Annotated in this window: 53 protein-coding genes and 1 other RNA gene (2 of these 54 only partly in view); 29 read left to right on the top strand and 25 right to left on the bottom strand. The window is 46.5% G+C overall.

The window, feature by feature from the left end; all coding sequences use genetic code 11:
- The 4 genes in view from glyQ to C2745_RS08595 are tightly spaced (at most 27 nt apart) and all read left to right on the top strand, a layout consistent with a single transcriptional unit that may run on beyond the window.
- Nucleotides 1-737 carry the 3' portion of a glycine--tRNA ligase subunit alpha gene (gene glyQ, locus C2745_RS08580; protein WP_215384188.1) on the top strand. Its footprint begins 154 nt before the window's first position, so the window shows 737 of its 891 coding nt (coding positions 155-891); its start codon lies beyond the left edge, outside the window; its stop codon occupies nt 735-737.
- Nucleotides 738-764: 27 nt separating this feature from the next.
- The gene (gene glyS / locus C2745_RS08585; protein ID WP_215384189.1) at nt 765-2,903 is read left to right on the top strand and encodes a glycine--tRNA ligase subunit beta; all 2,139 of its coding nucleotides are present in this window, start codon (nt 765-767) and stop codon (nt 2,901-2,903) included.
- Nucleotides 2,900-3,472, top strand: coding sequence for a D-glycero-beta-D-manno-heptose 1,7-bisphosphate 7-phosphatase (gmhB, locus tag C2745_RS08590; RefSeq protein ID WP_215384190.1), 573 nt, complete (start codon nt 2,900-2,902; stop codon nt 3,470-3,472). Before glyS ends, gmhB begins: the two co-directional genes overlap by 4 nt.
- 7 nt (nt 3,473-3,479) lie before the next feature.
- Nucleotides 3,480-4,214 carry a 1-acyl-sn-glycerol-3-phosphate acyltransferase gene (locus tag C2745_RS08595; RefSeq protein ID WP_215384191.1) on the top strand — a complete coding sequence of 245 codons (735 nt, stop codon included), beginning with the start codon at nt 3,480-3,482 and terminating at the stop codon, nt 4,212-4,214.
- 8 nt (nt 4,215-4,222) lie between these two features.
- Here C2745_RS08595 and rsmA read toward each other — a convergent pair whose 3' ends face one another.
- From rsmA to C2745_RS08615, 4 genes are read right to left on the bottom strand one after another with little or no spacing between them, the layout of a single operon-like run.
- The gene (rsmA, locus tag C2745_RS08600) at nt 4,223-4,999 is read right to left on the bottom strand and encodes a 16S rRNA (adenine(1518)-N(6)/adenine(1519)-N(6))-dimethyltransferase RsmA (protein WP_215384192.1); all 777 of its coding nucleotides are present in this window, start codon (nt 4,997-4,999) and stop codon (nt 4,223-4,225) included.
- A complete protein-coding gene (pdxA, locus tag C2745_RS08605) occupies nt 5,000-6,010 on the bottom strand; it encodes a 4-hydroxythreonine-4-phosphate dehydrogenase PdxA (RefSeq protein ID WP_215385668.1) in 1,011 nt (336 codons plus the stop codon). It abuts the gene before it with no gap.
- Entirely contained in the window at nt 5,985-7,445 is a 1,461-nt protein-coding gene (locus C2745_RS08610; protein ID WP_251368321.1) for a peptidylprolyl isomerase, read from the bottom strand. Before C2745_RS08610 ends, pdxA begins: the two co-directional genes overlap by 26 nt.
- Nucleotides 7,442-9,964, bottom strand: coding sequence for an LPS-assembly protein LptD (locus C2745_RS08615; protein ID WP_215384193.1), 2,523 nt, complete (start codon nt 9,962-9,964; stop codon nt 7,442-7,444). Before C2745_RS08615 ends, C2745_RS08610 begins: the two co-directional genes overlap by 4 nt.
- Before the next feature lie 33 nt (nt 9,965-9,997).
- Between C2745_RS08615 and C2745_RS08620 the strand changes: the two genes are divergently transcribed.
- From C2745_RS08620 to ruvB, 10 genes are all read left to right on the top strand, one after another.
- A complete protein-coding gene (locus C2745_RS08620; protein ID WP_215384194.1) occupies nt 9,998-10,990 on the top strand; it encodes an aminoglycoside phosphotransferase family protein in 993 nt (330 codons plus the stop codon).
- Complete coding sequence (gene murU, locus C2745_RS08625; protein WP_215384195.1) at nt 10,987-11,703, top strand: N-acetylmuramate alpha-1-phosphate uridylyltransferase MurU; 717 nt, start codon at nt 10,987-10,989, stop codon at nt 11,701-11,703. Before C2745_RS08620 ends, murU begins: the two co-directional genes overlap by 4 nt.
- Nucleotides 11,696-13,063, top strand: coding sequence for a Xaa-Pro aminopeptidase (gene pepP, locus C2745_RS08630; RefSeq protein ID WP_371742985.1), 1,368 nt, complete (start codon nt 11,696-11,698; stop codon nt 13,061-13,063). The genes murU and pepP overlap by 8 nt, the downstream gene beginning before the upstream one ends.
- 12 nt (nt 13,064-13,075) lie before the next feature.
- Nucleotides 13,076-14,227, top strand: coding sequence for an FAD-dependent monooxygenase (locus C2745_RS08635; RefSeq protein WP_215384197.1), 1,152 nt, complete (start codon nt 13,076-13,078; stop codon nt 14,225-14,227).
- Nucleotides 14,228-14,355: 128 nt separating this feature from the next.
- Nucleotides 14,356-15,372: a tRNA dihydrouridine synthase DusB gene (dusB, locus tag C2745_RS08640; protein ID WP_215384198.1), complete on the top strand. Its 1,017-nt coding sequence runs from the start codon at nt 14,356-14,358 to the stop codon at nt 15,370-15,372.
- 40 nt (nt 15,373-15,412) lie between these two features.
- Entirely contained in the window at nt 15,413-15,652 is a 240-nt protein-coding gene (locus tag C2745_RS08645; protein ID WP_128112754.1) for a helix-turn-helix domain-containing protein, read from the top strand.
- A gap of 47 nt (nt 15,653-15,699) precedes the next feature.
- Nucleotides 15,700-17,280: a bifunctional phosphoribosylaminoimidazolecarboxamide formyltransferase/IMP cyclohydrolase gene (gene purH, locus C2745_RS08650; RefSeq protein WP_215384199.1), complete on the top strand. Its 1,581-nt coding sequence runs from the start codon at nt 15,700-15,702 to the stop codon at nt 17,278-17,280.
- 15 nt (nt 17,281-17,295) lie between these two features.
- Nucleotides 17,296-17,823, top strand: coding sequence for a crossover junction endodeoxyribonuclease RuvC (gene ruvC, locus C2745_RS08655; protein ID WP_215384200.1), 528 nt, complete (start codon nt 17,296-17,298; stop codon nt 17,821-17,823).
- A gap of 29 nt (nt 17,824-17,852) precedes the next feature.
- Nucleotides 17,853-18,434, top strand: a complete 582-nt coding sequence (gene ruvA, locus C2745_RS08660; RefSeq protein WP_215384201.1) for a Holliday junction branch migration protein RuvA — start codon at nt 17,853-17,855, stop codon at nt 18,432-18,434.
- 42 nt (nt 18,435-18,476) lie between these two features.
- The gene (gene ruvB / locus C2745_RS08665; RefSeq protein ID WP_215384202.1) at nt 18,477-19,547 is read left to right on the top strand and encodes a Holliday junction branch migration DNA helicase RuvB; all 1,071 of its coding nucleotides are present in this window, start codon (nt 18,477-18,479) and stop codon (nt 19,545-19,547) included.
- Here ruvB and tyrS read toward each other — a convergent pair.
- The gene (gene tyrS, locus C2745_RS08670; protein ID WP_215384203.1) at nt 19,544-20,776 is read right to left on the bottom strand and encodes a tyrosine--tRNA ligase; all 1,233 of its coding nucleotides are present in this window, start codon (nt 20,774-20,776) and stop codon (nt 19,544-19,546) included. The genes ruvB and tyrS overlap by 4 nt on opposite strands.
- 76 nt (nt 20,777-20,852) lie before the next feature.
- Here tyrS and C2745_RS08675 point away from each other — a divergent pair, with 76 nt between their 5' ends.
- The gene (locus C2745_RS08675; RefSeq protein WP_215384204.1) at nt 20,853-21,980 is read left to right on the top strand and encodes an anhydro-N-acetylmuramic acid kinase; all 1,128 of its coding nucleotides are present in this window, start codon (nt 20,853-20,855) and stop codon (nt 21,978-21,980) included.
- A gap of 20 nt (nt 21,981-22,000) precedes the next feature.
- Here the strand turns inward: C2745_RS08675 and erpA are convergent, their stop codons facing one another.
- From erpA to rplM, 4 genes are all read right to left on the bottom strand, one after another.
- A complete protein-coding gene (gene erpA, locus C2745_RS08680; RefSeq protein WP_215360321.1) occupies nt 22,001-22,375 on the bottom strand; it encodes an iron-sulfur cluster insertion protein ErpA in 375 nt (124 codons plus the stop codon).
- 79 nt (nt 22,376-22,454) lie between these two features.
- The gene (argC, locus tag C2745_RS08685; RefSeq protein ID WP_215384205.1) at nt 22,455-23,513 is read right to left on the bottom strand and encodes an N-acetyl-gamma-glutamyl-phosphate reductase; all 1,059 of its coding nucleotides are present in this window, start codon (nt 23,511-23,513) and stop codon (nt 22,455-22,457) included.
- 112 nt (nt 23,514-23,625) lie between these two features.
- On the bottom strand, nt 23,626-24,027 hold the full coding sequence (rpsI, locus tag C2745_RS08690) for a 30S ribosomal protein S9 (protein WP_215384206.1): 402 nt from the start codon (nt 24,025-24,027) through the stop codon (nt 23,626-23,628).
- 9 nt (nt 24,028-24,036) lie between these two features.
- Nucleotides 24,037-24,465, bottom strand: coding sequence for a 50S ribosomal protein L13 (gene rplM / locus C2745_RS08695; RefSeq protein ID WP_011903721.1), 429 nt, complete (start codon nt 24,463-24,465; stop codon nt 24,037-24,039).
- Nucleotides 24,466-24,886: 421 nt separating this feature from the next.
- Between rplM and C2745_RS08700 the strand changes: the two genes are divergently transcribed.
- On the top strand, nt 24,887-25,309 hold the full coding sequence (locus tag C2745_RS08700; protein ID WP_215384207.1) for an OsmC family protein: 423 nt from the start codon (nt 24,887-24,889) through the stop codon (nt 25,307-25,309).
- Here C2745_RS08700 and rnpB read toward each other — a convergent pair.
- From rnpB to C2745_RS08765, 13 genes are all read right to left on the bottom strand, one after another.
- An RNA gene (gene rnpB, locus C2745_RS08705) (RNase P RNA component class A) lies at nt 25,310-25,616 on the bottom strand.
- Nucleotides 25,617-25,675: 59 nt separating this feature from the next.
- Nucleotides 25,676-26,734, bottom strand: coding sequence for a dihydroorotase (pyrC, locus tag C2745_RS08710; RefSeq protein WP_215384208.1), 1,059 nt, complete (start codon nt 26,732-26,734; stop codon nt 25,676-25,678).
- A gap of 2 nt (nt 26,735-26,736) precedes the next feature.
- On the bottom strand, nt 26,737-28,089 hold the full coding sequence (locus C2745_RS08715) for a glycerate kinase (RefSeq protein ID WP_215384209.1): 1,353 nt from the start codon (nt 28,087-28,089) through the stop codon (nt 26,737-26,739).
- A 9-nt stretch (nt 28,090-28,098) separates the two neighbouring features.
- Nucleotides 28,099-29,922, bottom strand: a complete 1,824-nt coding sequence (locus tag C2745_RS08720; RefSeq protein ID WP_215384210.1) for an ABC transporter ATP-binding protein/permease — start codon at nt 29,920-29,922, stop codon at nt 28,099-28,101.
- A gap of 37 nt (nt 29,923-29,959) precedes the next feature.
- On the bottom strand, nt 29,960-30,403 hold the full coding sequence (gene nudB, locus C2745_RS08725) for a dihydroneopterin triphosphate diphosphatase (RefSeq protein WP_215384211.1): 444 nt from the start codon (nt 30,401-30,403) through the stop codon (nt 29,960-29,962).
- Between the two features lie 21 nt (nt 30,404-30,424).
- Nucleotides 30,425-32,224 (bottom strand): aspartate--tRNA ligase, encoded by a 1,800-nt coding sequence (aspS, locus tag C2745_RS08730; RefSeq protein WP_215384212.1) that lies wholly within the window; start codon nt 32,222-32,224, stop codon nt 30,425-30,427.
- Nucleotides 32,225-32,240: 16 nt separating this feature from the next.
- The gene (locus C2745_RS08735; protein ID WP_215384213.1) at nt 32,241-32,894 is read right to left on the bottom strand and encodes a DUF502 domain-containing protein; all 654 of its coding nucleotides are present in this window, start codon (nt 32,892-32,894) and stop codon (nt 32,241-32,243) included.
- 52 nt (nt 32,895-32,946) lie between these two features.
- Nucleotides 32,947-34,533 (bottom strand): ubiquinone biosynthesis regulatory protein kinase UbiB, encoded by a 1,587-nt coding sequence (ubiB, locus tag C2745_RS08740; RefSeq protein WP_215384214.1) that lies wholly within the window; start codon nt 34,531-34,533, stop codon nt 32,947-32,949.
- 3 nt (nt 34,534-34,536) lie between these two features.
- Complete coding sequence (locus C2745_RS08745) at nt 34,537-35,157, bottom strand: SCP2 domain-containing protein (RefSeq protein WP_215384215.1); 621 nt, start codon at nt 35,155-35,157, stop codon at nt 34,537-34,539.
- A gap of 53 nt (nt 35,158-35,210) precedes the next feature.
- On the bottom strand, nt 35,211-36,119 hold the full coding sequence (locus C2745_RS08750; protein WP_215384216.1) for a Tim44 domain-containing protein: 909 nt from the start codon (nt 36,117-36,119) through the stop codon (nt 35,211-35,213).
- Between the two features lie 68 nt (nt 36,120-36,187).
- The gene (ubiE, locus tag C2745_RS08755; protein WP_215384217.1) at nt 36,188-36,931 is read right to left on the bottom strand and encodes a bifunctional demethylmenaquinone methyltransferase/2-methoxy-6-polyprenyl-1,4-benzoquinol methylase UbiE; all 744 of its coding nucleotides are present in this window, start codon (nt 36,929-36,931) and stop codon (nt 36,188-36,190) included.
- The gene (locus tag C2745_RS08760) at nt 36,931-37,329 is read right to left on the bottom strand and encodes a gamma-butyrobetaine hydroxylase-like domain-containing protein (protein ID WP_215384218.1); all 399 of its coding nucleotides are present in this window, start codon (nt 37,327-37,329) and stop codon (nt 36,931-36,933) included. Before C2745_RS08760 ends, ubiE begins: the two co-directional genes overlap by 1 nt.
- The gene (locus C2745_RS08765; RefSeq protein ID WP_215384219.1) at nt 37,329-41,168 is read right to left on the bottom strand and encodes an FAD/FMN-binding oxidoreductase; all 3,840 of its coding nucleotides are present in this window, start codon (nt 41,166-41,168) and stop codon (nt 37,329-37,331) included. Before C2745_RS08765 ends, C2745_RS08760 begins: the two co-directional genes overlap by 1 nt.
- Before the next feature lie 134 nt (nt 41,169-41,302).
- Between C2745_RS08765 and ilvA the strand changes: the two genes are divergently transcribed.
- Genes ilvA through queF form a run of 3 tightly spaced genes read left to right on the top strand, consistent with a single transcriptional unit; the run spans nt 41,303 to nt 44,600 of the window.
- Nucleotides 41,303-42,823 (top strand): threonine ammonia-lyase, biosynthetic, encoded by a 1,521-nt coding sequence (ilvA, locus tag C2745_RS08770; RefSeq protein WP_215384220.1) that lies wholly within the window; start codon nt 41,303-41,305, stop codon nt 42,821-42,823.
- Nucleotides 42,824-42,837: 14 nt separating this feature from the next.
- Nucleotides 42,838-43,749, top strand: coding sequence for a 5'-nucleotidase (locus tag C2745_RS08775; protein WP_215384221.1), 912 nt, complete (start codon nt 42,838-42,840; stop codon nt 43,747-43,749).
- Nucleotides 43,750-43,772: 23 nt separating this feature from the next.
- A complete protein-coding gene (gene queF / locus C2745_RS08780; RefSeq protein WP_215384222.1) occupies nt 43,773-44,600 on the top strand; it encodes an NADPH-dependent 7-cyano-7-deazaguanine reductase QueF in 828 nt (275 codons plus the stop codon).
- A gap of 104 nt (nt 44,601-44,704) precedes the next feature.
- Here the strand turns inward: queF and ssb are convergent, their stop codons facing one another.
- Together ssb and C2745_RS08790 are read right to left on the bottom strand one after the other, a co-directional pair.
- Nucleotides 44,705-45,160, bottom strand: coding sequence for a single-stranded DNA-binding protein (ssb, locus tag C2745_RS08785; protein WP_068319607.1), 456 nt, complete (start codon nt 45,158-45,160; stop codon nt 44,705-44,707).
- 80 nt (nt 45,161-45,240) lie between these two features.
- A complete protein-coding gene (locus tag C2745_RS08790) occupies nt 45,241-46,425 on the bottom strand; it encodes an MFS transporter (RefSeq protein WP_215384223.1) in 1,185 nt (394 codons plus the stop codon).
- 37 nt (nt 46,426-46,462) lie between these two features.
- On the opposite strand from C2745_RS08790, the gene uvrA reads away from it, so the two are divergent.
- Nucleotides 46,463-49,354 (top strand): excinuclease ABC subunit UvrA, encoded by a 2,892-nt coding sequence (gene uvrA / locus C2745_RS08795; protein ID WP_215384224.1) that lies wholly within the window; start codon nt 46,463-46,465, stop codon nt 49,352-49,354.
- 27 nt (nt 49,355-49,381) lie between these two features.
- Here the strand turns inward: uvrA and C2745_RS08800 are convergent, their stop codons facing one another.
- On the bottom strand, nt 49,382-51,364 hold the full coding sequence (locus C2745_RS08800; RefSeq protein ID WP_215384225.1) for a monovalent cation:proton antiporter family protein: 1,983 nt from the start codon (nt 51,362-51,364) through the stop codon (nt 49,382-49,384).
- Nucleotides 51,365-51,375: 11 nt separating this feature from the next.
- Here C2745_RS08800 and C2745_RS08805 point away from each other — a divergent pair, with 11 nt between their 5' ends.
- The 9 genes from C2745_RS08805 to rapZ all read left to right on the top strand — a co-directional run.
- Nucleotides 51,376-52,368, top strand: coding sequence for an SIS domain-containing protein (locus C2745_RS08805; RefSeq protein WP_215384226.1), 993 nt, complete (start codon nt 51,376-51,378; stop codon nt 52,366-52,368).
- A 28-nt stretch (nt 52,369-52,396) separates the two neighbouring features.
- A complete protein-coding gene (locus C2745_RS08810; RefSeq protein WP_215384227.1) occupies nt 52,397-52,969 on the top strand; it encodes an HAD family hydrolase in 573 nt (190 codons plus the stop codon).
- A 3-nt stretch (nt 52,970-52,972) separates the two neighbouring features.
- Nucleotides 52,973-53,614, top strand: coding sequence for an LPS export ABC transporter periplasmic protein LptC (lptC, locus tag C2745_RS08815; protein ID WP_215384228.1), 642 nt, complete (start codon nt 52,973-52,975; stop codon nt 53,612-53,614).
- 1 nt (nt 53,615) lies between these two features.
- Entirely contained in the window at nt 53,616-54,188 is a 573-nt protein-coding gene (locus C2745_RS08820; protein ID WP_215384229.1) for an LptA/OstA family protein, read from the top strand.
- Nucleotides 54,185-54,952, top strand: coding sequence for an LPS export ABC transporter ATP-binding protein (gene lptB / locus C2745_RS08825; RefSeq protein ID WP_215384230.1), 768 nt, complete (start codon nt 54,185-54,187; stop codon nt 54,950-54,952). Before C2745_RS08820 ends, lptB begins: the two co-directional genes overlap by 4 nt.
- Before the next feature lie 184 nt (nt 54,953-55,136).
- Nucleotides 55,137-55,460: a ribosome hibernation-promoting factor, HPF/YfiA family gene (hpf, locus tag C2745_RS08830; protein ID WP_012358449.1), complete on the top strand. Its 324-nt coding sequence runs from the start codon at nt 55,137-55,139 to the stop codon at nt 55,458-55,460.
- A 33-nt stretch (nt 55,461-55,493) separates the two neighbouring features.
- Nucleotides 55,494-55,955 (top strand): PTS sugar transporter subunit IIA, encoded by a 462-nt coding sequence (locus C2745_RS08835; protein WP_215384231.1) that lies wholly within the window; start codon nt 55,494-55,496, stop codon nt 55,953-55,955.
- Nucleotides 55,952-56,938 carry an HPr(Ser) kinase/phosphatase gene (gene hprK / locus C2745_RS08840; RefSeq protein ID WP_215384232.1) on the top strand — a complete coding sequence of 329 codons (987 nt, stop codon included), beginning with the start codon at nt 55,952-55,954 and terminating at the stop codon, nt 56,936-56,938. Before C2745_RS08835 ends, hprK begins: the two co-directional genes overlap by 4 nt.
- Before the next feature lie 3 nt (nt 56,939-56,941).
- Nucleotides 56,942-57,671: the 5' portion of an RNase adapter RapZ gene (rapZ, locus tag C2745_RS08845; protein WP_215384233.1), read on the top strand. 161 nt of this gene lie beyond the right edge of the window; 730 of the gene's 891 nt are visible here — the first part of the coding sequence; its start codon is at nt 56,942-56,944; its stop codon lies off the right edge, out of view.

A 57,671-nucleotide genomic window follows, 5' to 3' on the forward strand; every position in this document is an offset into this window, starting at 1 on the left:
CCTATGTTCAGCCATCCCGCAGACCTAAAGATGGTCGCTACGGTGAAAATCCAAACCGCCTACAACACTACTATCAATACCAAGTAGTTCTTAAGCCTGCCCCAGAAAATATTCTCGAGCTTTATCTTGGATCTCTCGCGGCCTTAGGTTTAGACCTAAAAGAAAATGATGTTCGCTTTGTTGAGGACGACTGGGAAAACCCAACGCTTGGAGCATGGGGTTTAGGCTGGGAAGTTTGGCTTAACGGCATGGAAGTAACGCAGTTCACTTACTTCCAACAAGTTGGTGGCCTTGACTGCAAGCCAGTGCTTGGTGAAATTACTTACGGCATCGAACGCTTGGCGATGTACATTCAAAATTGTTCAAATGTTTACGATCTCGTGTGGGCTGATGGCATCTCTTATGGCGATGTCTACCATCAGAATGAAGTAGAGCAGTCTTGCTACAACTTCGAGCACTCCAATACTGACTTACTTTTTGCCAACTTCACGAATTATGAAGGCGAAGCAAAGCGTTTGATGGAAGTTCCTCTTGCTTTACCCGCATATGAAATGGTTCTCAAAGCTGCGCATACCTTTAACTTGCTGGACGCCCGCGGCGCCATCTCTGTAACTGAGCGTGCTGCCTATATTGGGCGCATTCGCAACCTCTCTCGTGCAGTTGCTCAAGCTTACTTTGAGTCCCGCGAAAAGCTGGGCTTCCCTATGTGTCAACGTCAGGCTAAAGCGCAGGCTTAAGCACATCGAGATTTTTGCAATCTATTTATGAGCACATCTAATTCAAAACCTCAATTAGCCACTTTGTTGATTGAGGTGTTTACAGAAGAGTTACCTCCAAAGTCTTTGCGTCGCCTAGGAGATGCATTTAGCGAAGGCATTTTTGCGGCGCTGAAAGCAGCGGGCCTGACATCAGATTCATCTAAAGCAACAGGCTTTGCTACACCACGCCGCTTAGCAGTTCAAATCACCGATGTATTGAATCAAGCATCAGACTACCCTGTACGCGAAAAATTATTACCTACGAGCATCGCATTTGATGCTGAAGGAAAAGCAACTCCGCCTTTGCTTAAAAAACTAGGGTCTCTTGGTTATGCTGATGTTGATCCCACCACTTTAGAAAAAGCTGGTGAAGGTAAAAATGAAGCGCTTTATCTCAATGTAGTTGCTAAGGGTGCGGTGCTTGAACCAGCTGCTCAAACAGCACTAGAGCAAACACTCAATAAACTACCTATTGCCAAAATGATGCACTACCAAGTGCAACAAAAAAATGGTCAATTAGCAGACGTCCAATTTGCCCGCCCTGCTCATCGTATTGTGGCTTTGCATGGAAATACAGTCCTCAATATCAGCGCCTTAGGCATTGATGCGCACAATCAAACTGAAGGACATCGTTTTTTGGCCCCGGGTAACGTTACGATCAGCAATGCCGATCAATATGAATCTGATCTAGAATCCAAAGCCAAGATTGTTCCGAGTTTTAATAAGCGCCGTGCGCAAATTGAAGCTGCGCTTCTCAAGGCAGCTGGCGATGACTTGGTATTAATGCCTGATAGCCTTCTAGATGAAGTCACTGCCTTGGTTGAATGGCCAGCTATTTACGAATGTCATTTTGACCAAGAGTTCTTAGAGGTCCCGCAAGAGTGCTTGATTTTGACAATGCAAACAAATCAAAAATACTTTGCATTGACCGACAAACCCGGTAAGTTGCGCAATCGATTCCTGATTGTTTCTAATATTGAAACCAATAAACCGGACGCCATCATCTCCGGCAATGAGCGTGTGGTTCGTCCACGCCTTTCAGATGCTCGCTTCTTCTTCCAGCAGGATCAAAAGCGCCCGCTAGGCTCGCGTGTAGTTGACCTTGGTAAAGTGGTTTATCACAACCAACTAGGCAATCAACTTGATCGAACCAAACGCGTTCAGGGAATTGCTGCTGGTATTGCCAAAAAGCTCAACGCTGACGAAACGCTTGCTCTTAGAGCAGCAGAAATTGCTAAGACAGACCTTCTAACTGATATGGTTGGTGAGTTTCCAGAGCTCCAAGGAATTATGGGGCGCTATTACGCCAACCATGATGGCGAGAATGCCGAAGTTGCAGCAGCATGTAGCGAACACTATATGCCACGCTTTGCTGGCGATGCACTACCAAAAACCCAAACCGGAACAATCCTGGCAATTGCTGACAAATTAGAAACTCTCGTTGGCATTTGGGGGGTAGGCCTTGCTCCAACAGGAGATAAGGACCCGTACGCTCTACGTCGTCACGCCCTTGGTATCTGTCGTCTCTTAGCGGAAAATAATCTGTCATTAAGTCTGCCTGAGTTAATTGACTTAGCTCGCGCACAGTTTTCACAGAAAGATGTTCAAGAGAAGGCTAAGGGTGCAGATATCTATGCATTCATCATTGACCGTCTGCGCGCATATTTACGCGATCAATCAGTGGCTGGAAAACCATTTACTAGTGCTGAAATTGATGCTGTGCTCAGCCAAGATCCAGCACAAATTAATGACCTAATCGCACGCTTAACCGCACTTCGTGAATTCAATGCTCTTACGGAAGCCGCACAACTGGCTGCTGCTAATAAGCGTATTAGCAATATTCTCAAAAAGACTACTACTGCCATTCCTGCAGCTTGCTCAAAGCAGTTATTACAGATACCCGCTGAAACTGCTTTACATCAAGCCCTGGAAGCGATCGCACCTGCATTAAATACTGCTTATGAGAAACGTCAATTTGTGGAGCTCTTAAAAGCGCTAGTTGCTTTGAGTGCGCCAATTGACCAATTCTTTGCCGATGTAATGGTGATGGATCCAAATCCCGAGCTACGTGACAATCGTCTAGCACTCCTGCAACAACTTCACCAGAAAATGAATCTCGTTGCCGATCTCGGCAAATTAGCATGAGCCATAGCTCCTCCAAGCTAATTATTCTTGATCGCGATGGAGTGATCAATGAAGATCGCGATGATTATGTGAAGTCTGTAGATGAGTGGATTCCTTTGCCGGGAAGCCTAGAGGCCATTGCACTACTCACACAAGCAGGCTATCAAATCGCAATAGCAACCAATCAATCAGGTCTATCGAGGGGCTACTTCACCATTAATGACTTGCACTCGATGCATAGCAAAATGGAGTTGCTACTCAAGCCGCTAGGCGGACATATAGACAGCATCTTTTTCTGTCCACACGTCGATTCTCACCAGTGCGATTGTCGTAAGCCAGCCCCTGGCCTCATGAAAGAAATTGCTCTGCGTTACAAGAAAAATGACAGCGTCAACCCTCTAATAGGGGTGCCGATCGTAGGCGACTCTTTGCGCGACCTTCAAGCAGGTATCGCCTTGGGCGCTTCGCCGCATTTGGTTTTAACAGGCAAGGGCCAGAAAACCCTTACCAAAGGTGGCCTGCCCGAAGACACACAAATACATGCCGATCTCATGGCTTTTGCACAAGCAATTTTAGAAAACAAGGTCTAAGGCAATCATGATTTATGTCCGCTCGATTCTATTTGCATTATTTTTGCTGATCTTTACGCCGATTTGGTCGGTTTTGTGCATGCTGGCTTTCCCATTTTTAAGCCCTGAAAATCGTTACCGTTTTATTGGTCTTTGGAACAAAGTGGTGATCTGGCTGTTATGGCACTTGTGTGGAATTCGATATGAAATCCGCGGCATGGAACATATGAAGGCAGTCCTGAATGAGCCAGTTGTGATTTTGAGCAAACATCAATCAGCCTATGAAACTATTGCCTATATTGCCTTGCTACCAAAACAACTGTGTTTTGTATTTAAGCGCGAATTACTGTGGATACCATTCTTTGGTTGGGCTCTCGCTTTACTAAAAATGATTCATATCAACCGCTCCAACAAACAGACTGCTGCACTTTCCGTTGCAAGTCAGGGTCGCAAACGATTGGCAGAGGGCAAATGGATCATGCTCTTTCCGGAGGGAACAAGAACACCTACCGGTTCGAATAAGCCCTACCGCAAGGGTGGCGCACGTCTAGCAAGCGCTACCGGCGCATTAGTAATTCCTATCGCGCATAACGCTGGTCGTTACTGGCCTAAGAATGGATTTTTAAAGCACCCGGGTACCGTGATCTTTTCAATTGGTCCTGCCATTGCTTCCACGGGGAAATCTGGCGAAGAATTACAACAAGAGGTGGAAGGCTGGATTGAAGCGGAAATGCGCGTCATTGATCCAAGCGCATATCAATAACTAAAGGCCTAGGCAGTGATGATCTTCGCCCATTCGATATAACGCGCTACCGAAATATCTTGGGCTCTTGCTTTAAGCTCTACCTCAGTCAAGCTAAGCCTATCTGCAAAAGCCTGTAAATTGGTACGCAGCATTTTTCTTCTCTGTGAGAATGCGGCTGCAACTACCTTCTCTAAAGAATGCCACTGTGCATCACTTAAATCAAAATCTCTTCTGGGGATCATGCGAACCACAGCAGAATTTACCTTAGGCATTGGATCAAAAGCCTCAGGAGGCACCTCTAAAACTAACTCCATATCGTAGCGCGCTTGAAGCATTACGGATAATCGACTGAAATCTGAGCTTCCCGCCTTAGCCACCATACGCTCTACGACTTCCGCCTGCAGCATAAATACTTGCTCATCAATTTCCTTTGCTGCTGACACCAAGTGAAATAGTAATGGTGAAGAGATGTTGTAAGGAAGGTTACCAACTACCTTACAAAGACCCCTTTTATCAGCGCGATTTCTAGCCCACTCCAAAAAATCAAATTTCAGAGCATCGCCTTCAATTACTTTTAAACCTTTTAGGTTTTCTTGATTCCAGTAAGCCACTAAGTCACGATCGATCTCTAAAAGATCTAATTGATCAAGATTACTCAGTAAGGGTCTAGTGAGTGCACCAAGACCAGGGCCAATCTCAATCACATGCATGTCTGAGCTAGGATTAATCAAAGCCACTATGGAATAGATAATCCCATTGTCTTGTAAAAAGTTTTGGCCAAATCGTTTACGTGCGCGATGCATTTATTTAGATTGCTCTCTCTGATTTATTGCCAATTGATAGGCTAAATGTAGAGCTTCAAGCATGCTGCCGGAATCTGCAATGCCCTTACCTGCTATATCCAAAGCCGTACCGTGATCAACCGATGTACGAATAATTGGCAAACCTAGGGTGACATTGACGCCACCACCAAAACTTACAAATTTAAATGGGGCTAAGCCTTGATCGTGATACATCGCTATATAAGCATCAACACTTGCTAGGGAGGAGGCATCAAACATCGTGTCACCTGGATAAGGCCCCATCACATTAATACCCATCTTTTTTGCCGCCTCAATAGCGGGAGAGATGAATTCAATTTCCTCGCGCCCAATATGGCCAGACTCTCCCGCATGAGGATTTAAACCGGCGACACGTATGGCCGGCTTAGAAATGCCAAACTTATTCTGTAAATCAGCATGCACTATTTGAATAGTCTCTAGAATCAATTCGTAGCTTAGGGTTGATGGCACATCTCTTACCGGAAGATGCGTGGTTACTAATGCAACCCTCAAATCCCTGGGTGATTTAAGTCCTAAGAAACCCATCGGCAACTGGGCGCACAACATCATGACAACGTGCTTTGCATTGCAACGGCGCTCCAAATATTCTGTGTGTCCTGTAAATGGAATACCGCCCTCATTAATAATGCTTTTTTGTACCGGGGCTGTCACCATGGCATCGAACCGGCCATCAAGACAGCCGTCTACAGCATCATTCAACAACTGCAATACATATTGAGCATTCGCTGGATTTAAGGTACCAGGAGTTACGGGTGCGGAAAGAGAGATTGCTTCTATCTTTAGGCGATCCGATAATTTGGTATTACTTGCTTGATGGGATAGCAATAAATCAGCATCTCCAAGCAAAGTGATTTGCACATCTGGATAATTCTGCAAAAAATCTTGTGCAGCAGCTACAGAAACCTCAGGGCCGACACCGGCAGGTTCGCCGGTAGTAATGGCCAGCTTAACGAGGGGCACTTGTTGCTGCATCTTCCACATTCAGAATCTTGACGGTTGCAGTATCGCGCAACTCGCGCAACCAATCCTGATATGCCTGCTCAAACTTTCTTTCACGAATAGCTGCACGTGCAAACTGTCGCTGCTTTTCAACAGTCAACTGGGCTTCACGGCGCTCCAATACCTGAATTAAGTGCCAACCAAACTCCGACTTAACGGGATTACTAACCTCACCAATTTGCAAGCGGTTCATAGCTTGCTCAAACTCAGGCACCAAATCGCCAGGCCCCATCCAGCCTAAGTTTCCGCCACCCGCAGCAGAACCATCTTCGGAGTACTTTTTGGCAAGCTCACCAAAGTCTGCCGTTTTAGCGCGAACCTGGTCTCGATAGCCCTGTAGGCGTCTCTCGGCATCTTGGTCAGTTAAGCCAGGACGACTACGCAAAAGAATGTGGCGCGACATTGTTTGCGTGACCATAATATTTTGTGGGGTAGTAGAAGCGGCTTCCTGCGGCGCTGCCTGAGGCTCGGGAGCTGCTCCAGCAACAAGTGCACGACGATCCAATACTTTGAGCACGTGGTAACCCGCAGGACTCTTAACGATGCTGCTAGCAACCTGGCCACCGCCAGTATTTCTGATGGCTTCATAAAATAATTGAGGCAAACGATCTGGAGTTCGGTAGCCCAGATCTTGAAACTTAATATTTGGATTATCTTTAGCTGCCATTGCGCCTAGTTGCATAAAATCAACATCGCCACGGGCTTGACGCAATAAAGCATCTGCAAGTTTTTTTGCCTCAGCCTGGGTGCCGGCTCCGGCTCCCGCATTTACTGGAATAAATATCTGCGCTACATCGATTTCTTCTGGAGCGCCTTTTGCTGCAGGTGCAGAGCGCTGTACCCCGCCTCCCGTGATTGCAGCTCTGCGATCGGCAATAAAGTTATCAATTTCAGCATCGGAAATTTTAATCTTGCCCTCAACCTCGCGCTCCCGATAACGACTCACAATAACGTCATCACGCAACATTTCTTTGTAACGCGCAAAAGTTGTTCCCGAGGCATCAACTTTTGCCTTGAATTCGGCATAAGTTAATTTATTTTTTGCCGCAATATCACCAATGATCTTGTTCAGCTCTTTATCGGTAACTTTTATGCCATCCTGATCAGCATTTTGGAGTTGAATTTTTTCAACAATTAAACGCTCGAGAATGACTTTGCGTAAAGAAGCGTCATCCGGTAACTTTGCCCCCTGCTTTTTAAGAGCGGCAATTCGATCATCAATTTCTTTGCGTGTAACGTAGCCAGTATTGACAACGGCTGCAACCCCGTCAATATTTCGAACCTTGCTATCGACAGCACCAGTACTGCGAGCAGAGTCTTGAGCGGTACTAAGACTAGCAAATAAAGCAAAGCCGCCAAATAAAATTGCGGTGCTAATGTGTTTAAAGCGATTCCTACAAAGCATCATTGATAGTTCTCATAAATTGAGGGGGGGATTGGCTTAGAGGTGGGCATATATCCAGGGACATTTAACTTCATAATATCAACTGGATTGCTTCCTGCGCTAGCAAAGCCTCTAAATTCTATTTGGAATAGGATTTGGGTGGTGGTTATCTGTGATGTATTGACCACTTGAGAGTACGCCCCACGGAAAGTCCAGCAATCACGAGTCCACTCTAAAGCCATTAAAGTATTTAAGGTTTTAGTAGCTAAAGCATCATATCCCCAACGTCCCAGCACCGAAACTTCACGGGTAAGCGGCCACTGTCCAGAAATATTGTATTGATCGGTTGTTGTAGCAGCCGGGACAAAAGTTTGATTGTTTTGCACCGAAGCCTGAACTGGTGGTGACCATACATTGCGATAACCAAAATTTAAACTTCTACCAGGAGTTGGTCGCCAACTACCACCAACAGTACTTTGAACAAATTTATTTAACTGAGTGTTGTACTGTCCAAATACATCCGCACTGAAGTTACCAAGCAAACGAATCGATCCCGACCCCAAGGTATCTGAATAAGTGGTGGGATTCGTAATATTTCCATTCAACCCAACTCTTTGGCCTGTGAATTGCTGCTTCTGAGCAAGCGTAACGTTCGCACGTTCAGCACCAGTATTGGCCTCAATCATGCGGCTAGTTAAACCCAGCGTTGCAGCGTTGCTATCTGCAATACGGTCATTACCAACGAATGTGTTTTCACTAAAGATTTGAGAGACGCCAAAACCTGCATCAGCCGTATCGAAGATTGGTGTTTGCGCTTGACTTTGATACGGGGTATATAAATAAAATGCGCGTGGCTCTACTGTTACCAACATATCGCGACCATAAAAACCTTTTAACTCGGCTGCCTCACGCTCAAGAGCTAAACCGGAATCTAGACTAAAGGTGGGGATAGTAAAGCCCTGCACAATGGGGACGGTGCCTGTAGTAAATTGCGTTGCGTTATAGGTGTTTGACTGAAAGCTCACCTTAGGCGTTAAGTAATAACCTGGAGTCACTTGTGGGAGTGACATTGCACCCTTAAGAACGGTTCTATCAGCCTGACTGTAAACACCAGGTGCTGTTGCTGCTAAATTGCCACCAATGTTGTAAGAAAAGCGTGTGAAATCAGACGAGAAAGTGGTAACTGGTCCACTTGGCAAAGCCAAATATTTTCCGCTTGCATCTGCGGCAGCTGGGGTCATGCGGTTGTTATATGCAGCAGTGATATTTGGCAATATGTTGTATGGGGCCTGTACCGTGACAGTTGGATCGGGCTGCAAAGTTTGGAATGTTGCCGCTTTAGCACCCACAGTCCAGTTACTTAAGCTGCCTGTAAGATTTTTGGTGGTTCCAGCTTCCTGACGAAACTGACTTGTAACAGCTCCAGCAATACTTTGTGAAAAATCCGTTGGATACATATTGTCGGAAACCCTCGACATATTAGCGTAGCCCGTCCAGGCACCGGGAAGTGGAACACCGCCATACCCCATGCCACCACTAAATATCTGTCGCTGTTGCCAGTCGTACTTCCAGCGATCTGTACCTGTCTTCTTATCGTAAGACATGAATTCACCCATTGCAGTGCCGGAATACTGGCTATCCAAGAATCGATACTGAGCTCCGAGCATAGCGCCCCGTTGATTCATATAACGCGGCAATAAAAGCAAATCACGATTGGGGGCAATGTTAACGTAATAGGGCTGAGTAATATCAAGGCCATTATTAGAGCTGTAGCCTGCTACTGGAGCAAGCAGACCTGAGCGACGTTGGCCACCAGTTGGCGCCGTGAAATACGGCACATAAGCAATGGGTACATCGAAGAAACGCATGACACCATGTGTGCCAACCATTTCTTTTTGCTCGTTATCAATCTCCATCGTGCTGACAGTGAAATACCAATCCATGTTTTCCGGGGTACACGTCGTGTAGGTGGCCTTATCAAATACAAATACATCAGCGCTTTGTACAGTTAATTTATTGGCTGACCCATTGCCACCGTTATCGCGCAATAGATACACAGGAGTCTCCATTGCACCTTCGCGCGCATCTACTTTGAATTGTCCTTTAGGACCCTTAAAGGTCACATTGCCTTTTGACAATTCAGCATTACCCAATAGATCAGCAACATCGGTGTCTGGGTCATAAGTAATTTCGTCCGCTTTTAATACTGCGCCATTACGACGAATTTGCGCACGGCCTTTTAGATGCATATCACGATCCACGACACCATCAATAGAATCGCTAGATGTAAACGTAAGTGCCTTGCCATCACTAATTGGCTGACCAACACGCAACTGATCATCTAACTTTAAAATGGTCACATTGCCGCGATCGGGAAGCAAAATAGTATTAGCTGATTGCTGCCCAAGAGGGGGTAATGGGGCTGGTGCTTGGGCATGCCCCGGAAGCACGACAATAAGGGTTGCCACCCCCATCATTACGCGCAGGGTTGCAGCTATTAAAAGAGGGGCGCAAAGGCCGGCGCGACGGCGATAATGACTCATAGATCCAGACCCGCCTTATTATACGAATCGACCATGACTGACTCTCGCTTAAATACCCTTCGCAGCTGGCTAAAAGGCCTACAAGCTAACTGGCAATTAGATCTCGACACTTTGACCCCCGCATCAGCGGATGCCAGCTTTCGACGGTATTTCAGGATTGAGTCCAAAAAGGTAGATTTTCCAACCTTGATCATCATGGATGCCCCTCCGCAGCATGAGCCTTTAGATGCCTTCATTCAAGTCGATTTATTGCTCTCCGAGGCAGGTCTAAATGTCCCCAAAATTCTTGAACAAGACCTTACCAACGGCTTCTTATTATTAAATGATCTTGGCAACAAAACATACCTTGCAGAGCTCAATAATGAGAGCGCAGATCATCTTTATCAAGCTGCAACACATGCGTTGGTAGAAATGCAACTTGCGAGCAAACCCAATGTATTGCCAAACTATGATGAAGCACTCTTACAACGTGAATTAGATTTGTTTCCAGAATGGTATCTAAAGAAGCATCTCAATATTCAACTAAATGGTTTGCAAGAAGCGCAGATCAAAAAATCATTTGAACTCATTATTGAAAATAATTTGGCGCAAGCAAAAGTCTATGTGCATCGTGACTATCATTCACGTAACTTGATGGTGACTGAAAAAAATAATCCGGGCGTAATTGATTTCCAAGATGCTGTCTATGGCCCCATTACTTATGATGCTGCTTCGCTCTGGCGCGATGCTTACATTGCCTGGCCTGAGGAACGCGTAATTGACTGGGTTATTAAATTTTGGGAAGAAGGTCGTAAGGCTGGGCTTCCCATGCCGAATGACTTTGGTCAGTTCTACCGAGATTTTGAATGGATGGGTTTGCAGCGCCACCTGAAGGTTCTTGGTATTTTTGCAAGACTTTTTCATCGTGATGGAAAAGATGGCTACCTCAAAGACATTCCATTAGTTCTTGAATATGCCATTGCCTGCGCCAACCGCTATATTGAATTAAAACCATTGGCACGAATTTTAGAGGCCACTCGCTCATGAATAAGCGCTTGCTGATTCCCTGCTTTCTGCTGGCTGCAGGTAGAGGTGAACGGATGCGCCCTCTTACGGATGATCTACCAAAACCCCTCTTAACAATCCAAAACAAATCTCTATTGCAATGGCATATAGAAGCATTAGCGAAAGCTGGAATTCAAAACATCGTTATCAACCACGCTTGGTTGGGTGAAAAAATTGAGAAGGTCTTGGGTGATGGCAGCCAATTTAACCTACACATCAAATACTCCCCCGAAGAAACGGCTTTAGAAACTGCTGGCGGAATACGCCAAGCGCTTTCCATCCTGAATCCAGGGGAATACTTTTTAGTAATCAATGGGGATGTATTTAGTCCAAACCTGCCAATTTCCCAGCTCTTGGATACTGCCGCCAAGATGGGTTTGGATAGTCATCAGCCTTTGGCCCACCTCCTGATGGTCCCCAACCCCGTCCAGCACCCCGAGGGAGATTTCTACCTCCAGGGCTCGTCCGTAAAGAATTCAGCAGCACCCAATGCTGAAAAGCTCACATTCTCAGGAATTGGCATTTATCACAAAGACTTGTTTAAAGGTCTGGAATATGGTGCTCCAGCTAAGCTAGCCCCCTTACTAAGAACTGCCATGGAGCAAAATAAAGTGTCCGGTGAAAAATATGTCGGCCCATGGCACGATGTAGGTACGCCACAACGCTTACAAGAGCTCAATGCAGCATATGAATAAAAACGATATTTATCAGCTTCGTAGAAATGCCCTAGCAAAACAAATGCTTGCCAAAACTGGTGGCGGCATCGCTGTGATCTCGACTGCACCAGAGCTAGCTCGCAACCGCGATAGCGAATTTCCCTATCGTCACGATAGTGATTTTTTCTACTTAACGGGTTTTGAAGAACCTGGAGCCACGCTTGTCATGAAGGTTGATGACGACGCAGGAAATGCTCAACTTCAATCTCATTTGTTTTGCAGACCTAAAGATCTTGAACGAGAAATTTGGGATGGTATTCGCCTTGGTCCTGAGGCGGCTCCAAAAGTTTTAGGTCTTGAATTTGCTCACAGCAATCAAGAGCTCGATCAAAAGCTTGGTGAATTATTGGCTGATCAAGATGCAGTCTATGTACGCCTGTCAGAAAGCGCTGAAGCCGATAGACGCTTGCGTCATTGGATGAAACAAGTGCGCAGTCAGGCACGTTCCGGAGTAAACCCGCCCTCAGAATTTCATGATGTTGAAGCACTGATACATGAAATGCGTTTATTTAAGGATGCGCATGAAATCGACATCATGCGTCGTGCTGCAGCCATCTCTGCGCGCGCCCATATCCGAGCAATGCAAATTTGTAAGCCTGGCATGCGTGAATATCAACTCGAAGCAGAATTACTCCATGAGTTCCGCAATAGTGGTGCACAAAGTGTTGCATATAACAGCATTGTTGCGGGCGGCGAGAACTCTTGCATCCTCCACTATCGTGCTGGTGCAACTGAATTGCGCAGTGGTGAGCTATGTCTAATTGATGCCGGTTGTGAGTTGGATGGCTATGCTTCAGATATCACCCGCACATTTCCAGTGAATGGAAAATTTACCGGGCCACAACGCGCTTTATATGACATCACACTAGCAGCGCAAGAAGCTGCTATTGCAGCAACCAAAGTAGGCAACACTTTCATGCAACCTCATGAGGCGGCACTCAAAGTTCTCACTCAGGGATTGCTAGACGAGAAGTTACTCAAGCTCTCTGAATTAGGCTCTTTGGACAACGCCATTGAAACAGCGGCTTATCGCCGCTTCTACATGCACCGCACCTCTCATTGGCTTGGCATGGATGTTCATGATGTTGGCTCATATCGTGAAACATCACAAGATATATCCGGCACAGAAAAGCCTTGGCGCATGCTCAAAAGCGGCATGGTCATCACAATTGAGCCGGGTCTATATGTCAGACCCGCGGACGACATTGATGAGGCCTTCTGGAACATTGGGATTCGCATTGAAGATGATGCCGTAATCAATGACTCAGGATGTGAATTGATTTCACGTGGCGTACCGGTCAAAGCAGATGAGATTGAAGCGCTCATGAAAAACTCATAAAAATAACTAAAAATGAGTTCGTCCAATTGCGATATTTTGATTCAGGGAGGTGGTCCAGTAGGATTGGCTTGCGCCGCCTGGATATTGCAAAAATTTCCCGATGCAAGTGTCATATTACTTGATCGAAATCCCGTAAATGATGAAGATCTTGTAAACGCAGACAGTCGCGGTATTGCGCTCTCGCATGGCAGTAAGCTGTTGCTCGACACCATTCATGCTTGGCCAAAAGAATTTGCGCAAATTCATCGAGTACATGTTTCACAAGCTGGGCGCTTTGGCCGTGCACTAATGACGCGTGAAGAGCTCAAGCAGGATGCCCTTGGACACATCATTCGCTATCGCGATATTCATGTCACGCTTCGCCAAGCCTTAAGGGCGATTCAAACAAAAAGTAAAAACTTCGCGTGGAAGCATATTAGCGAAGGTGTCGAAGAAAATATCATTCAAGCTAAATGTGTTGTGCACGCTGAAGGTGGATTATTTAAGAAGCAGGACTGGGTCGAATCTGGTCGTGATTATGGCCAATCTGCTTTAGTTGGCCTAGTAGAAGTAGAAAATGCAGCGCCCCACCAAGCCTGGGAACGTTTTACATCAGAGGGCCCTCTAGCAGTTCTGCCAAGTCACTATGGTTCTAACATTCTGAATCTCGTTTGGTGTGGTTCGCCCGCTTCATCACAACACCACTTACAACTGAGTGATGCAGATTTTTTAGATGCATTACAAAATGAATTTGGTTCACGCATTGGACGCTTTTTAAAAATTCAAGATCGTCGCTTATACGAACTCGGCCTGAACTACCGCAAAGAGATTGCTAAGGACAATGAAGTTTGGATTGGCAATGCTGCCCAAACTCTGCACCCTGTGGCAGGGCAAGGTCTGAACTTAGGGCTACGTGATGCCTATCTCTTATCAGAAACATTGGTTGATGTATTTTCCGGATCCGAGCAATCCTCCATCGAAATCCAAAACGCCCTCCAGAGTTATGCCCAAAGTCGCAAAGCCGATAGAAAAGCTACTATTGGGCTAACAGACTTTATGGCCAGAGTATTTACATCGAATCTAGCCCCAGTTGTGGTCGCTCGCGGACTGGCTTTATCGGCCCTTCAGTGGGTTCCGCCAATCAAGACAGCCTTAGCCCGCCAGATGATGTTTGGCAGGCGCTAAAGGGCTTAAATCACCCTCAAAATCCAAGCGCTCACCATTTGATCTAAAACAAGCAATCTGCCTAAAAAATAGGCAGATTTAGGGTCGATTGTGCTAAAGTGTCATGCTTTCCGCCCAAGCCCTTTTAGATGAACATTGGTCCTCACCTCCTCGCAAATAAGCTTTTTGTAGCCCCTATGGCTGGGGTAACAGATCGTCCTTTTAGGCAGCTTTGCAAGAAATTAGGTGCTGGCTATGCCGTTTCCGAAATGGTGGCATCCAATGCTCTGCTTTGGAAAAGTGAAAAAACGCAACGTCGAGCAAATCACGTTGGCGAGTTCAAGCCGATCGCTGTGCAAATTGCAGGTGCCGATCCCGCCATGATGGCGGCTGCTGCAAAAATCAACGTAGATCACGGCGCCCAAATTATTGATATCAATATGGGCTGCCCAGCAAAAAAAGTTTGTAATGTTGCCGCGGGCTCTGCGTTATTACGTGACGAACCTCTGGTACAACAAATTTTAGAGGCAGTCGTTAATGCCGTTGGAGTTGGTCCAGATGCGGTACCGGTAACCTTAAAGATTCGCACCGGCTGGGATCGTGAACACAAAAATGCAATTGAGATTGCGCGCTTAGCAGAAAAAAGTGGCATCTCCATGTTGACCGTGCACGGTCGCACTAGAGCCGATCTATATCACGGTGAAGCAGAATACGAAACAATTACCGCCGTTAAAAATAGTGTGAGAATACCGGTGGTGGCCAATGGCGACATCAATAACCCTGAAAAAGCAGAGCAAGTTTTAAAGGTCACCGGTGCAGATGCCATCATGATTGGTCGCGCCGCACAAGGACGCCCTTGGATTTTTCGTGAAATTAATCATTACCTAGAAACTGGTGGCAAGCTGCCGACCCCGGAGATCAATGAGATCCAGGCCATCATGAATGCCCACCTTTTGGATCACTATGAGTTTTACGGCGAGCACATTGGCCTTCGCACCGCACGTAAGCACATTGGCTGGTATTGCAAAGGCTTACGTGACTCGCATGCTTTCCGCCAACGCATGAATACTGCCGATGATTGCAAGACGCAATTGCAAATGGTGAATGATTATTTTGATGAGATGAAATCTCATTCTGATCGTTTGCTGTTTTTAGAAGCCGCTTGATTATTTTTTCTTATATTTGTTTTTGTATTGATAGATTGTTATGACCAATAAGCACCCAATTACTGAATGCATTGAAACCCAATTACAAGGTTACCTAAATGACCTTAAAGGAACAGCACCTACTGATATCTATCAAATGGTATTGGCTGTTGTAGAAAAGCCGATGTTGGAATTAGTGATGCAACATGCTAAACACAACCAGTCCCTAGCAGCACAATACCTTGGCATCAATCGAAATACCCTTCATAAGAAGTTAGTTGAGCATCAACTACTGAAATAAGAATCAACAGTCTTTAACGTAATTTTTAATTAAACCCTCCGAAAAATATGATCCGTACAGCCCTTCTCTCCGTCTCCGATAAAAATGGCATCGTGCCTTTTGCTAAAGCCCTTCATGATCAAGGTATCAAGCTAATTTCCACCGGAGGCACCGCAAAGCTCTTGGCTGAGAACAGTTTGCCTGTTGTAGAAGTTTCATCCCTGACTAAATTTCCAGAAATGCTTGATGGCCGCGTTAAAACGCTCCACCCCATGGTGCATGGCGGTCTACTAGCGCGCAGAGACTTCCCGGAACATATGGCGGCGCTTAAAGAGCACGGCATCGACACAATCGACATGCTGGTAATTAATCTGTATCCATTTAATGAGACTATTGCCAAGGAAAACTGCTCATTTGAAGATGCGGTTGAAAATATTGATATCGGCGGTCCAGCCATGTTACGCGCTGCCGCCAAGAATCATCAAGACGTTACCGTACTGATTTCACCCGAAGATTACGCCCCAGTCTTGGCTGAAATGAAAGCCAATAAGAATGCTGTTTCATACAAGACTAATTTGACTTTAGCCAAAAAAGTATTTGCCCATACAGCTCAATATGATGGTGCAATTGCCAACTATCTCTCAGCATTAGGTGATGACTTAGACCATAAAGCTCGTTCTGCCTATCCAGAAACTCTGCATCTTGCTTTCGAAAAAGTACAAGAGATGCGTTATGGCGAGAACCCACATCAATCCGCTGCTTTCTACAAAGATATTTATCCCGTAGATGGCGCACTTGCTAACTACAAACAGTTACAAGGCAAGGAACTGTCATACAACAATATTGCTGATGCTGATTCGGCCTGGGAATGCGTTAAGAGCTTTACCGGCAATGCTGGTGGCGCTGCTGCGTGCGTCATCATCAAGCACGCCAATCCTTGCGGCGTTGCTGTAGGCTCAACAGCGCTTGAGGCATACCAAAAAGCATTTAAAACTGACCCCAGCTCTGCCTTTGGCGGCATCATTGCATTTAACGTTCCATGCGATGGCGCTGCAGCTGAAGCCATCTCCAAGCAGTTTGTGGAAGTATTAATCGCCCCTAGCTTTAGCGATGAAGCAAAAGCAACTTTTGCTGCCAAACAAAATGTTCGTCTTTTGGAAATACCACTAGGTGCTGCGTTTAATACATTTGATTTCAAACGCGTAGGTGGTGGCTTGCTTGTGCAATCTCCTGATGCGAAAAATGTTCTTGAAAATGAGATGCGTGTTGTGAGCAAGCGTTTGCCAACTCCAAGCGAAATGCACGACATGATGTTTGCATGGCGCGTTGCTAAGTTTGTAAAGTCCAATGCAATCGTATATTGCGCAAATGGCATGACACTCGGAATTGGTGCAGGTCAAATGAGTCGCGTGGACTCCGCCCGTATGGCTAGCATCAAGGCCGAGAATGCTGGTCTAAGTCTGAAAGGCTCTGCAGTGGCAAGCGATGCGTTCTTCCCATTCCGTGATGGCCTAGATGTTGTCGTTAATGGTGGCGCAAGTTGTGCAATTCAACCGGGTGGCAGCATGCGTGATGATGAAATCATTGCGGCAGCTGATGAGCATGGCATCGCCATGATCTTTACTGGCACCCGTCACTTCCGTCACTAAGCAAACTTAATCTGCATGCGCTGGATAGGAATCGACCCAGGTCTTCGTACTACTGGTTTTGGCGTCATTGATGTTGACGGCCAAAAACTGACCTACGTTGCCTCCGGCACCATTGAAAGTGGAGATCCAGCTAAAGGGCTACCTGAGAGATTAGGGGCACTCTATGCTGGCGTGAAAGAAGTTTTGGAAACCTATCATCCAGAGTCTGCGGCGATTGAGGAAGTCTTCTTAAATGTGAATCCTCGCTCTACCCTGATGCTGGGACAAGCTAGAGGGGCAGTCATTGCCGCCCTGGTTTCTCAAAAACTTCCTGTAGCGGAGTACAGCGCTTTAAGAGTCAAACAAGCAATCGTAGGCACCGGTCGAGCGGCTAAACCACAGGTTCAGGAAATGGTGAAACGCCTTCTCAGACTAAATCGCGCCCCAGGAACCGATGCTTCGGATGCGCTCGGCGTTGCTATCTGCGCAGCCCATCATGCGCAAATACCAAAAGCAATTAGCGCAGCCACTGCAGCTTTAAGCCCCAAGAAACGCACTAAGTAAAAATATACATCACAGGTTAAGATCTCTACATGATTGGTCGCATACAAGGCACTCTCGTTTCCGTTCACCCTCCTCGACTTCTGGTTGATTGCCATGGCATTGGTTACGAGGTAGATGTGCCGATGAGCACTTTGTATCAACTGCCTTCGGCTGGCGAAAAAATTACGCTTCTCACGCACTTTCAAGTTCGTGAAGATGCGCAGCAACTTTTTGGCTTTGCTACTGAAACTGAACGTGAAGCATTTAGACAACTCATAAAAATTAGTGGTGTTGGCTCCCGTACGGCACTAGCAGTGCTCTCTGGCATGAGTGTTAATGAATTAGCCCAAGCAATTGCGCTGCAAGAGGCCGGTCGACTAACCCAAGTTCCAGGTATCGGCAAGAAAACCGCTGAGCGCCTTTGTTTAGAACTGAAAGGTAAGCTAGCGCCAGACCTTGGCATTACTGGCGGCAAGCCACAAGCAATTGAAGCAAGTAGCGAAGTCCTACAAGCGCTCCTAGCATTGGGCTACTCAGAAAAAGAAGCTTTATTGGCACTCAAACAAATCCCACCAGATACCAGTGTTTCAGATGGCATTCGTATGGGCTTAAAGTATTTATCTAAAGCCTGATCGTAAATAGAAGTAATCCTCAATAAGCACTACACTTGTAGCATGGCAATTCATACCGACGATCTAAGCTCAATTCCCGAAGATATCCCGGAAGGTAATGACCGCATTGTGAGCGGCGCAGCCGGAAACGCAGAGGCTGTATTTGAAAGAGCCTTGCGACCTAAGCAACTAGACGAGTATGTTGGACAAACTAAAGCCAGAGCACAATTAGAAATTTTTATTAGTGCTACCAGAGCACGTCAAGAAGCCTTAGATCACGTCCTGCTATTTGGACCCCCCGGCCTTGGCAAAACAACGCTTGCCCACATCATCGCCAGAGAGCTTGGTGTAAATCTCCGCCAAACCAGCGGACCCGTTTTAGATAGACCCGGTGACCTCGCAGCCTTACTCACGAATCTAGAAGCAAACGATGTGCTGTTCATTGATGAAATTCATCGTCTCTCTCCAGTCGTAGAAGAAATTCTGTACCCTGCACTTGAGGACTACAGCCTAGACATCATGATTGGCGAAGGCCCTGCAGCACGCAGCGTCAAAATTGATCTCAAACCTTTCACACTGATTGGCGCAACTACCCGTGCCGGCATGCTCACCAATCCATTGCGTGATCGCTTTGGTATTGTGGCCAGATTAGAGTTCTACACGACAGAAGAACTCACCAAGATCATTAATCGCTCTGCTAGCTTATTAAAGGCAAACATCGATCCAGAGGGTTCTATTGAGATTGCAAAGCGTGCTCGTGGCACTCCGCGTATTGCTAACCGCCTACTCAGAAGAGTGCGTGACTATGCAGAAGTTAAAGGCACCGGCACGATTACTAAAGCCATGGCGGATGCTGCACTCAAGATGCTCGATGTGGATCCGAGCGGCTTTGATGTGATGGATAGAAAATTACTAGAAGCTATCTTGCACAAGTTTGATGGTGGCCCAGTGGGTATCGATAACTTGGCGGCAGCGATTGGCGAAGAGCGCGACACTATTGAAGATGTACTGGAGCCATATTTGATTCAACAAGGCTATCTACAAAGGACCTCGCGCGGCCGAGTAGCTACTCGCCAGGCTTATGAACACTTTGGGTTAACGCCGCCTAGCGGTAGTGCTAGCTTAGATATTTAAGCTAGCGTCACCTTCGCAAACTTACGTTTGCCAACTTGCACGACGTAAGTACCAGCTTCAATCTTTAACTGCTTATCAGTAATTGTTGCGCCGTCAATCTTTACACCATTTTGCTCAATATTACGATTAGCTTCGGATGTTGATGGTGCTAAGCCTGCAGCCTTCAAAAGGCTGGCGATTTGCATTGGTGCACCCGAGAGATTGACTTCTGGAATGTCATCCGGCACGCCACCTTTAGCGCGGTGATTAAAGTCTTCTAATGCTTTTTCAGCTGCCGCTTGTGAGTGAAAACGTGCCACGATTTCTTGTGCGAGAAGTACTTTGCAGTCCTTTGGATTGCGACCGGCAGCAACCTCTTGTTTCATGAGATCAATTTCAGCCATTGGCCTAAATGAAAGCAATGTGAAGTAATCCCACATCAATTCATCGGAGATGCTCAAAAGCTTGCCAAACATCTCGCCAGCAGGTTCGCTGATGCCAATGTAATTGCCTTTTGACTTGCTCATCTTGTCCACGCCATCTAAACCAACCAGCAGCGGCATTGTCAAAATACATTGAGGCTCTTGGCCATATTCACGCTGGAGCTCACGCCCAACTAAGAGATTAAATTTTTGATCTGTACCGCCGAGCTCTAAATCACTCTTGAGTGCAACAGAGTCGTAACCTTGCATCAATGGATACAAGAACTCATGTACAGAAATGGGTACGCCACTACGGTAGCGTTTTGTAAAGTCATCGCGCTCTAACATTTGTGCAACGGTATATCGCGCTGCCAACTGAATCATGCCACGCGCACCCAAGGGATCACACCACTCACTGTTGTAGCGCACTTCAGTTTTAGCAGGATCAAGCACCATGCTTGCTTGACGATAGTAGGTCTCAGCGTTGACGGCGATCTCTTCAGCAGTCAAAGGTGGGCGAGTAGCATTGCGGCCGGACGGATCACCAATCATGCTGGTGAAGTCACCAATCAAGAAAATAACGGTATGACCCAAATCCTGTAGCTGGCGCAATTTATTCAAAACTACCGTATGACCAAGATGAATATCTGGAGCCGTAGGATCTAGACCCAATTTAATTCTGAGCGGGGTATTGGTTGCCTGGCTACGAGCCAACTTCTGAACCCAATCGACCTCCACCAATAGCTCATCGCAGCCACGTTTAGTGACCTCGAGTGCCGCAAAGACTTCTGGGGTCAAAGGATATTTTTGTTCTGGTTTAGCCGTCATGCTGATTCGGGTTACTGATTCAGTTAAATTAGTAGTTAAATTGCTAAAGCATAATTGTCGCATTCCTGAGAACCACATGAACAAACCCCATTCCCTCTATATCGGCCTCATGTCTGGCACTAGCCTGGACGGGATAGATGCTGTTCTAGCCAAGATTGGTGGCAATGGGGAGGCAACCGCTCTAGAGGCAATCAGCACAGCTTTCTCACCAGCGCTCCGCAAGGCCTTATTTGAGCTTCAAAGCACTGGCCCCAACGAGCTCCACCGCGAAAAGCAGGCGGGCAATGCGCTAGCCCTAGCTTATGCGGATGCCGTTGAACAGCTCCTGAAAAAGGCCAAACTCCAAGCTTCAGATATTGCTGCTATTGGTGCGCACGGCCAAACCATTCGCCATCAACCCCATCTGGGCGATATGGCTTACACCCACCAAACATTAAACCCAGCTCTCTTGGCAGAAAAGACTGGTATCGATGTCATCGCCGATTTTAGAAGTCGTGATTTAGCTGCTGGTGGTCATGGAGCGCCTTTAGTCCCAGCGTTTCATGCGCAGCAATTTGTAGAAGATAAAAATATAGCAATTCTCAATATTGGTGGCATTGCCAATCTCACCCTACTTCCTAAAAATGGTGAAGTGACAGGCTTTGATTGTGGCCCTGGAAATATGTTGATGGATGCCTGGATACATGAGCACCAAGGCAACGCGTTTGATGCAAATGGTCAATGGGCATTGCAAGGCAAAGTCAATGAGGCATTGCTTACAAAAATGCTGACTGATTCTTTCTTTGCAAAAGCGCCTCCCAAGAGCACCGGTAGAGACGACTTTCACCTGCATTGGCTGCAAGAAAAATTGGGGGGTGAAAATTATCTTTGTGAAGATGTGCAAGCGACCTTGCTACATTTGACAGCGCACTCCGCCCTCGAAGCTTTAGCCCGTCATGCCCCGCAAACCCAGAAGCTGATTGTCTGTGGAGGCGGCGCCCGAAATAACGCCTTGATGAATTTATTCAAAGTCAAAGCACAACATTTTTTAAAGCAGCCTTTAGAAATTACTACTAGCGACTCTGCCGGTATTGATCCACAACTTGTTGAGGGCCTTGCTTTTGCTTGGCTTGCATGGGCTCACAAAGAAAAACGGCCAGCAAATTTGCCAGCCGTTACGGGAGCGAAGGGTCCTAGAATTCTAGGCGCTTGCTATCCAGCTTAAGTCGATAAACCTTTCTCTCTTTAAGCAGAGAAAGAAGATCCACAGCCACAAGTAGTTTGGGCATTTGGATTTTTGATCACAAACTGTGAGCCATTGATATCTTCTTTGTAATCAATCTCAGCGCCAACTAAATATTGGAAGCTCATTGAATCCACCAACAAAGTAACGCCATTCTTTTCAAAGAGAGTGTCATCTTCATTTACAGCATCATCAAATGTGAAGCCATACTGAAATCCTGAGCAACCACCGCCTTGTACGAATACACGGAGTTTTAACTCTGGATTACCTTCTTCAGCAATCAAGTCCGCCACTTTTGCAGCAGCACTATCTGTGAACACCAATGGGGTTGGTGGCTCAGCCAAGTCTTCTACAGGTTTTGTCGCTAATTCGGTCATGATTTACTCCTAATTCAAAAGGCAATGTCTTATTTTAGGCTTTTAATGTCCAGTTTGCTGAAGGGTCATTACGCCCTGATTACGGTGATACAGCGATCTGGGTAAGGCCTGTAGTCTCTGGCAAGCCAAACATCAGGTTCATGCACTGCACGCCTTGGCCCGAAGCACCCTTCACCAAATTGTCCTCAACCACCAAAATAACCAAAGTATCACCGCCACCTGGACGATGGATCGCAATCCGAATGCCATTGCTGCCCCGCACAGAGCGAGTCTCTGGATGACTGCCGGCCGGCATGACATCGACAAACGGCTCATCCTTATAGAAGCTCTCATAAAGTTTTTGGTAATCAACATCTTTACCAGCATCAGTCAAACGAACGTACAAAGTCGAATGAATACCTCTAATCATTGGCGTTAAATGTGGCACGAAGGTTAAGCCAATTTGATCATGGCCAGCAATTGCTTTTAAGCCTTGCTCAATCTCGGGCAAGTGACGATGGCCTTTAACGCTATACGCTTTGAAGTTATCACTTGCCTCAGACAAGAGGGTACCAATCTCGGCTTTACGCCCAGCACCTGAGGTGCCTGACTTCGAATCAGAAATAATATGTGAACCATCGATGAAATGCTTCCCACCCGTTGATTTTGGCGATAGCAAGGGTGCAAGTCCAAGCTGCACAGAGGTTGGATAGCAACCTGCCAAACCTACTACACGCGCCTTTTTAATTGCATCGCGATTAATCTCTGGCAAACCATAAACAGCCTCAGCCAAAATTTCTGGGCAGCCGTGCTCCATGCCATACCATTTTGCAAACTCTTTGGTGTCCTTCAAACGAAAGTCAGCAGCAAGATCCAAAATTTTCACATTCTTAGCGAGTAATTCTTTTGCTTGCGCCATAGCAACCCCATGCGGTGTTGCAAAGAACACCACATCACAGTCACCGAGCTTAGCTTCATCAGGCGTTGTAAATTTCAGAGCAACGCGACCACGCAAAGATGGGAACATCTCAGCTACTGGCATGCCAGCTTCTGTACGAGAAGTAATTGCAGTGAGCTCTACCTCGGGATGCTGCGCCAATAAACGTAGCAATTCCACTCCGGTATAGCCAGTGCCACCTACGATGCCAACTTTAATCATGCCATTCTCCAAAATACCAACAGATGAATTTTATTTCTTTAATACCTAGATTGTAGAAACAAAAAGGGCCGCTTGCGCGACCCTTTCGATAAAACTTAAGCGACTGAAAGAATTAGCGCTTGCTGAACTGCTTACGACGACGCGCGCCGTGCAGACCAACTTTTTTACGCTCAACTTCACGAGCATCGCGAGTTACCAAACCTGCTTTAGACAGAGTTGGCTTCAAAGCGTTGTCGTAGTCGATCAATGCACGAGTAACTCCGTGACGAACTGCACCAGCTTGGCCAGTTTCACCGCCACCAGAAACGTTTACTTTGATATCAAAGGTCGTTAAGTGGGCTGTGAGAGCCAAAGGCTGACGAGCGATCATGCGTGATGTTTCACGAGCAAAATATGAATCGATAGGCTTACCATTAACAATGATTTCGCCTTTGCCAGATTTAATGAATACGCGCGCAACAGAGCTCTTGCGGCGACCAGTACCGTAATTCCAATTTCCGTAATTAATAGCCATTTGGTTTCCTTAAATCTCTAACGCTTTTGGCTGTTGAGCCGCATGCGGATGATTGGCGTCGCCGTAGACTTTTAATTTCTTAATCATGGCATAGCCTAGTGGGCCTTTTGGCAACATACCTTTCACAGCCTTCTCCAAAGCGCGACCTGGGAAACGGTCTTGCATCTTGTCGAAGTTAGTCGAGCTAATACCGCCTGGGTATCCGCTGTGACGGTAATAAATTTTGTTCAAGCCTTTAGTGCCTGTGACACGTAGCTTAGAAGAGTTGATGACAACAATAAAGTCGCCAGTATCAACGTGTGGGGTGTATTCAGGCTTGTGCTTGCCGCGTAGACGGAGTGCCACTTCACTGGCGACACGACCGAGGACTTTGTCCGTAGCGTCAATCACGAACCATTCATGCACTACCTCATGGGATTTTGCAGAAAAAGTTTTCATGATTTCTCAAATTGTTATGGTCAATAAAAAATTACCCCAACCAAACTACATCCACCTTGGCCCTGCTTATGTTTGCAAGCTCGCAGATTCTGCAATTTAACTGGTACTACAAATTACCGCTGACCGGCTCGGTAATTCAGTAAAGCCTTGAATTGTAACCTAAAAAAAACCCAGGAACGAGTCCTGGGTTGGAATCCACCTATGTTTGGGTGGAGGAGACACTGGGAGGTAAGTCGCAGTCTTATACAAGACTGACTACCAATATGGTTATTCTACACAAACAATATGGTGCAACGCAAGAAAATTGACCAAAATCAATTTTTTTCTATTTTTTAGTTGTTTTTATTGCCAAACCAAAACCCGTAAATATTGGTAAACTATTGATAATATTGATTAATTTAGTAAGTTAGGGGTCACTAATATGGATTGTCGAGTATCTTGGTTGGGTAATGGCGGAATGGCTTTTTCAGCCGAAACTGGCAGTGGTCACCAACTCAAAATGGACGGGCCGCCAGATGCTGGTGGCCAAAACAGTGCCCCAAGGCCTATGGAGTTAATTTTGGCTGGAACAGGGGGCTGCTCTGCTTTTGATGTGGTTTTAATCCTACAACGCGCAAAACAGGCTGTGAGTGCCTGTGATGTAAGGTTGGTTGCCGAAAGGGCGGAAGTAGAGCCAAAAGTCTTTACCAAGATCAATATGCACTTCACAGTCAAAGGCAAAGACTTAGAGCGGTCAAAAGTGGAGCGTGCCGTCAAACTATCACACGAGAAATACTGCTCAGCAACCACCATGCTGGCAAAGACGGCTGAAATCACCTACAGCATCGACATCGTTTCAGAATAAGTGCAGAGTCAATCGATAAGCCGGATTCTGTCGCCTAGATTTGCATCTAGGGGCAATCATTCCTCTAGGCCGGCAGTTACCTGACGGCTCAAGCTCCCTACCCGCAGACTCAGCGGGACGCCTCATCGCCTGCTTACTTGGGATTGCTCCAGGTGGAGGTTACCGCGTTTCACCGTAACTAAATACGCTCGTCTCTGTGGCCCTATTCCTCACGTCGCCGTGGATGGCCGTTAGCCATCACCCTTCCCTATGGAGTCCGGACTTTCCTCCCCCTCAATAAAGAGGCGGCGATTGCCCAATTGACTCTGCGCCTGCAGTCTAACGCAGTCAGAACAATTTGGCTAAGAAAGCAATGATTTGAGTTTTTTAAACGAGTGACCAAGCAATCGTTTCGCCAGCACGTAGCGGAACAATGGTGGCATCGCCTAATGGCAATTCTGCGGGTATGTTTTGAGCTTGCTTTGCCAAGGTAATGGTTTTGCTATTGCGTGGCAGAGAATAAAAATCAGGGCCGAAGAAACTAGCAAAGCCTTCCAACTTATCAAGCTTGCCAACACTCTCAAACGCTTCGGCATATAAACCCAATGCGTTAAATGCGCTGTAACAACCCGCGCAACCACAGGCAGCCTCTTTAGCACCCTTCGCATGAGGCGCGCTATCGGTTCCCAAAAAGAAACGAGGGTTGCCGCTAGTGGCCACCTCTAATAATGCAACGCGATGTTCTTCGCGTTTAAGTACTGGCAAACAATAATTATGCGGACGAATACCGCCGGCAAAAATCGCATTGCGGTTCATTAGTAAATGCTGAGGAGTGATGGTTGCCGCAATGGTATTTTTTCCGCCGGTTCCTGCATCACGCACATAGTGTGCAGCCTGCTTAGTCGTAATGTGCTCAAAGACAATTTTGAGTTCAGGAAATTTTTTGCGTAATGGCTCCAGTACTGTATCGATAAATACCGCTTCACGATCAAAGATATCGATTTCAGAATTGGTTACCTCGCCGTGCACCAAGAGTGGCATACCGACAGCTTGCATCACCTCCAAGGCTGCATGGCAATGCTTCAGATCACTAACGCCAGCGTCACTATTCGTAGTTGCACCTGCTGGATACAACTTAAATCCTACGATGCCTGCAGCCTTAGCCTTACGAACCTCGTCCGCAGAAGTATTGTCAGTGAGATACAACGTCATCAAAGGAGTAAAACTACTTACTCCTAAAGACTTTAAATTCGATTCAATACGTGATTGATAAGCTTTAGCTAAATCCACAGTTGTCACTGGTGGCTTGAGATTGGGCATGATGATTGCGCGGGCAAATTGACGCGCGGTATCCGCTAATACATCCTTCATGACTTCGCCATCACGAATATGCAAATGCCAATCGTCTGGCTGAATCAACTGAATTTGAGAAGGTGTATTAGACATATTTATTTATCAAGCAAGATGATGCGGAAATCATTCACATTCGTAAGTGTAGGGCCAGTTTCCACCAAAGCGCCAAATTCCGCAAAGAAGCCATAACAATCATGCGCTAACAGGAATTTTTCTGGCGCAAGGCCTGCCGCCTGGCTGGATTTACGAATATCACCATCAAACCAAGCCCCTGCATTCTTTTCGCTGCCATCAATACCATCAGTATCTGCCGCTAAAGCCGAAATATTGGGTAAATCAGAACTGGCTGCAAATAGGGAGAGTAAATATTCACTGCAACGACCGCCACGTCCTTTAACACCAGCCGGAATAGTCACAGTACATTCACCGCCGGAGATCAAGGCTAGCGGCTTATCAATCGCTTTGTTCAAATGGTCACGCACTAAAGTGGCCTGCTCGACACCAACCTCTTGTGCTTCACCAGTAATCGTGTCGCCCAAAATAATTGGCTCATATCCATGGGTGCGTACAAAAGCAGCAGCAGCCTCTAGACTTTTATATGCCGTTGCAATGACATGATTGGTCACTTTGGCATTCACCAAATCAACGTCTTTCAGAGTCTCTGGTTTTTCACCAGCTAAACCTTGCTTGAGATGATTGCGCACGGATGCAGGAACAGCGGATCCATCTAAATCATATTTTTGCAAAATATTGAGCGCATCTAAATATGTAGAGTAGTCAGCTGCGCAAGGACCACTGGCAATATCTGCAGGAGAATCGCCAGTGACATCAGAAATTAATAGCGCTTCTACTCGTGCACCACGAGCAATTGCAACTCTGGCCAAGTTACCACCTAAGATTGCGGATAGATGCTTGCGAACTACGTTCATTTCTTCAATTGGAGCACCACTACGCAATAGCGCTTCGGTTGTTTGGCGCATGTCATCAATCGAGATACCTTCTTGTGGCAAGGTCAATAAACTTGAACCACCACCAGATACCAAGGCAATCAGTACATTGCCTTGCTCTAGTTGATTTGTGAGCGCTAAGATTTCTTTGGCACCATCCATACCCGCCTGATCAGGCACTGGGTGCCCAGCCTCAATGATTTTGATGTGCTTGGTAGGTGAGTTATGCCCATATCGCGTAAGAACAACGCCCTTAATTTGTGTTTGCGGCCAATGTGCTTGCGCATAAGACTCTAGAGCGCTAGCCATAGATGCGCTGGCTTTGCCGGCACCCACCACCAAGCACCGACCCTTCGGCTCCTGCCCTTTTGGAAATATCTTGGCTAAATATTGCGGAACAATTACTTGTGGATCAGCAACCGCCACGGCAGCAGCAAACGCATTTTTAAGGATTGTCTCTTTAGTTGCCGACATGGAAGGTGAAAAGCTATTTTGAGTCATCAAGCTATTCTAATCAAGACTGGCGCGCTCTTGCATTTGCCACATCTCTGCATATTTGCCTTTAAGCGCAAGTAACTCCATATGGGTTCCTCGCTCCACAATTTGCCCATGATCCATCACCAGAATTTGATCTGCATGAACAATCGTTGAAAGTCGATGCGCAATGATCAGGGTTGTACGGTTCTTCGCCAAACCAAGCAACTCCTCCTGAAAAGCGCGCTCGGTTTTCGAGTCCAAGGCTGAAGTGGCCTCATCAAAAATTAACATAGCCGGCTTTTTAAGAAGTGTTCTAGCAATTGCCACCCGTTGTTTTTCACCGCCAGAGAGCTTTAAACCTCTTTCACCTACTTGCGTGTCATAACCATCCGGCAAGCGTTTAATGAAGCCGTCAATTTGAGCCGCCCTTGCCGCTTCTTGCACTTCTTCAATTGTTGCCGAGGGATTGCCATAGGCAATGTTGTAGCCAATCGTGTCATTGAATAGAACAGTGTCTTGCGGAACGATACCAATAGCTTTACGCAAGCTAGCCTGCGTCACATCCTGAATGTTCTGTCCATCAATTTGGATTTTTCCTGACTGAACATCATAAAAGCGAAATAACAGTCGGGCCAAAGTACTTTTACCAGCACCGCTTTGACCTACTACTGCTGTAATTGTTCCTGCGGGAATATTAAAACTCACATCACGCAAAATCTCACGCTTGGCATCATAGTGAAAAGATACGTGCTCAAAGCGAACATCAGGGCCATCGCTTTGGTTTTGAACTTGCAATGGCTTTGCATTTAGTGAATCTGCAATTTCTTTATCTGTATTGAGTAAAGAGAACATACGATCCATATCAGTCAACGACTGTTTGATTTCTCTATAAATGACACCCAAGAAATTGAGCGGTATATAGAGCTGGATCATTAAGGTGTTAACCAGCACCAAGTCACCTAGGGTCATTGTGCCGTTGACTACGCCTACGGTCGCACGCCACAAAATCAGCATCAGACCAACTGCAATAATGATCTGCTGCCCAAGATTAAGGAAGGCCAAGGTCTTTTGTGATTTCACCGCCGCCGCCTGATAGCGCAGCAGATTTTCGTCGTAACGACTAGCTTCAAAGGCTTCGTTACCAAAATATTTCACTGTCTCAAAATTCAATAGAGAATCGATGGCCTTCTGATTAGCCTTTGAATCCATATCGTTCATGGTGCGACGATAGTGCGTACGCCATTCTGTCACCACAATCGTGAAGGCAATATAAAGAACCAGGGCAGCTAGAGTAATGGCAGCAAACCAAATATCGTATGAATATGCAAAGTAGCCCAATACCAAACAAAACTCTATGAGCGTTGGCAAGATGCTATACAGCGAATAAGAAATCAGCGACTGAATACCTCGTGTACCGCGCTCAATGTCGCGACTAACGCCGCCAGTCTGACGCGCTAGATGAAAGCTCAACGCCAAAGAATGTAAATGCTCAAACACCTGGAGTGCAACTTTGCGAACGGCGTTCTGTGTGACCTTTGCAAACAATGCCTCGCGCAACTCCGTAAATAGAGAAGCAGAAATTCTTAGGAGACCATAGGCAACAATAATCCCCAGAGGGACAACCAGTAGGACTGTTGGGGAGCTAGCTTTGATATCTAAAGAGTCTATTAACTCTTTCATGACAATGGGAATACCAAGATTGGCAACCTTAGCTGCCACCAAGCAACTCAAGGCGATGATTACCCGAAAGCGATACTCTAGAAGATAAGGCAGTAGGTCGCGTATAACGCGCCAGTCACCTCGTTGAGGCGTCTTTGAATCTGCGTTACCGTGATGATGTCCCGATGAATGTCTCATCGCTCTATCTTATTCCTAATTAGAAATTGGATTTGGTTTAACTTGCTGAGAACAGCTTCAAAATAGCTTCGCCGTTGCTACGAGAAAAACATTTCCTAGCGGCTTCTTGATAGGGCAGCCATTCATAAGCTACATGCTCTCTTGGCGCCAACTTAACCACCGTGTCCTCGGGGACTTGCAGCGCAAACCAATGTTCAATATTGCGAGTTACGCCAGGGGCATACCGAAAACGCCACTCAGGATAAATCTCATATTCAATTTGATGATGCATATTTTGCAAGGCATCTTTGGGTAAGGAATCTACCGCAATACCGGTTTCCTCAGAAACCTCGCGGATAGCAGCCAGAGCAAGATCTTCGTCCAGGGCATCAAGGCTGCCGGTTACTGACTGCCAGAAACCAGCGCGATCAGCACGCTCTATTAATAAAACATCCCTATTCGATTTATAGATAACTACTAAAACCGAAATAGGGATTTTCAAAGGAGTACTGCTGTATTTGTATTACGCGGCAGGCGTAGCTTGACGTAAGCGGATATGCAACTCACGCAACTGACGCTCGTCCACTGGACTAGGAGCCTGAGTTAATAAGCACTGTGCACGTTGCGTTTTAGGGAAAGCAATCACATCACGAATTGATTCTGCACCAGTCATCATGGTGACGATACGATCCAGACCAAACGCGATGCCACCATGAGGAGGCGCGCCATATTGGAGTGCATCCAACAAGAAACCAAACTTCGCTTGAGCTTCTTCTGCATCAATCTTCAATGCACGGAATACCTGGCTTTGAACTGCTTCTTGGTGAATACGTACAGAACCGCCACCAATTTCACTGCCGTTCAGAACCATGTCATAAGCTTTGGCTAAGCACTTGCCTGGATCGGTTTCCAAGTACTGCATGTGCTCATCTTTAGGGCTAGTAAATGGATGGTGGCAAGCAACCCAGCGCGCTTCACCTTCGTCGTAATCAAACATTGGGAAGTCAACAACCCACAATGGCTTCCAACCTTCCGTAAAAAGACCATGCTCTTTACCCCAAGCGGATTGACCAATGCGCAAACGTAAATTACCAATGGCATCGTTCACCACTTTTTCTTTGTCGGCACCGAAGAAAATAATATCGCCATCTTTTGCGCCAGTGCGCTTTAAGATGCCTTCGATCGCAGCGTCATGCAAATTCTTGACGATTGGTGACTGCAAACCATTGCGACCTTCAGCAACAGAGTTCACTTTGATCCAAGCCAAGCCCTTTGCACCGTAGATGCTGACGAACTGAGTGTAGTCATCAATTTCGCTACGGCTGATTTCAGCTCCGCCAGGAACGCACAATCCCACTACACGACCACCAACTTGATTAGCAGCGCCTGAGAAGACCTTGAAATCAACGTCTTTCATCAAATCCGTTAATTCCGTGAATTCGAAATTCACACGTAAATCTGGCTTGTCAGAACCAAAACGCGCCATACCTTCTGAATAAGGCATGGTTGGGAATGGGTTAGGCAACTCTACATTCATCGTCTTCTTGAAAATATGACGAATCATGTTTTCAAACAAATCACGAATTTCTAATTCGCTCAAGAAAGCTGTTTCACAGTCAATCTGTGTAAATTCTGGCTGACGATCCGCACGCAAATCTTCATCACGGAAGCATTTTGTAATTTGGTAGTAACGATCAAAGCCGGCCACCATCAACAACTGCTTAAATAATTGAGGAGATTGTGGCAATGCAAAGAATTGACCATCATGCACGCGAGATGGAACTAAATAGTCACGCGCACCCTCTGGAGTGCTCTTAGTGAGCATTGGTGTCTCGATATCGATAAAACCAGCATCATCTAAATAACGACGGCATTCCATCGCTACGTTGTAACGCAAGCGCAAATTCTTTTGCATTTGTGGACGACGCAAATCCAGTACGCGATGAGTCAAGCGAGTTGTCTCAGATAAATTCTCATCATCAATTTGGAATGGTGGAGTTACTGAGGCATTCAAAATCACCAAGCTATGGCAAAGAATCTCAACTTTTCCACTGACCAAATCGGTGTTTTCAGTACCGGCAGGACGGGCACGTACGAGACCTTTGATCTGAATACAGAACTCGCTACGCACTTGCTCAGCAAGAGCAAACATCTCAGGACGATCTGGATCGCAAACAACCTGCACAAAACCTTCGCGGTCACGCAAGTCAATAAAGATAACGCCTCCGTGATCGCGGCGGCGATTAACCCATCCGGAGAGGGTGACTTCTTGACCAATGAGTGAATCGGTTACCTGACCGCAGGTATGGCTTCGCATCGACATAACAATTTCCTATAAATCAAAAATGGTGTGGCAACTGGGATGTAGTTAAACCACTAGAACTATTGGGTGGAACAGAGCCCATTGAAACAATGTGCTTCAGAGCCTCTTCCACACTCATCTCCAATTCAATCGTTTGTGCACGTGGCACGATCATGAAAAAACCAGAGGTGGGGTTTGGAGTTGTTGGCAAGAATACGTTAACGTAATCTTCACCTAATTTTGCTGTTACTTCTTTTGCAGGAGTGCCCGTTTGAAATGCGATCACCCATGAATCAGCATGAGGATAGCGAATCAATAATGCCTTACTAAAAGCTTGGCCGCTTCCAGAAAACAAAGTGGATGAGACTTGCTGAACGCTAGAGTAAATAGAGCGCACAACTGGAATGCGATTAATCTGCTTATTCCACATCCGCACCCACCATTGACCCGCAAAGCTAATTGCCACTAGACCTGTGAGCATGATGACCGCAATCACAATCAATATGCCAACACCAGGTAGATCACGGAAATTCTGAACATCAACTGCAGCATCATGGGGAAGAACCACGATGATGGCGTGCATCACGGATCCGAATACACCATCGAGCAAACCCAAGCCCCAAGCAATCACCCAAACGGTGATCGACAATGGTGCCCAAACGAGGATGCCTGCGATAAAGTATTTTTTCATGTCTTCTGCCTAACCCGCTATTTTAGCGGGTTAGCGGCCAACCAGCGAGAGACTAATAAATGCCTAGGCCGATGATCAAAATTCCAGCCAAAAACCCGCCTGCAAAGAGTAAAGCACCCACTAAAAGGCGATGTGTACGTCTTTCCTGGAGCAAAAGGGCTTTTAAGACCTCTAATTCGCCATTTTGGTCTTTTGTTTGAACCCGACTCTGGGCCAGACTATCTGCAATTAAGCGGGGTAAGGTTGGGAGGATTTTGGCCCAAGTTGGAGCCTCTTCCTTCAGGCCATCCAGTAAACCGCGCCAACCCAACTGCTTGCTCACCCATTTCTCCAGAATTGGCTTTGCCGTTTTCCAAAGATCTAGATCGGGATCGAGCTGGCGAGCTAAACCCTCCACATTGAGGAGGGTTTTTTGCAACAAAGTCAGTTGAGGTTGAATTTCCACCTTAAAACGACGCGATGTTTGGAACAAACGCATCAAGACAATACCCAAGGAAATTTCTTTTAGCGGGCGATCAAAATATGGCTCACAAACAGAACGTACTGCACCCTCTAATTCCTCAACCCGTGTATTGGCAGGAACCCAACCGGACTCGATATGTAATTCAGCAACACGACGGTAATCGCGATTAAAGAATGCCAAGAAATTAAGCGCCAAATAATTTTTATCTGACTCACTCAAAGCACCCACAATTCCAAAATCAAGCGAGATGAAGCGGCCAAATGTTTCTGGCTCCAAGCTAATCATGATGTTTCCAGGATGCATGTCTGCATGAAAAAATCCATACTCAAAGACTTGCGTAAAGAATATTTCCACACCATCTGCAGCTAACTTTTTAAAGTCAACACCAGCCTCTCGCAGGGCTGCGGTTTTACCAATGGAGATGCCATACATTCTCTCCATGACGATCACATTGGTATGGCATAAATCCCAATACATCTCTGGAATCATTAACTGCTTCGAGTCTGCAAACTGCCTGCGAAGCTGACTTGCATTTGCTGCTTCTCGCATGAGATCTAACTCATCATGCAAATAAGTATCAAACTCAGAAACGTTCTCACGCGGCTTCAAGCGGCGGCCATCCTCGGAACTTTTTTCAATAACTTTAGCCAAGTCATACATTAAGGCTAGATCGCCTTCAATCACCGGCAGAATGCCAGGGCGCAAAACCTTAATAGCGACTGCGCGCCCTTCCCACTCAGGGTGTTTGGCTGTGCCACGCAAGACTCCGAAGTGCACCTGCGCTACCGAAGCACTAGCTACTGGCGTTGCATCGAAACTAATAAAAACTTCTTCAATCGACTGTCCTAGATCCTGCTCTATCAAGCGACGAGATTCTTCATTCGAGAATGGTGGAACTTGGTCTTGCAACTTAGCCAATTCATTTGCAATATCTTCAGGCAATAAATCACGGCGCGTAGAAAGAACCTGTCCAAACTTCACAAAAATAGGACCGAGAGCTTCTAGTGTTAGACGAATGCGCTCGCCCCTAGGCAAGTGACTGCCTGGAGAAACCCAGCAAAGAACCGTTAAGAAACCGCGACGAATTCCAGGCTTTAAAAGATCGCGTAAAAGCGGTAACAGGCCATAGCGCCAAGCGGTAAAGAAAATGAAAAAGAGACGAGCAATTCGACGCACGATTTATTTAGCCTTTTGCTCTAAGAATTGAATACGTTTTTCGATGCGATCGACAGATTCGCGCAACTCACTTAATTCAGATTTACGCACCATAAAATCTCGTTTATTTAAAAGTACTTTCTTTTCTTCACTGACATACTCAACTACATTGTCCAGTAAATCAGTGGCAGCAGAACGAGTAGCAGATACGAACTTTTTACCTTGCCTCACAGCAAAATTTGCAGGCGCATCACCTACAAAACGAGCCAAATCTTCCTCATACTCCCAGCGCAGCTGGCCAGCCAAACGACCCAATAACTGAGCAAGGTCCGCATCACCAGTAATTTTCACGGCCTTAAAAGCCTGTTCTCTCAAGGAACCAGAGCTGCCAGCCAACTCACTTAATGCTGCAGCAGAGACTTCTAAAGTAAGTGAAGGGGAGTCGATCTCTTTCAAGCTAGCCAACAAACCGTCAGGCTTTATCTCAAAACAAAGGTTGCCTAGGGGCAGTTGCAACAAAATAGTTTTACCCGCATGGCGAGCCAATTCAGCAGATGCCCAGGGCTCACTCCCCAAAACATGGTTAATCCCCCGGCAAGCAGCGCCAGAAGCAATGGTGTGGGTAGTCGAAAAATGTGTATTCATGAGTGTAAAAAACCCGCACTAGTGCGGGTTTTCCGACGGCAAGTACCTAAAGCTTAAACCAACTGGGAGATACCCGCCAGTACCCAGCCGCCAGGCCCATCTACCGGCTTACTTAAATTCCAGATTTCAGAGAAATCACTCGCAGGAGCGCCTTGTTGCTCTCGAATCATCCCGCTGAACTGAACGCTACAGTAATAGTGAGCATCTGCGGTCTCAATTCCTAAAAGCTGGGCATTGATAGTGACAACATCGGTTTGATTGCTGCCATCAGTTCGGCCCGCCAAATCCTGTTGAATCGTTGCAAACATCTCAGGCGTTGTAAATTCACGTAAAGATGCAAGATCACCTTGGTCCCAAGCTTTTTGCAAAGTTACAAAATACTGCTTTGCATTTTCTAAAAAAGCTTGCTGATCAAATCCAGGCGGCAAGGTGGACTGGAATGGTTCTGGAGTAGCGCCAACACCACCAAATGCATTGGCTGCAGGAGTAAATGCCGGCTCCTGTCTTTGGATCTCTGTATTACTACGCTGCATACCCTGTGATGGGATGTTCGAATTCTGACCAGCGCCAGACATTGCAGGCAACATTTTGCGAATCACAAACATGATTGCAAAACCAGCCAACATCGCAATGAGCAAACCAGTGATCAAAGAAGAAGCTGCCTCACCCAAACCAAAATGGGACAAAAGGTAGCCGATACCTAAACCAGCTGCTAAGCCGCCCAAGATGCCACCCATGCCACCAAAGCGACTTGGCGCAGGAGCCTGAGGAGCTGAGGCTGGAGCTGCAGGTTGAGCTTGTTGTGCAGGCTTTTGAACTGGCGCGGCTTGTTTTTGGATTGGAGCACTAGGTGCACGTCCGATACTTTTGCCGCCACCTAAACGCGCAGCCTCAACATGGCCAACCGTTGCAAATACCAAAGTCAGACTTAAAAGCGTAGCTTTAAAAAAATGTTTATTCATTAATCTTTACCCCTTCTTATAACTACTCAACTTCTTTAGTTTTTAAGACTTTAAAAACTATACAACTATCAATATTTAATACCAATATGTAAGGCGACGATACCCCCAGTCATTCTGTGGGTTTCCACTTCATCAAAACCCACTCCCAACATCATTTCTTTGAGGGTTTGCGCGTCAGGATGCATGCGAATGGATTCTGCCAAGTAGCGATAGCTCTCTGAATCTTGAGCAATCTTCTCGCCCAACCATGGCAAAACCTTAAAAGAATAGGTGTCATATACCGGCTGCAAAAAAGCATCTGGCTTGGAAAACTCCAAAACCAAAACTCGGCCACCCGGCTTAATCACGCGACGCATTTCACCCAAAGCAACATCTTTATGAGTCATATTGCGCAAACCAAATGCCACTGTCACCACATCAAAATGATTATTTGGGAAAGGGATCTTCTCAGCATCAAACTGAACACAAGGCAGAGCCATGCCACGATCCAATAAACGATCACGGCCAACTCCCAACATAGAAGCATTGATATCACTTAACCAAACTTGAGCATCTGGATTGCGGCCCCAGTCCGCAGCTTTAGCAAACGCAGCCGCTAGATCGCCAGTACCGCCAGCAATATCCAATACTTTTTGGCCAGGACGAACATTTGCTCGGGCAATCGTTATTTTTTTCCAAAGACGATGTAGCCCAAAAGACATCAAGTCGTTCATCACATCGTATTTACTGGCTACCGAATGAAAGACCTCAGCAACTTTGCCGGCCTTCTCAGCCTCATCAACACTTTGATAGCCGAAGTGCGTTTTACTCATTAGTGACTTCCACAAGAATGGCCATGCGCATGTCCAGCCTGCACCATAGGCGCATCTCGATCAAGACCTGCAGCAGCCAATTTATCTAAATGCTCTTTCCATAATTGCTCCTGGTTCTCACACAAGAACAATAAGTAATCCCATGTATACAACCCAGAGTCATGTCCATCTGAAAAGCTAGGCTTGAGCGCATAGTGCCCCACTGGCTCAAGATGAGCAATCAGTACATCGCGCTTACCAGTTTGCAATGTTTCTTGTCCAGGTCCGTGACCTTGTACTTCAGCGGAAGGAGACAGCACTCTTAACAACTCAAAAGGTAGGCGATAAGTATTGCCATTCTCATAAGAGAGCTCTAAGACTTTAGATTGCTGATGCACAACCACATTACTTGGAATCATTAAACGAGAACCCTCTCGATACCACCTTGGTTTGCCTTGGCTACATAGTCTTGCATCCAGTCTTTGCCAAGTAGCTTCTGAGCCATTTCAACCACAATGTAATCAGCTGTTGTATCGCTATCAGCATCAAAGCGTGTGAGACCTTGCAAGCAGGATGGGCAGCTAGTTAAGACTTTGACATCACCAGTGAAATCACCTTTGCGCAAATCATTGGCTGCTTTCTCCATCTCAATCTGCTTACGGAAGCGCACTTGAGTAGAAATATCAGGACGTGTCACGGCAAGAGTTCCAGACTCCCCACAGCAACGATCATTCTTCTGAATAGATTTGCCATCTTCTAATTGAATAAGCTCATTAACCGTCTTCAATGGATCTTGCAACTTCATTGGAGAGTGGCAAGGATCGTGGTACATATATTTCACGCCTGTAACGCCAGAGAGCTTCACGCCCTTCTCGGCCAAGAACTCATGAATATCAATAATGCGACAACCTGGGAAAATCTGCTCAAACTGATAGCCAGCCAATTGGTCGTAACAAGTGCCGCATGAAACAACTACGGTCTTGATATCTAGGTAATTGAGCGTATTGGCAACGCGATGGAATAACACACGGTTATCCGTAATCATCTTCTCGGCTTTATCAAAGTCACCATTTCCGCGCTGTGGATAGCCGCAGCACAGGTAACCTGGAGGAAGAACAGTTTGCACGCCAACATTCCACAACATAGCTTGTGTAGCTAAGCCAACTTGCGAGAACAAACGCTCAGAACCACAGCCCGGGAAATAAAAGACAGCCTCAGTATCTGCAGAAGTTGTCTTAGGATCACGAATAATCGGCACGTAATTCGCATCTTCAATATCCAACAAAGCACGAGCTGTTTTCTTCGGCAAATTACCAGGCATCTTCTTGTTCACAAAGAAAATTACCTGTTCCTTCACGCTTGGCTTACCCACTGTTGCCGGTGGATGGGCAGTTTGTTGTTTTGCAAACTTACGCAGCACATCATTGCCCAAGCGCTGCAACTTATAACCCCAGCCAATCATGGTCTTGCGCGCAAGATGGATAGATTCTGGGCTAGTCGCGTTGAGGAAGAACATCGATGCTGCCGTTCCTGGATTAAAGCGCTGCTGACCCATTTTGCGCAGAAGATTGCGCATATTCATAGTCACATCACCAAAGTCAATCTTGACCGGGCATGGTGTTAAACATTTATGACAGACTGTGCAATGTGCGGCGACATCATCGAACATTTCCCAGTGACGAATCGAAACACCGCGTCGGGTTTGCTCTTCATATAGGAAAGCTTCAATTAATAGTGAAGTGGCCAGAATCTTGTCACGTGGGCTGTAAAGCAAGTTGGCGCGCGGCACATGCGTTGAGCAAACAGGCTTACATTTACCGCAACGTAAACAATCTTTAACGCTATCGGCAATCGCTCCAATATCGCTTTGCTGCATGATGATGGACTCATGGCCCATCAAACCAAAGCTTGGCGTGTAGGCCATACTGAGATCCGCATGCGGCATCAACTTGCCTTTATTAAAGCGGCCTTCAGGATCAACGCGGTTCTTATAGCTACGGAAGTCTTTTAATTCAGCTTCAGTTAAATACTCTAGTTTGGTAATACCAATACCGTGCTCTCCAGAAATGACGCCATCTAGTGAGCGAGCTAATTTCATAATACGATCGACTGCGCGATGAGCGTCTTGCAACATCTCATAGTCATCAGAGTTCACAGGAATATTTGTGTGAACGTTGCCATCACCAGCATGCATGTGCAAAGCCACAAATACACGCTTACGCAAAGTATTTTTATGGATTGCTTCAAGCTCAGCCAGGATGGGTTCGAATGCAAGACCGCCAAAGATGATGCGCAACTCAGAACGCACTTCTTCTTTCCATGAGGCGCGCAAGCTGTAATCCTGCAATCGCGGGAAATAAGAGTCCATCTCAGTGAGCCACTCAGCCCAACGCCCGCGCACCTTCGCAATAAGCTCTAAAGCCTGCTGAACTCGGTCTCCCAAGATTTCTGCAGTTGGAATCTCATATTCCTCGTCACTCTTACCCAACGGCAAAGCACTCTTTTTCAAGAAAGCTTCTAGACCATCAAGTACTTGCAGCTTATTTTTAAGAGAGAGTTCAATATTGATGCGATCAATGCCATCGGTGTACTCTCCCATACGTGGCAAGGGAATCACAACGTCTTCATTGATCTTAAATGCATTGGTATGACGGGCAATTGCAGCTGTACGGGCGCGATCAAGCCAGAACTTTTTACGAGCTTCAGCACTAACGGCAACAAAGCCTTCACCAACCCGTAAATTTGCCATGCGCACTACTTCACTAGTTGCAGCAGCAACTGCTTCTTCATCGTCACCAGCAATGTCGCCAATCAGCACCATCTTCGGCAAGCTATTGCGCTTAGATTTAGTGGAGTAACCCACCGCCCTTAAGTAGCGATCGTCTAAATGCTCTAAGCCAGCCAAAATTGGGCCGCCTTGCTTACTTAAACCATCTAAGTAAGCTTTGATCTCCACAATACTTGGAATAGCTTCTCGCGCTTGGCCAAAAAACTCTAAGCAAACAGTACGCATGAATTTTGGCATGCGATGCAATACCCAAGTTGCGCTGGTAATCAAACCATCGCAACCTTCTTTTTGAACACCAGGCAAACCAGATAAAAATTTATCTGTAACGTCTTTGCCTAAACCTTCTTTACGAAAACGCTTACCCTCTACTTCTAGCAATTCTGTTTTAAGAATGCGTTCACCTGGCTCACTATTACCATCAGACCAAGTTAATTGAAAACGTACTGTGGCCACATCATGAATCTTGCCCATGTTGTGATTCAGTCGCTCAACGTCTAACCAATTGCCTTCAGGATCAACCATGCGCCAGCTGGCGAGATTGTCCAAAGCAGTTCCCCAAAGAACAGCTTTCTTACCACCAGCATTCATTGCAATATTGCCGCCAATGCAACTTGCATCAGCAGAAGTAGGATCTACCGCAAACACTAGGCCGGCATGCTCAGCGGCATCAGATACCCGACGAGTAACAACACCTGCACCGGTAAAGATTGTGGATACTTCGCGATCAAGCCCAGGCAGCTTCTGAGACTTCACGCCACCAATATCTTGCAACTTCTCAGTATTAATCACTGCAGACATTGCATAAAGTGGAATAGCGCCACCGGTATAACCTGTGCCGCCTCCACGAGGAATAATCGTGAGGCCTAATTCAACACAAGCTTTGACTAAGCCCGGGATTTCGGATTCGTAATCAGGCTTTAAAACTACAAGTGGAAACTCAACGCGCCAATCAGTTGCATCAGTAACGTGTGCAGCACGAGATACACCATCAAAACAAATATTGTCTGCAGCAGTGTGTCGGCCCAACTCTTTGCGAGCGCGCTTGCGAATTTGCTCAACCTCTTTAAAGCCATTCTCAAAATTTTCGATTGCTCGATAAGCGGCACTCAACAAGACCTCTACTTGCTCGGTTGAGTCACCAATATTTCTTTTCTTAACTTCGCCTAAGCGATGCCATAGCGCATCGATCAGTTGCTGACGACGTTTAGAACTATCTAATAAGTCATCTTGCAAAAAGGGGTTGCGTTGAACTACCCAGATATCACCTAGGATCTCGAACAACATTCGCGCAGAACGGCCGGTGCGACGCACGCCGCGTAGGTCATTAAGAACGCGCCATGACTCCTCGCCCAACAAGCGAATAACAATCTCTCGATCAGAAAAGGAGGTGTAGTTGTAGGGAATTTCACGCAGACGGGGGGAACCTGCCTCAGCGTCCAACAACTGGTTCAAAGCTAATGGGGCGTTCATAGCGACATATTTGATAAATAAGCATTTTAATTGAGCAAACCTGATACTGGCAGGATTCCTGGAAAGTTGCTCCCGAAACAGATAAACCCTTGCAAATCTAAGGGCTTAGAAGCCATCCGTGGTACGCTCATTAGATGGCAACGAACTATTTAAAGAAAATTTTATCGGCTCGCGTCTATGACGTAGCCAGAGAAACCGAGCTCCAGCTCGCCCCTGAACTGACTAAACGTTTGGGCAACCAGGTACTCCTCAAAAGAGAGGACAACCAGCCGGTTTTCTCATTCAAACTCCGTGGCGCCTATAACAAAATGGCCCATTTACCCCCAGAAGCCCTAAAACGGGGGGTAATTGCCGCTTCTGCAGGCAATCATGCCCAAGGCGTCGCCCTTTCCGCAGCCAAAATGAAGTGCAAAGCTGTCATCGTGATGCCGGTGACTACTCCAAGCGTCAAAATTGATGCAGTAAAGGCCAGAGGCGGATCTTGGGTAGAAATCATCCTTCATGGCGAGTCTTACAGTGATGCCTTTAAGCACTCAGAAGTTTTGGGCAAAAAACGGGGTTTGACCTTTGTTCACCCATTTGATGATCCCGATGTTATTGCGGGCCAAGGAACAATCGCCCATGAAATCTTTACTCAATACGAAAAACCCATCGACGCTGTATTTGTAGCCATTGGTGGTGGTGGTTTGATTGCAGGCATTGGTGAATACATCAAAGCCGTCAGCCCAAAAACAAAAGTAATCGGCGTGCAAGCTTCAGATTCGGATGCAATGAATCAATCACTCAAAGCAAACAAGCGCATTGAGATGAAAGACGTGGGTTTGTTCTCGGATGGCACTGCTGTGAAATTGGTTGGCAAAGAAACATTCCGTATTTGCAAAAAAGTAGTGGATGAAATTATCACTGTCGATACCGATGAAATCTGCGCAGCAATTAACGATGTCTTTACTGATACTCGCAGCATCCTTGAGCCTGCTGGCGCGCTAGCCATAGCGGGCATGAAGAAGTATGTTGAGAAGAAGCGCATCAAGAAGAAAACCTTGGTGGCTGTGGCTTGCGGGGCTAATATGAACTTTAGTCGCCTTCGCTTTGTGGCCGAACGTGCAGATGTTGGCGAGTTCCGTGAAGCAGTATTCGCAGTAACCATTCCTGAAGAGCGTGGCTCATTCAAACGCTTTTGCGAACTTCTTGGAAAACGTAACGTTACTGAATTTAATTACCGCATTGGCGATCAAAGTGAAGCGCATATTTTTGTTGGCATCAGCACACAAAAATCTGGCGATAGCGAAGTCATCGCAAAACATTTCCGTAAAGCAAAGTTTGCAACGATTGATCTCACGCATGATGAACTGGCTAAGTCGCACTTACGTCATATGGTTGGCGGACACTCTGCACTTGCTAAAGATGAATTGCTATATCGCTTTGAATTCCCTGAACGCCCAGGCGCTTTGATGAAGTTCTTAACCAGCATGGCGCCCAACTGGAATATCAGCTTGTTCCATTACCGCAATCATGGTGCAGACTACGGTCGCATTTTGGTTGGCCTGCAAGTTCCGAAGAATGAGCAGAAGAAATTCCAAGGCTTCTTGGCTGGCCTGGGCTATCCGCACTGGGACGAAAGTAATAATCCCGCTTATCGCCTGTTCCTCAAATAGGCTTCAGCCACAAGATGTCATATACGCTCACCGGAAAACTTGTCGTTGCGATCTCATCGCGCGCCCTGTTTGATTTTGAAGAAGAAAATCGCATTTTCGAATCTGCCGACGACAGCGCATATATGAAGTTGCAGCTTGAGCGTCTTAGTGAGGCAGCTCAAAAAGGGGTTGCATTTCCTCTAGTAAAAAAACTATTGGCGTTTAATGATGAGGGTGAACAACGAGTTGAAGTGGTGATCCTCTCCCGTAATGACCCCGTAAGCGGCTTGCGAGTCTTTCGCTCTGCTGAGCACCACGGCTTACATCTTGAGCGTGGCGTATTTACTAGAGGCCGTCCGCCCTACCATTACCTGCGATCGCTACATGCCAACCTCTTCTTATCTGCGAATGAAGATGATGTGAGGGCGACTATTGATGCCGGCTTTCCAGCAGCACGTGTTTACCCAGAGTCCAGCAAAACCGCTGAATCTCATCCCAATGAAATCCGCATTGCATTTGACGGAGACGCAGTACTGTTCTCCGATGAAGCTGAACAAGTTTTCCAGAAAAAGGGTTTAGAAGCGTTTGTAGATCACGAAAGCAAAAAGGTCGACATTCCACTGCCTCCAGGCCCCTTTAAGCCTTTGCTTGAGGCTCTTCATAGGCTGCAGCGCTCCACTAGCGAAAACGGTATGCGTATTCGTACTGCGCTGGTAACTGCACGCTCAGCACCTGCACACGAACGTGCCATTCGAACCTTGATGGCATGGGGTATTGATGTAGATGAAGCCATGTTCTTGGGTGGCCTCTCCAAGAGTGAGTTCTTGCGAGAATTCGAGCCCGACTTTTTCTTTGATGATCAAACTGGTCACTGCCAATCGGCTGCATCAGTTGCACCCACCGGCCATGTTGTATCAGGTGTATCCAACAAACCTAAAGCCAAGTAATAGAAAAATAAACAAAGTTATTTATGGCAACGTTACCGCTCGGTCAATCAACACAATACCCAGATCAATACGATCCGAACTTGTTGTTTCCCATTCCAAGAACAGAGAACAGAAAGAAGTTGGGGCTGATAGAAGGTCAAGCACTGCCCTTTGTTGGTGTTGATATTTGGAATGCCTTTGAGCTGAGTTGGCTCAATAAAAAAGGAAAGCCGCAGATTGCATTGGCGGAGTTTCAAATTCCTGCTGACTCACCAAACATGATTGAGTCAAAATCATTCAAGCTCTACCTCAACAGCCTCAATAGCGCGCGCTTTGAGGATGAGAACGAAGTTAAAGAGAAACTCATTAGTAACTTATCGGCAGTTGCTGGTAGCAAGATAACTACTCGTATTAACCCAACGGAATCAATCTCCAAAAAAGGGATGCAGGAGATGAGCGGGATTTTGATGGATAGATTGGATATTGAAGTAGATCCCAGTCTGGCTGCAGACCCAAGCCTGTTGGGCGTGAACGAATCCTTTGGCCCGATTGAGCAATGCTTAGTCTCACACCTTCTGAAATCTAATTGCCCTGTAACTGGCCAGCCAGATTGGGCTAGTGTGCAAATTCGCTACCAAGGCCGGCCTATTCTTGAAGAAGGCTTGTTGCGTTACCTCATTGGCTTCAGACAATTAGGTGAATTCCATGAGCATTGTGTTGAAACTATCTTCACGGATATCAAGCGCCAGTGCAAGCCAGAAAAACTTTCTGTGTATGCCCGTTACACAAGACGCGGTGGCTTAGATATCAACCCATTTCGCACTGACTACAACTCGCCTTGGCCAGAAAACATTCGGCACGCACGGCAATAAACTCTTCCAGAGAATAGGCAAAGAAAAACCCCTTACAGGAAATCTGGAAGGGGTTTTTGCTATGTAACCCACCAGCTTATGGCCGATGAATTATTGGTTAGTACTTAAAACGGAATATCGTCGTCCATTGCGCCCAATGACGCAGCATTTGAGGCTGCTGGAGCGGACTGCTCAGCCGGCTTTGAGCGGCTATAGCTTTCGCCACCATCACCACTTCCGCCTACTGGCTTACCACCAAGCATTTGCATTGTCTCTGCAACGATCTCAGTGGAATACTTTTCTTGGCCACTTGCGTCAGTCCATTTGCGTGTACGCAAGCGACCTTCAACATAAACCTGTGAACCTTTTTTGAGGTACTGACCAGCGATTTCTGCGAGCTTGCCAAAGAATGCAACGCGATGCCATTCTGTGGTTTCTTTCATTTCACCAGTTTGCTTGTCTTTGTAGCGATCAGATGTTGCTACTGAAATGTTTGTAACGGCGTCGCCGCTTGGCATATAACGCGTTTCTGGATCACGTCCTACATTACCTACGATGATGACCTTATTTACCGAAGCCATGTTGTCTCCCGAAGAAAAATACTGCTGTTATTACTACTAAAAATAAACTGCTCGCTGAAATTAAATTCATGAAGCTGCGGTTATGTCTTTGTGGCTACATCCTTTGATTCTGTTGCTCGCGTTGGCATTTCACCCATCGACCAAGCAATTATAAGCCAGCAAACTAAGAGTGCTGCACCCATCGCAAAGACCGATAAATCACCATGGCTATCCATTAAATAACCCCCAATTACAGCCCCAGAAAAGAGTCCTATTGATTGAGTTGTGTTGTAAACACCCAGTGCGGTGCCTTTAGATTCTTTTGCAAAACGCGACACCAAGGAGGGTTGTAATGCTTCAAGTAAATTAAAGCCTACAAAATAAATCAGTAACGCTGTCGCAATAGCCATCACAGATGAGGCTTGTGTAAATAACGATTCAGCAATTAGCAATAAAACGATCGCAACTAACAATACTGTTCTTAATTTCTGCTTCTTCTCGCCGTAAATAATCGCAGGTGCCATAAAGACAAATGAAAGCAGCACGACAGGAAGATAGATTTCCCAATGCGAAGAAAGTGGCAACCCTGCCTGCACCAATAAACGTGGAACTACCAAGAACATCGCAACCTGGGTTGCATGCAATACAAATACACCTAGATTTAGGCGCATTAATTCAGGCCTAAAGAAAACTTCTTTTAACGAAGCTTGTTGAACTTTTGCTTCAGGCTTGGTTGTTGGTAAAAGGTAATATGTCACGAACATGGCAATAACACCCAATGCTGCCAAGACAACGAAAATTCCACTAAGACTGATCACGCGATAAATGGGGGCGGCGATCACTAGAGATAAGGCAAATGAGAGGGCAATGCTGCCGCCAACCAAAGCCATCGCCCGGGTACGCACTTGTTCGCGAGTTAAATCTGCCACCCAGGCAGAAATGGCGGCTGATACCGCTCCAGCACCCATAATTCCCCGGCCAATGGCAATCCATAGCAAATCATCCTTGGCAGCGCAGATCAGGGCGCCAGCAACAAATAAGGATAGCCCCCACAAAACGACCGGTTTACGGCCAATTCGGTCAGATAAACGACCTAAAGGGATATAAAAACAGGCTTGGACGATATTGAAGATGCCAAGGGTCAAACCCACCCAAAGAGCGTGCTCCCCACCCGGCAAGCCCCGCGCATGAATGCTAAAGATAGGCAATAGCAAGAACAGGCCCAGCATGCGTAGGCCAAAGATGCCTGCTAAGGCCAGAGTAGATCGGAGTTCAGAAGGATTCATGGGAAAGAGCTATATTAACAAGTTACGCTAAAAAATCATGAATAACGAAATCAAGATCCGCGGTGCCCGCACCCACAACCTCAAAAACATCAATCTAGACATCCCTAGAGAGAAACTCGTCGTCCTTACTGGCTTATCAGGTTCAGGCAAAAGCTCATTGGCTTTTGACACCCTCTATGCAGAAGGTCAACGTCGGTATGTTGAATCTCTTTCAGCTTATGCCCGCCAGTTTTTGCAACTTATGGAAAAGCCAGATGTCGATACGATTGAAGGTCTTTCACCTGCGATTTCGATTGAGCAAAAAGCTACAAGTCACAATCCACGATCTACTGTTGGCACTGTTACAGAAATTCACGATTACCTGCGCTTGTTATTTGCGCGCGCAGGAACGCCACATTGTCCGGATCACGATCTGCCACTAGAAGCGCAAAGCGTTTCTCAAATGGTCGATACCGTCCTTTCAATGCCAGAAGATACGAAGTTAATGATTCTGGCTCCAGTAGTAAGCGAGCGCAAAGGTGAGTTTGTTGACCTCTTCCAAGACCTGCAAGCACAAGGCTTTGTGCGCTTTCGTGTGCGCTCGGGTGGTGGCACTGCAAACGTAGCTAAAGCAGAAATTTTTGAAGTCGATCAATTACCAACGCTCAAGAAAAACGATAAGCATTCGATTGAGGTAGTTGTTGATCGAATTAAGGTGCGCCCCGATATTCAGCAACGGCTCGCCGAGTCTTTTGAGACTGCCTTACGCCTAGCGAATGGCAAGGCCATGATTGTGGATATGGATACCGGCAAAGAGATGATCTTCTCAAGCAAATTTGCTTGCCCAGTTTGCTCATACTCCTTGCAAGAATTAGAGCCGCGCCTCTTCTCCTTCAACAACCCAATGGGCGCCTGCCCTTCTTGCGATGGACTTGGGCATCAATCGTTCTTTGACCCAAAGCGCATCGTCGCCCACCCAGACCTATCGCTAGCATCTGGAGCCATTAAGGGCTGGGACCGTCGTAATCAGTTTTACTTCAAGCTACTTCAAACCCTAGCCAAGCATGGCGGTTTTGATGTGGAGAAGCCTTTTGAAACACTATCTAAGAAACAACAAGATCTCATTCTTCTGGGCTCTGGTGATATCACCATTCCATTTGAATACATCAACGAGCGCGGCAAGAACAGTATTCGTGAACATGCTTTTGAGGGCATCGTTGCTAACTTTGAGAGGCGTTATCGCGAAACCGACTCCATGACTGTGCGCGAGGAATTATCTCGCTATCAAAATGTACAGACCTGCCCCGAATGTAACGGCAGTCGTTTACGCAAAGAAGCACGCTTTGTCAAAGTAGGCGAAAAGAAACAATCACGCGCTATTTATGAAATCAGTGCACTACCCCTCAAAGAAGCCAAAGAATATTTTGAGGCACTCGAACTTAAAGGTGCTAAACGAGAAATCGCCGACAAGATTGTCAAAGAGATTAGCGCACGCCTACGCTTTTTAAATGATGTGGGCCTGGATTACCTATCGCTCGAGCGTAGTGCCGATACTCTATCTGGCGGTGAAGCTCAGCGTATCCGCCTAGCAAGCCAGATTGGCTCAGGCTTAACGGGCGTGATGTATGTTTTAGATGAGCCATCTATTGGATTGCATCAACGCGATAACGATCGACTGATTGGCACCCTCAAGCATTTACGTGATTTAGGTAATAGCGTATTAGTAGTTGAGCATGACGAAGATATGATTCGCGCTTCTGACTGGGTAATTGATATTGGCCCAGGCGCAGGCGTTCATGGTGGCGAAGTAGTTGCCCAAGGCACTCCAGCAGAGGTTGAAGCCAATCCAAACTCGTTAACCGGTGCATATCTTGCTGGACGCGAAGCCATTGCCGTTCCCGACAAACGCATTCCAGTGAATGATCGCTTCTTAGAAATCATTGGCGCGCGCGGTAATAATTTGCAATCAGTGCACGCAAAGATTCCGGTTGGGTTGTTAACTTGCGTAACCGGGGTATCGGGCTCAGGCAAATCCACCTTAATCAATGACACACTGCACCACGCTGTTGCCCAACATCTTTATGGCTCAAATGCAGAGCCAGCAGCGCATGATGCAATCAAAGGTTTAGAGCATTTCGATAAAGTCATCAGCGTCGACCAATCTCCAATTGGAAGAACACCACGCTCTAACCCGGCCACCTACACAGGCTTGTTTACTCCCATTAGGGAGCTCTTTGCTGGTGTTCCTGCATCACGTGAGCGTGGCTACGAAGCTGGTAGATTTTCTTTTAACGTTAAAGGTGGCCGTTGCGATTCTTGCGAAGGCGATGGCGTTCTTAAAGTGGAGATGCACTTCTTGCCAGACGTCTACGTGCCATGTGATGTTTGTCACGGCAAGCGCTATAACCGAGAGACCTTAGATATTCGCTACAAGGGCAAGAATATTCATGAAGTGCTGTCGATGACCATCGAACAAGCTCATGAGTTCTTTGAAGCAGTACCAGTTGTGAAGCGCAAACTCAAAACACTGTTAGATGTTGGCCTTGGCTATGTGAAGCTTGGCCAGAGTGCTACCACCCTATCAGGCGGCGAAGCTCAACGCGTCAAACTTTCTCTTGAGTTATCCAAACGCGATACTGGCAGAACTTTATACATCCTGGATGAGCCAACTACTGGCCTGCATTTCCATGACATTCAGTTATTACTAACAGTTATCCAAACACTCAAGAAGCAGGGCAATACGATTGTCATCATTGAGCACAACTTAGATGTCATTAAGACCGCAGATTGGATTATTGATCTAGGACCTAAAGGCGGTGCTGGTGGTGGACAAATTATCGCCACTGGAACACCAGAGGATGTGGCCAAGAATGAAGTAAGTTTTACCGGCCACTACTTAGCACCCTTGCTGACACGCAAATCTCCTGCAGTCAGCAAGAAGAAAAAGTAAATTCTGAAATAAAGTTTTTGACTGATCTCAGAGTAATTTGGCTTCAGCTAAATCGGTTGCTTCTGAATTGCCTGAGATCACCAAAATATCATTGGCTTCCAGACGTAAATCTGGTTTAGGGTCTAGCTTCACATAATCGGCATTCAGCCCCTTCCGACGTACCGCCTGAACATTAACGCCCTCCTTCTCAAGATCTAGATCACCCAAAGTCTTTCCAATAGCCTGAGAATGGGGCAAGAGGGTAATGGCATGCAGCCTCCAAGATTCATTAGAGCCAAAGTCATCATCAGCTGAACCCCGGAAGTAACCTCTTAATAAGCTATAGCGCTCTTCCCGTGCTGTTGTGATGCGCCGTACTACTTTGCGCATCGGCACACCCATGATGAGCAGCACATGAGAAGCAATCATCAAACTGCCTTCAATCAACTCCGGGATAACTTCGGTAGCACCAGCGGCTTGCAACTTAGCAATATCTGCATCATCTCTTGTACGAACCAACACCGTCATACCGGGACGTAAGTGCTCAACTTGACGAAGTACGCGCAGACTCGCTCCAGTATCAGCGTAGGTAATCACCACTGCTTTTGCTCTAGAGAGGCCAGCGGCCACCAAATAATTTTCGCGGCTCGCATCGCCATAGACAACATTGTCGCCAGCAGCCGCAGCTTCTTTGACGCGATCAGGATCTAAATCCAAAGCAATGTACGGAATTTTTTCTTGATCAAGCATGCGAGCCAAACTTTGGCCCGACCTTCCAAACCCGCAAATGACCACATGGTTTTCATTGCGAACACTTTTTGCGGCAACACGCGTTAAAGCAAGTGATTGCAATAACCACTCATTGCTTGAGAAACGCATTGCAATGCGATCGCTATATTCAATTAAAAATGGTGCGCAGAACATCGAGAGCAACATTGCCGCAAGAACTGCTTGACTTAAGGTGGGATCAATCAAATCTAAACCATCGATTTGATTAAGCAATACAAACCCAAACTCACCCGCCTGGGCAAGGCACAAACCGGTTCTGATGGAGATGCCTGGGCTTGAACCAAACACCCGAGAGAGCAAGGCAATCAGTCCAAACTTAAAAACCAATGGGCCAATTAATAGCAAGAGCACTAACACCCACTGCTGACCAATGACACTGAAGTCGAGCAGCATACCGATCGTAATAAAGAAGAGTCCCAACAAAACATCGCGGAACGGCTTTACATCCTCTTCCACCTGGTGACGATAAGGCGTTTCTGAAATCAGCATGCCGGCCAAAAACGCGCCAAGTGCCAAGGACAAACCAAAGTGCTCAGTCAATCCCGCCATGCCCAGCACAATCAATAGAAGATTGAGCATGAATAATTCTTGTGAGCGCAGCTTTGCTACCAACTTAAACCAACGGCTCATCAGCGTTTGGCCGATGAAGAAAATTAATGTCAATGCAATAGTTATTTTGATCGACGCTGCAGTCAGAGCAACAAAAAGATCTTTAGGATTTTTTCCAAGTGATGGCAACAGAATCAGCAAGAAAACCACCGCCAAATCTTGAAATAACAAAATACCCACTACATTGCGACCGTGCTCGGTTTCTAATTCCGCGCGATCCGAAATCAGCTTTGTCACAATCGCGGTAGAAGACATGGCTAAAGCGCCGCCTAATGCAATCGCAGCCTGCCAAGAAATAGGATAAATCCAGTTCATCAGTAAGCTGGCCGGAATTGCCAGCAACATCGTTAGGATGACCTGACTACCCCCAAGGCCAAACACGATATTGCGCATTGCCCTGAGCTTATGGAGGTTAAATTCCAGGCCAATAGAAAACATCAAGAAAACGACCCCAAATTCAGCCAAATACTTCACGGTGGCTGAATCATTCGCTATACCCAGGGCATTTGGCCCAATCAGCACTCCAATAGCCAAATAGCCCAAAATCGGGGGGAGTCCAAAATAGCGGAAAATAACCACTCCGGCCACACCCGAGGCCAGAAGAATGAGGGTTAATTGAAGGACTGACGGCATATACTTACTTGATGATAGCTAAGACTCGTGAACGTACCCTAAAGCTTGCGCGCGACACCCTCTCAATTGAGGCTGCTGCACTGCAAACCATGCGCGATCGCCTTGAAGGCGTCAATGCTGATGCCTTAGTGCTTGCAGTTGAGCTTTTACATGGCTGTAAGGGCCGAATTGTGGTTTCCGGAATCGGTAAATCCGGTCATATTGCCCGCAAAATTGCGGCAACATTTGCTTCAACCGGATCCCCTGCTTTTTTTGTTCACCCTGCTGAAGCCAGTCATGGCGATTTAGGCATGGTGACTAGAGACGATGTTTTTGTTGCACTCTCCAATTCTGGCGAAACGGACGAGTTGCTCACCATTGTTCCGATCGTGAAACGTACCGGCGCAAAATTAATCGCCTTAACTGGTGCGCCAAATTCTTCACTCGCCAAACTGGCTGATGCACATTTAGATACCAGCGTGGAAAAAGAAGCTTGTCCTTTAAATCTTGCGCCAACCACCAGTACAACAGCCGCTCTCGCTATGGGCGATGCACTGGCCGTGGCATTACTCGATGCTCGAGGATTTCAGGCGGAAGATTTCATTCGCTCACATCCAGGTGGCAGACTAGGCCGCAAACAATTAATGCATGTTAGCGAAGTCATGCGTAGCCTTGAAGATACGCCAAAGATTTCAGTCGACGCTTCTTTGCAAGACGCCCTACTAGAGATGACCTCCAAGCGCATGGGTATGGTGGTCATCTTAGATGCCAAACAAAAAGTATTTGGCATCTTAACTGATGGCGACTTGCGCCGCCTTTTAGAAAAAACTACTAACCTTGGAGATATCAAGCTCGCCAGCGCAACTACGCCCGATCCACGCACCATCCCAGCAGAGCTCCTGGCTGAAGAAGCAATTGAAATGATGGAAAAGCATCGCATCAATCATCTAGTGGTTACTGATAGCAACGGACACTTACTTGGCGCCCTCAATCTACATGACTTATTCGCAGCAAAAGTTATTTAACTCTGTACGAAAACTGAATTGAATTTTTATGCCAAGTGCTTTTAATACCCACAACACCAATCCTTTGACTCAGCACCCACAAGCCTGGGAGCGCGCGGGTAAAGTGAAGTTACTAGTATTGGATGTAGATGGCGTTTTAACAAACGGAAAAGTTTGGATTGGCGCCGATGGTAAAGAATCGCTTAAAGCTTTTGATATACAAGATGGATTGGGTATCAAGCTTTTAGAGCGATGCGGCATTCCAACTGCCATCATTACTGGCAGAAGCTCAAAAATGGTTTTAGCCCGTTGCGAAGAATTAGGAATTAAGCATGTACACATGGGCGTAGAAAACAAAGCTATTGCTCTAGAACAAACTCTGAAATCTTTAGGACTTACCCCAGCAGACTGCGCCGTTATGGGCGATGACTGGCCAGATTTCCAAATGATGAAAAATGCTGGCTTAAGAATTTGCCCCGCACAAGGTCATGAAGCGGTAAAAGAATTTGCTCACTTTGTTACAACTCTTGGTGGCGGTAAAGGTGCCGTTCGCGAAGTATGCGATCTCATCCTCAAGGCGCAAGATCGTTACAACGAACTTCTTATACAAGCACGCGCCTAAGCAATGCAACTAAATCCTCAGCAAATCAAACTTAGCATCGGGCGCACGATATTGCGCCTAATGCCTTTGATTCTGATGGGGGCGCTTACCTTGGCTACCTTTTGGTTGGTGGAAAAAAATACACCTCCAGAAAAATCTCCCTTGGCACGAGTACGCCTACATGAGCCTGACTACACCATTAAAGATGGCGCCCTTTCTGCTTTAAATGAATTGGGCAACACCAAATATCGAATTCTCGGCGTTAAAGTTACTCACTATGACGATGACGCTTCGATTGACATCCTTACGCCTCGCATGCGTTTATTCCAAGCTGAAAAAGCGCCTGTTACTGTGAAATCCGACACCGGACATCTTGATGGCGATCTCACAATCCTAGACTTATTTGATAACGCATCGATCTTTCGTCCAGCTCAAGCGGCAAGCGCGACACAACCTGCGACCTTAAGAATGCTTGCTAGCTCCAACTACTTTAAAGTACTCATCAATGATGACATCGTTGAAACAAATACACCCATCACGCTTGAGCAAGGTATGTCCATCATGAGCTCTACTGAAGGTGGGGTGTTTAATAATGTTGAGCAGAGCATGACGCTCAGAGGCCAAGTTAAAGGTCGTATCGAGCGAGCTCCTCGCAGCACCCAATAAAATGTTATCTACTCGTTACCTACCAACCTGTCGCGCAATACTTTGCTATGGCGCTCTGGCTGCGGCTCTTGCTGGCACTGCACATGCAGAAAAAGCTGACCAAGATAAGCCGGTAATCCTCGAGGCTAAAAAAGTTTCTGTAAATGATGTTCGGCAGGTTTACGACCTTAGCGGACAAGTGCTCCTAATTAAAGGTAGCATTGTGGTTACTGGGGAAGATGGCCACATTGATGTGGATCCTGAAGGCTATGAATATGTAGATGTAAAGGGTTCGCCTGATTCAACAGCAAGCTTCAGACAGCGTCGCGAAGGGCCGGCCGATGAATTCATGCAGGGTCGTGGCGCCCAAGTGAACTACAACGCTAAAACTGAAGTACTGACAATCACTGGTGATGCCAGCCTCAAGCGTTTATTGAATATGCAAATGCTCGATCAATTGCGTGGCTGGAAAATTGAGTACGATGATGTAAAACAGTACTATCGTGTCATTCCACCTGAAGATGCAAAGCCTGAAGATTTACCTTTAGCCAGAGCAATCCTTTCACCAAGAAGAAAAGCCACATTAGAGAAATGACAGCGGATTTAGCTCAAACCACAAGCCCAGCAACACTAAGTGCACATAACCTTCAAAAACGTTATGGCTCTAGAACCGTAGTGCGGGATGTTTCCATACAAGTCAAATGCGGCGAGGTAGTAGGCTTGTTAGGCCCAAATGGTGCTGGTAAAACGACTTCTTTTTACATGATTGTTGGCCTGGTACCGCTTGATGGCGGAAATATTGTTTTGGATGGAGCTGATATCACCCATCTGCCAATTCATGAACGCGCCCGCATGGGTCTTTCTTACTTACCCCAAGAGGCTTCTGTTTTTAGAAAATTGAATGTTGCTGAAAATATTCAAGCCGTACTAGAGCTGCAAGTACAAGGGGGCAAGCCATTATCCAAAGCGGAAATAGCCCGTCGACTGGATGAGCTCCTAGGCGAACTACAGATTAGTCATCTTCGCAATAATCCTGCGCTTTCACTCTCTGGTGGCGAGCGCCGCCGCGTTGAAATTGCCAGGGCTCTAGCCTCCCAGCCAAAATTTATCCTGCTCGATGAACCCTTTGCGGGGGTTGACCCTATTGCCGTTGGGGAAATTCAGCGGATTGTACGTTTCCTGCGAGATCGTCAAATTGGCGTACTGATCACCGATCACAATGTACGTGAAACCCTAGGCATATGTGATCACGCGTACATCATTAGCGAAGGTAGCGTCTTGGCCGCAGGCAAGCCAGATGAGATCATCCAAAACGATGCTGTTCGCAGAGTCTACCTAGGCGAAAACTTTAGGATGTAAGCTAGCCGGGCCATCTGTCCGGATAAGTAACAAAAATTCCAATTCCCTCTTGGTTTTCAGCAAATTCGCTGATACGCTGGAGGCTCATGGATTATTTTCCAAAAAAAAACAGTTCAAAATTTCAGGGGCTTGCTGCGCACCCCCAGGCATGCCCATGCGCACGCGTCTATAAAAGGAGTTTCTGATGAATTTGAAAATCAATAGCCGTCATGTAGAAGTTACCCCTGCTATGCGTTCGCATCTAGAGGCGGGATTAGCCAAAATTCGCAAGCACTTTGATCATGTTATCGACGCCTCCGCCTTTCTGGTTGTAGATAAGGCCAAAGAAAAAGATTTGCGCCAAAGCGCTGAGATCACCATTCATCTAAAGGGAAAGGATTTGTTCGCTGAAGCACACAATGCCGACCTTTACCATGCAATGGATGCAGTGGTCGATAAACTCGAGCGCCAAGTCGTAAAACATAAAGAAAAGATTCAAGATCATCATCACGAAAAGCATTTTGAGTAATCTTGTGTGTCAGGACACCTATAATCAATTCACATGAATGCCCTGACTAATCTTTTCACCCCCGACTGCATTGCATTAGATAACCCTGCCAAAAACAGGTCCGATGCATTTGCAGCCGCCGGGGAACTCTTCGCTCAACGAGTTGGCATTAATGCCGCTGAAGTTGTTGGCTTTCTAAATGCTCGCGAAGACTTAGGTTCAACTGCCCTTGGTGCTGGCGTAGCAATCCCTCACGGTCGCGTCAAAGGCCTTAAACAGCCATCAGCAGCAATGATGAGACTTAAAGATCCCATTGAGTTTGCAGCGCCTGATGGCGAACCTGTATCTACCCTGATATTTTTGCTGGTGCCAGAAAAAGCAACGCAACAGCATCTAGAAATTCTTTCCTCAATCGCGCAATTATTGTCTGATGCGCAAGCGCGTCAATTGCTAAGCACTGCTGTAGATCCAGTTAAAGTATGCGAGCTATTGCAGCAGTGGGGTAGCACAAAATGACTCAGCCATTACTCCTAGACGGAGTAACTGCTCAGCAGATTTTCGATGACAACGTCTCAGATCTAAAGCTGTCTTGGATTGGTGGTCTTGAAGGTGCTGATCGTACCTTTCCACCAGAGGCAGTGAAAGCGGCTGCCGCCAGCTCAGACTTAGTTGGCCACTTAAATCTCATTCACCCAAGTCGCATTCAAATCTTTGGTGAACAAGAGGTTGACTATCATGCGATGCTAGAGCCCAAGCAAAGACAAGAGCAAATTGCGAGTTTGATTTCCAAAACGCCGCCATGCGTCATTGTTGCCGATGGAAAAGCCGCCGATCCAGATTTGCAGCTGTTTTGTCAGCGCTCATCCACACCTTTATTTACTACAGCCATTTCTGCTGCAGAGGTCATCGATCACCTGCGCACGTATTTGACCAAAATTGGCGCCCCTCAAATCACCATGCACGGCGTGTTTATGGACATCCTAGGCTTGGGCGTTCTTCTCACCGGTGAATCTGGTCTTGGCAAAAGCGAGTTAGGGCTTGAGCTTATCTCTCGTGGGCATGGCTTGGTAGCTGATGATGCTGTGGATTTTGCCCGCCTTGGTCCAGACTACATTGAAGGACGCTGTCCAGTGATTTTGCGCAATCTGCTTGAGGTTCGTGGCCTGGGTTTATTAGATATTCGTACTATCTTTGGCGAAACGGCTGTGCGTCGCAAACTAAAACTTCGCCTCATTGTTCAATTGGTTCGTAGAACTGATGGTGAATTCGAAAGATTGCCGCTAGAGGCACAGCACGTAGATGTATTGGGCATCCCGATTCGCACCGTCAAAATTCAAGTAGCCGCAGGCCGTAACTTAGCAGTGTTAGTAGAGGCTGCGGTACGAAATACTATTCTGCAATTACGCGGCATCGATACATTAAAAGAATTTATCGAGCGCCAACGCTTGCAAATGAATGTCGAAGCAGATTCCATCAAATCTCAAGGGCGCCTACTTTAAGCCATGCAAATTAATCTGATTACCGGAATCTCAGGCTCAGGTAAATCAGTAGCCCTAAGGGCTTTTGAGGACGCTGGTTATGATTGTGTAGATAACTTACCGGTATCACTTTTAGAAAACCTCATCAGCACTCTTGAGAAAGAAAAAAGTGAGCGCATTGCCGTCGCAATTGATGCGCGCCGCGGACAATCAATTGCAGACCTGCCATCGATCCTCGAGAACTTACGCAAAAACCATCAAGTAAGAGTCGTTTTTCTCAATGCGGATACCAACACTTTGGTGCAACGGTTTTCTGAGACACGTCGACGTCATCCGCTCTCTACAAATGCCAAGCAGTCTCAGTCGGCGACATTAATCGAGGCAATTGATAGCGAACGTAGCCTAGTAGAGCCTTTGCGTGCTCAAGCACATAGCATCGATACCAGCAACATTCCTGCTCATGCCTTGCGCTCCTGGATCCAAGACCTTCTCAAAGACAAGCCTGCTGGCCTCACTGTGGTGTTTGAATCCTTTGGCTTTAAAAAAGGCGTTCCCACCGAGGCAGACCTAGTTTTTGATGTGCGCTGCTTACCGAACCCCCACTATGACAAAGCCTTAAGACCACTTACAGGCAATGACAAGCCCGTCAAAGAATTCTTAGAAAAAATTCCAGAGGTAGTTAATATGGAAGCGGACATCACGCAATTTATTCATCGCTGGCTCCCGCATTACATTGCAGATGGTCGCAGTTACT

This window comes from Polynucleobacter sp. AP-Kolm-20A-A1 (assembly GCF_018688315.1).
Taxonomy (GTDB): Bacteria; Pseudomonadota; Gammaproteobacteria; order Burkholderiales; family Burkholderiaceae; genus Polynucleobacter.

Coding starts and splice junctions, on each gene's coding strand:
- murU (WP_215384195.1), top strand. CDS start 10,987: ATGAATAAGCGCTTGCTGATTCCCTGCTTTCTGCTGGCTGCAGGTAGA.
- rplM (WP_011903721.1), bottom strand. CDS start 24,465: ATGAAAACTTTTTCTGCAAAATCCCATGAGGTAGTGCATGAATGGTTC.
- C2745_RS08610 (WP_251368321.1), bottom strand. CDS start 7,445: ATGATGCTTTGTAGGAATCGCTTTAAACACATTAGCACCGCAATTTTA.
- ruvA (WP_215384201.1), top strand. CDS start 17,853: ATGATTGGTCGCATACAAGGCACTCTCGTTTCCGTTCACCCTCCTCGA.
- C2745_RS08835 (WP_215384231.1), top strand. CDS start 55,494: ATGAATGCCCTGACTAATCTTTTCACCCCCGACTGCATTGCATTAGAT.
- tyrS (WP_215384203.1), bottom strand. CDS start 20,776: ATGACGGCTAAACCAGAACAAAAATATCCTTTGACCCCAGAAGTCTTT.
- pyrC (WP_215384208.1), bottom strand. CDS start 26,734: ATGTCTAATACACCTTCTCAAATTCAGTTGATTCAGCCAGACGATTGG.
- C2745_RS08595 (WP_215384191.1), top strand. CDS start 3,480: ATGATTTATGTCCGCTCGATTCTATTTGCATTATTTTTGCTGATCTTT.
- purH (WP_215384199.1), top strand. CDS start 15,700: ATGATCCGTACAGCCCTTCTCTCCGTCTCCGATAAAAATGGCATCGTG.
- C2745_RS08790 (WP_215384223.1), bottom strand. CDS start 46,425: ATGAATCCTTCTGAACTCCGATCTACTCTGGCCTTAGCAGGCATCTTT.
- C2745_RS08765 (WP_215384219.1), bottom strand. CDS start 41,168: ATGAACGCCCCATTAGCTTTGAACCAGTTGTTGGACGCTGAGGCAGGT.
- argC (WP_215384205.1), bottom strand. CDS start 23,513: ATGATTAAAGTTGGCATCGTAGGTGGCACTGGCTATACCGGAGTGGAA.
- C2745_RS08745 (WP_215384215.1), bottom strand. CDS start 35,157: ATGAATACACATTTTTCGACTACCCACACCATTGCTTCTGGCGCTGCT.
- hprK (WP_215384232.1), top strand. CDS start 55,952: ATGACTCAGCCATTACTCCTAGACGGAGTAACTGCTCAGCAGATTTTC.
- C2745_RS08750 (WP_215384216.1), bottom strand. CDS start 36,119: ATGAATAAACATTTTTTTAAAGCTACGCTTTTAAGTCTGACTTTGGTA.
- pepP (WP_371742985.1), top strand. CDS start 11,696: ATGAATAAAAACGATATTTATCAGCTTCGTAGAAATGCCCTAGCAAAA.
- C2745_RS08645 (WP_128112754.1), top strand. CDS start 15,413: ATGACCAATAAGCACCCAATTACTGAATGCATTGAAACCCAATTACAA.
- ruvB (WP_215384202.1), top strand. CDS start 18,477: ATGGCAATTCATACCGACGATCTAAGCTCAATTCCCGAAGATATCCCG.
- lptC (WP_215384228.1), top strand. CDS start 52,973: ATGCAACTAAATCCTCAGCAAATCAAACTTAGCATCGGGCGCACGATA.
- hpf (WP_012358449.1), top strand. CDS start 55,137: ATGAATTTGAAAATCAATAGCCGTCATGTAGAAGTTACCCCTGCTATG.
- C2745_RS08760 (WP_215384218.1), bottom strand. CDS start 37,329: ATGATTCCAAGTAATGTGGTTGTGCATCAGCAATCTAAAGTCTTAGAG.
- glyS (WP_215384189.1), top strand. CDS start 765: ATGAGCACATCTAATTCAAAACCTCAATTAGCCACTTTGTTGATTGAG.
- aspS (WP_215384212.1), bottom strand. CDS start 32,224: ATGTCGATGCGAAGCCATACCTGCGGTCAGGTAACCGATTCACTCATT.
- ubiE (WP_215384217.1), bottom strand. CDS start 36,931: ATGAGTAAAACGCACTTCGGCTATCAAAGTGTTGATGAGGCTGAGAAG.
- C2745_RS08620 (WP_215384194.1), top strand. CDS start 9,998: ATGACTGACTCTCGCTTAAATACCCTTCGCAGCTGGCTAAAAGGCCTA.
- C2745_RS08820 (WP_215384229.1), top strand. CDS start 53,616: ATGTTATCTACTCGTTACCTACCAACCTGTCGCGCAATACTTTGCTAT.
- rsmA (WP_215384192.1), bottom strand. CDS start 4,999: ATGCATCGCGCACGTAAACGATTTGGCCAAAACTTTTTACAAGACAAT.
- ruvC (WP_215384200.1), top strand. CDS start 17,296: ATGCGCTGGATAGGAATCGACCCAGGTCTTCGTACTACTGGTTTTGGC.
- C2745_RS08735 (WP_215384213.1), bottom strand. CDS start 32,894: ATGAAAAAATACTTTATCGCAGGCATCCTCGTTTGGGCACCATTGTCG.
- C2745_RS08805 (WP_215384226.1), top strand. CDS start 51,376: ATGATAGCTAAGACTCGTGAACGTACCCTAAAGCTTGCGCGCGACACC.
- C2745_RS08720 (WP_215384210.1), bottom strand. CDS start 29,922: ATGAGACATTCATCGGGACATCATCACGGTAACGCAGATTCAAAGACG.
- pdxA (WP_215385668.1), bottom strand. CDS start 6,010: ATGCAGCAACAAGTGCCCCTCGTTAAGCTGGCCATTACTACCGGCGAA.
- erpA (WP_215360321.1), bottom strand. CDS start 22,375: ATGACCGAATTAGCGACAAAACCTGTAGAAGACTTGGCTGAGCCACCA.
- ssb (WP_068319607.1), bottom strand. CDS start 45,160: ATGGCTTCGGTAAATAAGGTCATCATCGTAGGTAATGTAGGACGTGAT.
- C2745_RS08700 (WP_215384207.1), top strand. CDS start 24,887: ATGGATTGTCGAGTATCTTGGTTGGGTAATGGCGGAATGGCTTTTTCA.
- C2745_RS08635 (WP_215384197.1), top strand. CDS start 13,076: ATGAGTTCGTCCAATTGCGATATTTTGATTCAGGGAGGTGGTCCAGTA.
- C2745_RS08800 (WP_215384225.1), bottom strand. CDS start 51,364: ATGCCGTCAGTCCTTCAATTAACCCTCATTCTTCTGGCCTCGGGTGTG.
- C2745_RS08615 (WP_215384193.1), bottom strand. CDS start 9,964: ATGAGTCATTATCGCCGTCGCGCCGGCCTTTGCGCCCCTCTTTTAATA.
- dusB (WP_215384198.1), top strand. CDS start 14,356: ATGAACATTGGTCCTCACCTCCTCGCAAATAAGCTTTTTGTAGCCCCT.
- lptB (WP_215384230.1), top strand. CDS start 54,185: ATGACAGCGGATTTAGCTCAAACCACAAGCCCAGCAACACTAAGTGCA.
- gmhB (WP_215384190.1), top strand. CDS start 2,900: ATGAGCCATAGCTCCTCCAAGCTAATTATTCTTGATCGCGATGGAGTG.
- C2745_RS08775 (WP_215384221.1), top strand. CDS start 42,838: ATGTCATATACGCTCACCGGAAAACTTGTCGTTGCGATCTCATCGCGC.
- C2745_RS08810 (WP_215384227.1), top strand. CDS start 52,397: ATGCCAAGTGCTTTTAATACCCACAACACCAATCCTTTGACTCAGCAC.
- uvrA (WP_215384224.1), top strand. CDS start 46,463: ATGAATAACGAAATCAAGATCCGCGGTGCCCGCACCCACAACCTCAAA.
- C2745_RS08675 (WP_215384204.1), top strand. CDS start 20,853: ATGAACAAACCCCATTCCCTCTATATCGGCCTCATGTCTGGCACTAGC.
- ilvA (WP_215384220.1), top strand. CDS start 41,303: ATGGCAACGAACTATTTAAAGAAAATTTTATCGGCTCGCGTCTATGAC.
- rpsI (WP_215384206.1), bottom strand. CDS start 24,027: ATGGCTATTAATTACGGAAATTGGAATTACGGTACTGGTCGCCGCAAG.
- C2745_RS08715 (WP_215384209.1), bottom strand. CDS start 28,089: ATGACTCAAAATAGCTTTTCACCTTCCATGTCGGCAACTAAAGAGACA.
- queF (WP_215384222.1), top strand. CDS start 43,773: ATGGCAACGTTACCGCTCGGTCAATCAACACAATACCCAGATCAATAC.